Consider the following 57,671-nt stretch of genomic DNA (forward strand, 5'->3'; position numbering starts at 1 on the left):
GTGGAAATTGTCGGGGAGGCCGCACCGGGCGTCAGTACCGGTACGGCGATGGATATTATGGAATCGTTAGTGAAGCAGTTGCCAAACGGCTTTGGCCTGGAGTGGACGGCGATGTCGTATCAGGAACGGCTTTCTGGCGCGCAGGCTCCGGCGCTGTACGCCATTTCATTACTGGTGGTATTCCTGTGTCTGGCGGCGCTGTATGAAAGCTGGTCGGTGCCGTTCTCCGTAATGCTGGTCGTGCCGCTGGGGGTCATCGGCGCGCTGCTGGCAACCTGGATGCGCGGGCTGGAAAACGACGTTTACTTCCAGGTGGGTCTATTAACGGTCATTGGTTTATCGGCGAAAAACGCCATCCTCATTGTCGAGTTCGCTAACGAGATGAACCAAAAAGGTCACGACCTGTTTGAAGCGACGCTTTATGCCTGCCGCCAGCGTTTACGCCCGATACTGATGACCTCGCTGGCGTTTATCTTCGGCGTACTGCCGATGGCAATCAGCAGCGGTGCCGGTTCCGGTGGTCAACATGCAGTGGGTACTGGCGTAATGGGGGGAATGATCTCCGCCACCATTCTGGCGATTTACTTCGTGCCGCTGTTCTTTGTGCTGGTACGCCGTCGTTTCCCTCTGAAGCCACGTCCGGAATAAGCAATAAAAAAGGCGACATGCCAACGTGTCGCCTTTTTCAACTTTCTGATAAAGAACCTGTTCATCAGGTTCTTTCATTTTACCTTCTGTCCTGGCAATTACTTGCGAAGCATAACTTCGATAAAGTCTTTCCAGTTCCCCAGTTCACGTTCAATCATAACAACCTCTCTTATAATTATGGGTATTCTACGGAAACAATATACCGTGGTGAAGCTAATTTATTCGATTGCAGTGATTACTACCTCCGGGGCAAAACCTATGTAAATACTATGGCCCTGAGACAGGGATTTTTATGTGATGCAAAGCAACATTTCAACAGATTCATACGGATTCTAATACTTGCTTAATTCTGTTTGAAATACATACAGATACCTAGGGGAATATTCTTAATAATTGCATTCAAAATGCTCACAATTATTTAATAATTGTTAAGTGAAACACCTTAATAATGTTATATTCCCTGATATTCATTTGCCGGGAAAATGTATTGACCGTTAAATGAGTATTTATTCTTATAAATCGAAAAAGGATTCATTATGGTTACACTTTACGGCATTAAAAATTGTGACACCATTAAAAAGGCTCGCCGTTGGCTGGAAACCAATAACATCGACTATCGTTTTCATGATTATCGCGTTGATGGGCTGGACAGCGAATTATTGAACGGTTTTATCAACGAATTAGGTTGGGAAGCGTTACTCAACACCCGTGGTACTACCTGGCGTAAACTGGATGATACCACGCGCAATAAAATCACCGATGCGGCTTCTGCGGCGGCATTAATGACTGAAATGCCTGCAATTATCAAACGCCCATTGCTCTGCGCGCCAGGGAAGCCTATGCTGCTGGGTTTCAGTGAATCCAGTTATCAGCAATTTTTCCTATGAGGTGTAGTCTATGTCGTGTCCGGTTATTGAGCTGACACAGCAGCTTATTCGCCGCCCATCCTTAAGTCCTGATGACGCAGGATGTCAGGCAATCATTACCGAACGTTTACAGGCGATCGGTTTTACCATCGAACGCATGGACTTTGCGGATACGCAGAATTTTTGGGCGTGGCGTGGACAGGGAGAAACGTTAGCCTTTGCCGGACATACCGACGTTGTACCGCCTGGCGATGCCGACCGTTGGATCAATCCACCATTTGAACCGACCATTCGCGACGGTATGTTATTCGGGCGCGGCGCGGCAGATATGAAAGGGTCGCTGGCGGCGATGGTGGTAGCAGCAGAACGCTTTGTCGCGCAACATCCCAACCATAAAGGTCGACTGGCGTTTCTGATCACCTCAGACGAAGAAGCCAGCGCCCACAACGGCACGGTCAAAGTGGTCGAAACCTTAATGGCGCGCCGTGAACGGCTGGATTACTGCCTGGTTGGCGAACCGTCGAGTATCGAAGTGGTCGGTGATGTAGTGAAAAATGGCCGTCGCGGATCGTTGACCTGTAACCTTACTATTCATGGCGTGCAGGGTCATGTGGCCTACCCACACCTTGCAGATAACCCTGTGCATCGCGCAGCCCCTTTCCTCAATGAGTTAGTGGCTATCGAGTGGGATCAGGGCAATGAATTTTTCCCGGCAACCAGTATGCAAATAGCCAATATTCAGGCAGGTACTGGCAGTAATAATGTCATTCCGGGTGAGCTGTTTGTACAGTTTAACTTCCGCTTTAGCACCGAACTTACTGATGAGATGATCAAAGCACAGGTGCTTGCCCTGCTTGAAAAACATCAACTGCGTTATACGGTCGATTGGTGGCTTTCCGGGCAGCCATTTTTGACTGCACGCGGTAAACTGGTGGATGCGGTCGTCAACGCGGTTGAGCACTATAATGAAATTAAACCGCAGCTACTGACCACTGGCGGAACGTCCGATGGGCGCTTTATTGCCCGCATGGGGGCGCAGGTGGTGGAACTTGGGCCGGTCAATGCCACTATTCATAAAATTAATGAATGTGTGAACGCTGCCGACCTGCAGCTACTTGCCCGTATGTATCAACGAATCATGGAACAGCTCGTCGCCTGATGAGTGGTTCTGCAAGAGGAAATAAGCATGGACTGGCTGGCTAAATATTGGTGGATTCTGGTGATTGTCTTTTTGGTAGGCGTGCTGCTGAATGTGATCAAAGATCTCAAGCGCGTCGACCATAAGAAATTTCTCGCCAACAAGCCGGAGCTTCCCCCGCATCGTGATTTCAACGATAAATGGGACGATGACGACGACTGGCCGAAGAAGGATCAACCGAAGAAGTAAGCTGGAGGGGCCGGATAATGTCTGGCGCTCAACCGTAGGCCTGATAAGACGCGTCAGCGTCGCATCAGGCATCATAGCCGGATGCGGCGTGAACGCCTTATCCGGCCTACGCATCCGGCACCTGTCTTTTACATCATTTCAATCACATCATCATCGCCGGGCTTACCGCCGCTTAACGCTTCGTCGAAGTAATGTTTCGGAATGGTATAACGCAAGTGATCCAAGGCAAATTGCATACTGCGATTATCGATCGCATGACCTAAATCCTCCACGATATCCAGCGTCACATCTCCACCGGCGTTAATTAACGCTTCCTGTGCCGCGACCGCATGAGCCAGATCGATAACCGGATCTTCACCACCGTGGATCAGGTGAATTGTTGTAGCAGTAGAAGCTGTTTCCGGCAGGCTGGCATAGCGTCCGTTAAAGGCGATGACGCGTGAGGCAAGACCCGGTTCGGCTTTAATGCTCTCCAGCGCCATAATCGCGCCTTGTGAGAAACCGATCAGCGCCGTTGCGTTAGCCCCTACTCCGCTCTGTTTCTGCCAGTAGCGTACCGTCTCAATAAACGTCGGCATGATGGCATCCACCCGCGCCTGGCGATTCTCTTCCGTTACGCCCTGCACCGAAAACCATTGACGCCCCGCCGGATTACCGCTCGGCTCAGCACCACCGACACTTACCACCAGCGCATCTGGAAACAACGGTGCAAACCAGCTACCGATTTCCCCCATTGCCACCGGATTATCCCCGACACCGTGGAAAAGCAGTAACAACTGTTGGGCAGGTTTATCCGAGCTTTGAACAACAAAATGGTCATGTTTCATGGCGAACTCCTTAACTGATGTCATTAATTTTACGCCGCTGCCCCACAATGACCATGGGATAAAATTGAAGGAGTCAGTGAAAAAATTGCCATTGTGTTATGCGATTGCGCAGGCGTTCAGTGCGGACATCATCAAGTGCGAATAGTGCCTGCGCGGCTTCTTCGCGTTGGCGAACCAGCAATGCCTTACGGCCTGAAAGTTTAAGTGTGGTACATAACTGCGCGTCGCTGATGTTTTTCTGCAACCGTCCTCGCAGCGCCGGTAATGCCAGTTCACTGGTTTGCAGCAGGCGTGTTAAACAACCTAACGACGTTAAAAGGGGACGATGAGCGAAAGCAAAACCGGTCAGTTCAAGCCAGTCATCATCAGAAAGCATGATGTCGTTTAACGGATCAACCGGGATGCTTTCACCATTCCACTGCATGAGAATTTGCACGTCGCGGCGTAAACGATAATGCTCACGTTGTGCCAGTTGTTTACCCGCTTCGCTCATTGGTAACAGCGCCATCGCCGTATAACAGCCGCTGCTGGCTTCGCGATGATTGCCCATCCGTACCAGCACAAAACCGCAGCGTTGCCAGAAACGCCATAATTCCTCGGTGTAGCCAAAACTCACTGAAAGATAGTCGAGGCTATGCATGTATTGCACTGCGTCAGCAATAAGTTGCTGCCCTGTGCCTTCCCGCTGACGCGCCGGATGGACTGCAATGCGGCTGACACGCCGCCCGCGTAACGTCGCCGCCAGTGGATTGCTGCCGTGTGCCGCCAGCGACTGAGCTACCAGGTTGCCACGCGGGCGACGAAAACCTGCCCAGACCGCCTGACTCAGTTCTTCAGATAATCCCCCTTCATCCACCAGCCACAGCGCCCCGGCGATCTCGTTTTCGCCTGCCGCCTGTAAAAAATGTTGCCCCGGCGCGTCCATCATCCGTCGTAAATCCAGCGGCGAAGTCCGGTAGTGCGCACCAGACAATAACTGGTAAACCTTTAACGGCGTTTCTGGCTCGCTTCGCCATAAAGTCTGTTCAAATGCAGAAATGACGATGTTGCCTTGGGGTACGCGCGTGAAGGTTTCATCGTCAAAAACCAGTGCCTCGCTAACCACTTTTTCCAGAGGGCACCCCTGTGCCCAACGGATCGGCTGTTGCAATTCAAAACGCTGCAAATGCGGGAAGCGGGCGCAAAATTTCAGCAAAAAGCCACGTCCGGTGCCTTCATAGCCCTGCACCGTAGTGGTTAACAAAGTACGCGGAAAGCGTGATACCAGTTGATGTAATAGTGGGGCGGGTATTGCAGCAGCTTCATCGATGACCAGCCAGTCGGCTTTTTCTTCACTGAACAGCAATGCATCCGGCGCAACAAAACGAAACTTATCTCCGGCAAACTGGGCCAGCACATCCGTTGCGGCTCTCGCAGGCGCAGTGACTATCGCACTGCCCGCAATACGGGAAATGAGTTGCCCTGCCAGCGCCGACTTACCGCGTCCGCGCGCAGCAGTTACCGCTGCCACGCCCGGTGGCATAGTCAGAAGCTGCTGTAGTATCTGTTGTTGTTCCGGTTGCGGTGCGCCGGTAGCGGATTGCCAGTCAGAGCGGGGAACAAAATCCGCCAGCATTAGTGGCTGGTCTTGTCGCCAGAGAATAGCGTCGTCATCTGCCACAAGTACGCGTTTGAGATGCTGGACAAAATGCGGTGTAGCGATGGGATTGGCGCAATCACTCCAGCGCAGCGAATCAGCATCGGGATGGTTTTCCCATTCTTCCCATACAGGGAGTAACAAAACCAGCCAACTGCCCGCTTTCAGCGTTCCACCAAGCGCCGCAAAGGCTGCGGCATCAAAGCCCTGGCGGGCATCGAATACCGAATGCTGGAACTCGCGCCCAAGTAAAGTTTGTAGCGCCGCTGGCGTACAGTGGTTTTCAGAAGTTGGCTGCGGCGATACCCACAGCCAGTCGCCGGGTAATGCGTCACGCAATTTAAGCGCATGTTCACAACACCAGCACGCTTCCCCGCTCAACACCAACAGGCGGCGAATCCCTTCGCGTTTCATTTGCGCTGTTAATGTGTGTAGCGCGGTCAGTTCAGCCATCCCTGCCCCGAAAGTTAAATGCTTTTACCGAAAGTATTGCATTGTGCCGGATCGCCGCTGTCGAAACCACGTTTAAACCAGCTATAGCGTTGTTGGGATGTACCATGAGTAAAGCTGTCCGGCACTACCCGCCCCTGACTTTGCTGCTGTAAGCGGTCATCGCCGATGGCTTGCGCCGCATTCAGCGCCTCTTCCAGATCGCCAGTTTCCAGAACGCCTTGTTGCTGCATACTGTGCCCCCAGACACCGGCAAAGCAATCAGCCTGGAGTTCCATACGCACAGACAAGCGGTTCACTTCCGCTTGCGTCGCGTTTTGTTGCAATTGACGAACTTTCGGTTCAATGCCTAACAGTTTCTGCACATGATGACCGACTTCATGGGCGATAACGTATCCCTGAGCGAAATCACCATCCGCGCCCAGTTTGTCTTTCATGTCATCATAGAAAGAGAGATCGATATAGACCGTACCATCCGCCGGGCAATAGAACGGCCCCATAATGGACTGTCCGGCGCCGCAACCGGTGCGCGTCATTCCGCGATACATCACCAGCTTCGGTTGCTGATAAGTCTTACCCATTTTCTCGAATTGCTGCCCCCAGGTGTCTTCCGTGGTTGCCAGAATTACCGAGGTGAATTTTGCCGCTTCGTCTTCATTTGGGCTAATTGAGCGCGTTGATTGCTGTTGGGAAATCGGCTGTCCGGTCATCAACCCAGTTAAATCAACACCATAGTAGCCAGCAACCAGCACCACTACCAGTAAAATCAACCCACCTTTACCGCTTGGCAGACGGAAACCGGGACCGCCCATTGACGAACCACCAGAGCTGTTTCGCCTGTCTTCAACATTGTCACTTTCACGACGCCCTTGCCAGCGCATAGATACCTCAACAATATATTCATTATAGTGATGATCGTAGGTGCTTCAGAGGAAGATTACCACAGAAAAACGGGAGGAAATGATGGAGGAATGAGCGTTCAATTCACGTCTTACAAGAGCGGTCATCTTGCCGTGCCAGCAGCACGGCAAGATGATGAACAGAAAAATCAGTCCAGCTGTACACCCAGGCGGCGGGCGACGGCTTCATAGGCTTCAATCAGGCCACCGAGGCTCTGGCGGAAACGGTCTTTGTCCATTTTCTCCAGCGTTTCTTTGTCCCACAGGCGGCTACCGTCCGGGGAGAACTCATCGCCCAGCACGACTTCGCCTTTGTACAGACCAAACTCCAGCTTGAAGTCGACCAGAATCAGACCGGCATCATCGAACAGTTTTTTCAGCACGTCGTTCGCTTTGTAAGTCAGCTCTTTCATACGCGCCAGATTCTCTTTGCTTACCCAGCCAAAAGTTTCGCAATAAGATTCGTTAACCATCGGGTCATGCATGGCGTCGTTTTTCAGGAACAGATCGAACAGCGGCGGGTTCAGCTCAATACCTTCTTCAATTCCAAGACGTTTCACCAGAGAGCCAGCAGCACGGTTACGTACGACACACTCAACCGGCACCATATCCAGCTTTTTCACCAGACATTCGGTATCGGAGAGCAGACGCTCCATTTGAGTCGGGATACCCGCTTCAGCCAGTTTGCTCATAATGAAGTAGTTGAACTTGTTGTTCACCATACCTTTGCGATCAAACTGCTCAATGCGCGCGCCATCACCTGCTGACGTATCATTGCGGAATTCGAGCACCAACAGATCCGGGTTTTCCGTGCTGTATACGGTTTTCGCTTTACCACGATACAACTCAGCTTGCTTTTGCATCTTTATCACTCCTGGGTGTGAATTAACGTTTTAAAATCTTTTGCTGTCTGGTGTGCCGGATGTTTTGCCGAATGCGGCGCGAACGCCTTACCCGACCTGTGTCCGACAAACAAATTTCGTGCGAATTAACGCTAAAATCGCGTTTTTCTGTCGACGCACACGTTTGCGTATCATATCAGAAAAAAGGGCCGGATTACTCCAGCCCTGTATTTTTACTTGCTAAACGCTGCCTGGAAGACAGATACCAGTGCGTCGTTTTGGCTTTGAGTCAGCGTATGACCTTTCGGATCGATGAACTGCAAGCTGCTGCGGTTATCTAAATCACCGACCTGCAGTTTATAGTCACCGGATGCAAGACCTGGATCGCTCGCGCCCAGTTCCTGCCAGCCGTTGTCAGACAACGGCTTATAGGTCACGGCCATACTGCCCTGCGAACGGGTGCTGTCGGTCACTTTCATGCCCACTTTTTCCAGCGCCGCTGGCAGACGTTGCCAAACCACGTTGAACGGCCCGCGAACGACCAGCATTGGTAAGCCTGTGTCATCAGCAGCACTTTGTACGTCCATGGTGGTGGAAGCACGGTTTTGCGCCGCATTAGCCGCGTCGGTCACGGATTTATCCAGACCGGCAGAAATGACGTTCATCATCTCCGTGCTGTAACGCTGCATGGAAGCCGCGTCTGCAACCGGTTTGCCCGCCTGCTCCAGGTTCAGCAGTTTCACCGTTACCGCCTGCTGATAACCCTGCGGTTTAACAGAGATTTGATAACGACCGCGATACTGCTCGTCTTCGTCAAGACGGTTCCATTGCACCCAATCGGTAGTCAGCGTCTGACCAGCATCATCGCGTTGGGTAATGGTGTAGTTTTTCGCCTGCAACACGCTAACAACCTGCGGCCACAAAGTATTGCCACGACCATTTTCTACCAGCAGCGAGGCGGTGTCGCCCGTAAACTGGGTACGTGCGCCGGAAATCAGCGCCAACGGCTGGGCTGGTGGACGAATGTCCAGCGCCTTACCGACAGCACCGCTACCGTTGGTCACCGGTATTGCATAATCACCGGAGGTCACCGGCAAAATCATTCCTGCCGGGGCATGAAGCTCCGCAAGCGGTGCCGCTTCCAGATAGGCTTCATCACCACTCACCTGACGCTTATAGCGTGAGTCAGAACTACAGGCTGCGAGTAACAGAACAAGCGATACACCCGCAACCTTTGCCAGGCGCGACTTTTGAACAGAGTAAGCCATCAAATCTCCCTAAACTTTACAGCAAACCGGCATACTTAAGCGCCGCTCTGACCGTCTCACGACCACTGTCGGTGATTGGTGTCATTGGCAGGCGCAGCGTATCGGTCGCCACAAGACCCAGTTCCTTACATGCCCATTTCACCGGGATTGGATTGGGTTCGACAAATAGTTTGTTGTGTAATGGCATCAGACGCTGGTTAATAACGCGTGCCTCGGCAAAATGCCCTTCTGCCGCCAGTTTGCACATCTGAGCCATATCACGCGCTGCGACGTTAGCCGTAACGGAAATAACGCCATGACCACCTAACTGCATGAAGTCCAGCGTGCTCGCATCATCGCCGCTCAGCAGAACAAAATCGTCTGAAACCAGCTCTTTGATCTGGTTAACACGCGTTAAGTTCCCTGTTGCCTCTTTGATTCCGATAATATTTTTTACTTTCGCCAGACGGCCCACCGTTTCTGGTAGCAGATCGCAGCCAGTACGGGACGGCACATTATACAGGATTTGCGGCAGGTCAGTATGTTCAGCGATGGCTTTGAAATGCTGATACAGACCTTCCTGCGACGGGCGGTTGTAATAAGGGGTCACCGTCAGGCAGCCAACAATGCCACTGTCATTGAAACGCTGTGTCAGGCTAATGGCTTCCGCAGTAGCGTTAGCGCCAGTTCCGGCAATTACCGGAATACGCCCATCAGCCAGCTCCAGGGTCATCATCACCACATCAACATGTTCGTCATGATTCAGGGTAGCGGACTCACCAGTGGTGCCAACAGAAACAATCGCCGAAGTACCGCTGGCGACATGATAATCAATCAGTTTTTTTAAGCTAGCCCGACAGACATTACCTTTTTCATCCATCGGAGTAACAATCGCGACAATACTTCCCGTGAACATGGGCCATCCTCTGTGCAAACAAGTGTCTCAATGGTACGTTTGGTATGGCATTAAAAGCAAGCAGACAGAACCGTTCTGATTGTTGTATGCATGTTTTTTTTATGCTTTCCTTAAGAGCTACTCTCCCCCTTGAAGGAATAACCGGTTTGACACTGTCATCGCAACATTATCTGGTGATCACTGCGCTGGGTGCCGATCGCCCAGGAATTGTGAACACTATCACCCGTCATGTCAGTAGTTGCGGCTGTAATATTGAAGACAGTCGCCTGGCGATGCTGGGAGAAGAGTTCACCTTTATCATGCTGCTTTCCGGTTCATGGAACGCAATCACCTTGATCGAATCAACGTTACCGTTGAAAGGTGCCGAACTGGATCTTTTAATCGTGATGAAGCGCACGACGGCTCGTCCGCGTCCGCCGATGCCCGCATCTGTCTGGGTTCAGATCGATGTGGCAGATTCACCGCATTTAATTGAACGCTTTACCGCACTTTTTGACGCGCACCATATGAACATTGCGGAGCTAGTGTCTCGCACGCAACCTGCTGAAAACGAACGAGCTGCGCAACTACATATTCAGATAACCGCCCACAGCCCGGCGTCTGCGGACTCAGCAAATATTGAACAAGCCTTCAAAGCACTATGTACAGAACTCAATGCGCAAGGCAGTATTAGCGTCGTCAATTATTCCCAACATGATGAACAGGATGGAGTTAAGTAATGAATCCACTGAAAGCCGGTGACATCGCACCGAAATTTAGCTTGCCGGATCAAGACGGAGAACAAGTTAATTTGACCGACTTCCAGGGACAGCGTGTTCTGGTTTATTTCTACCCGAAAGCCATGACCCCCGGCTGTACCGTACAAGCTTGTGGCTTACGCGATAACATGGATGAGTTGAAAAAAGCCGGTGTTGATGTACTGGGTATTAGCACCGATAAACCCGAAAAACTCTTCCGTTTTGCGGAAAAAGAGCTGCTCAACTTTACGCTTCTGTCTGATGAGAACCACCAGGTGTGCGAACAATTCGGCGTCTGGGGAGAGAAGTCCTTCATGGGCAAAACTTACGATGGTATTCACCGCATCAGCTTCTTGATCGATGCTGACGGCAAAATCGAACATGTATTTGACGATTTCAAAACCAGCAATCACCACGACGTAGTGATTAACTGGCTGAAAGAACACGCCTGATTACTTTGCTCCATTCCGTGCTGGCTGCGCTTGCGGCCAGCACACCTCACATCCGGCGATGTAGCGGAATGAAGGTTAATCTTGCGCGATTTGGCCATCGGGCCAGGCATGGATTACCGCTTTAATAAGCGTAGCCAGAGGAATGGCAAAGAACACGCCCCAGAATCCCCACAACCCACCGAAGATCACCACCGATAAAATAATCACCAGCGGATGCAGGTTAACCGCTTCGGAGAACAACACCGGTACTAACAGGTTGCCATCCAGCGCCTGGATAATCAGATATACCGCGAAACAGCTCCAGAATTCAGTGCCAGCACCAAACTGGAATAGTGCCACGCCGACCACCGGAATAGTCACCACAAATGCGCCAATGTACGGAATAAGCACTGAGAAGCCGACCAGCACCGCCAGCAGCAGCGAATAGTTCAGTCCGAAAAGCAAGAACCCCAGCCAGGTGGCGATCCCCACCACAATCATCTCCAGCACCTTGCCACGGATGTAGTTGGTGATTTGCTGATTCATCTCCTTCCAGACCTGGCCTGCCAGCCCACGGTTACGCGGAAGCACCCGACGGACAGCATTCAACATTTGCTCTTTATCTTTCAGAAGGAAAAAGACCATCAGCGGCACCAGCACCAGATAGACGGCAATGGTCAGCAGGCCCACCAGCGAGGCGAGAGAGATTTTCACCACCGAATCGCCCATGGTGAGCATCCGACTGCGCATATTGTCGGCCATCGCATCAATAATGCCCGCATCCATTAACGCCGGATAACGGCGCGGCAACGTGGCGGCAAAATCAGACAGTTTATTGAGCATCCCCGGCATATCGCGGATTAAATAGATGCCCTGCTGCCAGGCGATAGGCAGTACCACGAACGCCATCAGCAGCAAAATACCCACGAAAACCACCAATACAATCGACGTCGCCCAACGGCGGGAACAGCCAATAGATTGCAGGCGCACGGTTGGCCATTCCAGCAAATAGGCCAGCACAATAGCCACCAGCAACGGTGCGAGCAGGCCACTAAAGAAAAAGATAATGCCAAATCCGGCAACTAAAATAACCAGCAAGGCAATCGCTTCCGGGTCGCTAAAACGGCGGCGATACCATTGCATCAACATTTCGAGCATAAAGACCTTCCCTGAACCTCAAGAGCGGGATTGCGATCCGCAATTGTATCGAAATGTCACAAAAAAGACTTCGCTTTTTATGACGGATTCAGGAAACTGAAAAGTCATTTGAGTGGGCTAATCTTCGTCGCTACACTCAAAGGCGGCGCGGTGGGAACGATATTTCACAGTATCGGTCAAATGACTATCTCCAGAAATACAGGACAGAGGTTATGTTCAGGCAGTTGAAAAAAAACCTGGTTGCAACCCTCATTGCTGCTATGACCATCGGTCAGGTAGCCCCGGCGTTTGCCGATAGCGCAGACACTTTGCCGGATATGGGAACCTCCGCAGGAAGCACGCTTTCCATTGGTCAGGAAATGCAGATGGGCGACTATTATGTTCGCCAGCTACGCGGCAGCGCGCCGTTAATTAATGACCCGCTATTAACGCAATATATTAATTCGCTGGGGATGCGCCTGGTTTCACATGCAAACTCCGTTAAGACGCCGTTCCATTTCTTTCTGATCAATAACGACGAAATCAACGCCTTTGCTTTCTTTGGCGGCAACGTGGTGCTGCACTCTGCCTTGTTCCGTTATTCCGATAACGAAAGTCAACTGGCTTCGGTCATGGCGCACGAAATCTCCCACGTCACCCAACGTCACCTGGCGCGAGCGATGGAAGATCAGCAACGCAGCGCGCCGCTTACCTGGGTCGGGGCGTTAGGTTCTATTTTACTGGCAATGGCCAGCCCGCAGGCGGGGATGGCGGCGCTGACCGGTACGCTGGCGGGAACGCGCCAGGGGATGATCAGCTTCACCCAGCAAAATGAACAGGAAGCGGACCGCATTGGTATTCAGGTGTTGCAACGCTCGGGGTTCGATCCGCAGGCGATGCCGACCTTCCTCGAAAAACTGCTCGATCAGGCGCGCTACTCTTCGCGTCCGCCGGAAATTCTGCTGACTCACCCGTTACCGGAAAGCCGCCTGGCTGATGCCCGTAACCGTGCCAATCAGATGCGCCCGATGGTGGTGCAGTCGTCGGAAGATTTCTATCTGGCAAAAGCGCGCACACTGGGGATGTACAATTCCGGACGTAACCAGCTCACCAGTGATTTGCTGGATGAATGGGCGAAAGGTAACGTTCGTCAGCAACGGGCGGCGCAATATGGTCGTGCTTTACAGGCGATGGAAGCCAATAAATACGACGAGGCACGGAAAACGCTGCAACCGTTACTGGCGGCAGAACCCGGCAACGCGTGGTATCTCGATCTGGCTACCGATATCGACCTTGGGCAAAACAAAGCCAATGATGCGATCAATCGCCTGAAAAATGCCCGTGATTTACGCACCAATCCGGTGTTGCAGCTCAACCTGGCAAACGCTTATCTGCAAGGTGGGCAGCCACAGGAAGCGGCTAATATTCTGAATCGCTACACTTTTAATAATAAAGATGACAGCAATGGCTGGGATTTGCTGGCACAGGCAGAAGCCGCGCTAAATAACCGCGATCAGGAATTGGCAGCGCGAGCAGAAGGTTATGCACTCGCAGGGCGACTCGATCAGGCCATTTCCTTGTTGAGTAGCGCCAGTTCGCAGGTGAAATTAGGCAGCCTGCAACAAGCGCGTTACGATGCGCGCATCGACCAGTTGCGCCAGTTGCAGGAACGCTTTAAGCCTTATACCAAGATGTAATTTGCATTAAAGGAAGAACAATGACCAAACAGGTAAAAATCTACCATAACCCACGCTGTTCAAAGAGCCGTGAAACGCTGAACCTGCTGAAAGAAAACGGCGTGGAGCCAGAAGTGGTGCTCTACCTTGAGACACCCGCCGATGCGGCAACGCTGCGCGATTTGCTGAAAATGCTGGGGATGAATAGCGCCCGTGAATTAATGCGCCAGAAAGAGGAGCTTTATAAAGAGCTGAACCTGGCTGACAGTTCGCTTAGCGAAGAGGCGCTGATTCAGGCGATGGTGGATAATCCGAAGCTGATGGAGCGCCCGATTGTGGTCGCCAATGGCAAAGCGCGCATTGGACGTCCACCGGAACAAGTGCTGGAAATCGTGGGTTAAGATGTGCCCCATCGCTAGTTAAGGCACATTGCCGGATGCGACGCTTGCCGCGTCTTGTCCGGCCTGTGATTGCATTGGACGCGCTTCGCATAGATCGGATAAGGCGTTCGCGCCGCATCCGACAATAAACACCCTGCCTACAGCTTCAGAATCTCTTTCACAAACGGAATGGTCAGCTTACGCTGTGCGGTAATCGACGCATGATCCAGCTGATCCAGTGTCATAAATAGCGTGCGCATCTCTCTGTCGAGCCGCTTCAGCAAGAAGCGTCCCACATCTTCCGGCAGTTCAAAACCACGCAAACGCGCGCGTAACTGTAGCGCCTGCAACTTATCTTCATCAGAAAGTGGCTGCAATTTGTAGATCTGCCCCCAGTCAAGACGCGACGCGAGATCCGGTAATCCCAGATTCAACTGACGCGGTGGACGATCGCCAGTGATCAACAACCGTGTTTTACCCGACTCCAGAATCCGATTGTAGAGATCGAAAATCGCCATCTCCCACAACTCATCGCCGGCAATACACTCAATGTTGTCGATGCAAACCAGCGACAAATGCTCCATACCGTCGAGCACTTCCGGGACAAACCAGGTGCGTTTATCCAGCGGGACATAGCCCACCGCATCGCCACGCTGCGACAATTCCGCGCAAGCCGCGTGCAGCAGATGGCTGCGCCCCGCGCCTTCGCGTGCCCAGAGATAGATGTAACCGCTATGTTCCTGACGCAGCACGTTTTGCAGCGCGGCCAGTAGAGAGGAGTTATCCCCCGGCCAGAAACTTGCAAAGGTTTCGTCGTCAGGAAGATAAAGTGGCAAAGAGAGCTGTGCCGGTGTGTTCAGAGATACCTCAACCAGGATTTCACAAAATCGCGAGAAGTTTACCACAGAATCCCATGATGTTTGAACCGGGCAGCAGCACTGCCCGGTCAGTACATTATTTGTCTGTTATATCCGCGTCTTCTGCGTCCAGCACCACTTCTTCAGGGCGCAGCACGCTAATCAGTTTGAAGATCAGGCTTAAGCCAATACCGACGATAGTCGCCAGCGCCATGCCTTTCAGCTCCGCCGCGCCGATGTTTACCTTCGCGCCACTGACGCCGATGATCAAAATCACGGAAGTCAGGATCAGGTTCTGTGCTTTGTTGTAATCCACTTTCGATTCAATCAATACACGAATACCGGAAGCACCAATCACGCCGTAAAGCAGCAGCGAAACACCGCCCATTACCGGCAGTGGGATCATCTGGATAGCGGCAGCCAGTTTACCAACACAGGAAAGCAGGATAGCGAAAATCGCCGCGCCGCCGATAACCCAGGTACTGTAAACGCGAGTGATCGCCATAACGCCAATGTTTTCCCCGTAGGTGGTGTTTGGCGTGGAACCAAAGAAGCCGGAGAGCACGGTCGACAGGCCGTTAGCAAACATCGAACGGTGCAGACCCGGATCGCGCAGCAGATCTTTTTTGACAATGTTAGCCGTTACTACCAGGTGCCCTACATGTTCGGCAATAACCACTAACGCCGCTGGCAGAATAGTCAGAATGGCGAACCACTCGAAGCGCGGCGTATAGAGAGTTGGCAGAGCAAACCAGTGAGCATTAATAATCGGCGTGGTATCGACAATTCCCATTGCGAAAGAGAGCGCATACCCCACCAGCACGCCAATTAAAATCGGGATAATGGCCAGGAAACCACGGAACAGCACGGAACCTAAAACCGTGACCGCCAGCGTGGTAATAGAAATGATGATGGTTTTGGAATCTGGCGTTTGCCCTTCAGCCGGGAGTAAACCGGCCATACCAGCAGCTACGCCCGCCAGCTCCAGACCGATGACGGCAACGATTGCGCCCATTGCCGCAGGTGGAAACAGCACGTCCAGCCAGCCGGTTCCCGCTTTCTTCACGATGAAAGAAACCAGACAGAACAGCACGCCACACATAATAAAGCCGCCCAATGCGACTTCATAACCCAACGGCAACAGTAACAATACCGGTGAAATAAAGGCAAAGCTGGAGCCGAGATAAGCCGGGATTTTACCTTTACAGATGAAGAGATACAGCAGCGTCCCGATACCGTTAAATAACAGTACGGTCGCCGGGTTAATATGAAATAAGACGGGCACCAGGACGGTTGCACCAAACATGGCGAACAAATGTTGCAAACTAAGCGGGATTGTCTGTAAAAGTGGCGGTCTTTCACTCACCCCGATAGCACGGCGCGTCATAGTATATTCCTCTGTATTATGTGTTATAGGCGCTTTACTCAAAAAAAAGCCGACTCTTAAAGTCGGCTTTAATTATTTTTATTCTTTATTTTGTACCAAAGATTTTGTCACCGGCATCGCCAAGCCCCGGAATAATGTATCCGTGCTCGTTCAATCCCTGGTCAATTGATGCGGTATACAGCTCGACGTCCGGGTGCGCTTTTTCCAGCGCAGCGATACCTTCTGGCGCAGCCACCAGCACCAGCACTTTAATGCTGCTGCAGCCCGCTTTTTTCAGCAGGTCGATGGTCGCGATAACGGAACCACCAGTTGCCAGCATTGGGTCAACGATCAGCGCCATACGCTCATCGATGTTAGAAACCAGTTTCTGGAAGTACGGTACTGGTTCCAGCGTTTCTTCATTACGGTACATACCGACTACGCTGATGCGCGCGCTCGGAACGTTTTCCAGCACGCCGTCCATCATCCCCAGACCGGCGCGCAGAATTGGCACCACGGTAATTTTCTTACCTTTAATCTGGTCGATTTCCACCGGGCCATTCCAGCCCTCGATGGTTACTTTTTCAGTTTCGAGGTCAGCGGTCGCTTCGTAAGTCAGCAGGCTACCCACTTCGGAAGCGAGTTCGCGAAAGCGCTTGGTGCTGATATCTTGCTCACGCATCAGTCCCAGCTTGTGTTTGACGAGTGGGTGTTTGACTTCCACGATCTTCATACTCTTTCTCCTTTGAGGGGCAGCCACAAAAAAAATCGACGGATTATACCTCCTTTCTTTAAGGCGGCAATATTATTTTCGTTGATTTTAGTCAAAACCATAAAAATTTTAGATAAAGTTATTTCATAATCAAACAGTTAATAACGGTAATTATCCTGGCAAAAAATCATTCATCCCCTCTATGTACACCTTTTTTTGTCACTCTCTCGGTAAAAAGAGGTTAAAAAAGGTTGTGTAAAGCAGTCTCGCAAACGTTTGCTTTCCCTGTTAGAATTGCGCCGAATTTTTATTTTTCTACCGCAAGTAACGCGTGGGGACCCAAGCAGTGACCGATAAAACCTCTCTTAGCTACAAAGATGCCGGTGTTGATATTGACGCGGGTAATGCTCTGGTTGGAAGAATCAAAGGCGTAGTGAAGAAAACGCGTCGCCCGGAAGTGATGGGCGGTCTGGGCGGCTTCGGTGCGCTGTGTGCGTTGCCGCAAAAATATCGCGAACCCGTGCTGGTTTCCGGCACTGACGGCGTGGGCACTAAACTGCGTCTGGCGATGGACTTAAAACGTCACGACACCATTGGTATCGATCTGGTCGCCATGTGCGTTAATGATCTGGTGGTGCAAGGCGCTGAACCGCTGTTTTTCCTCGACTATTACGCAACCGGAAAGCTGGATGTTGATACTGCTGCATCAGTGATCAGCGGCATCGCCGAAGGTTGTCTGCAATCGGGCTGTTCGCTGGTGGGGGGCGAAACGGCAGAAATGCCGGGGATGTATCACGGTGAAGATTATGACGTTGCTGGTTTCTGCGTTGGCGTGGTAGAAAAATCAGAAATCATCGATGGTTCTAAAGTTAGCGACGGTGATGTGCTGATTGCGCTCGGCTCCAGCGGCCCGCACTCGAACGGCTATTCGCTGGTGCGCAAAATTCTCGAAGTCAGCGGTTGTGATCCACAAACCACCGAACTCGACGGCAAACCATTAGCCGATCATCTGTTGGCACCGACCCGTATTTACGTGAAGTCAGTACTGGAGTTGATCGAAAAGGTCGACGTGCACGCTATTGCGCACCTGACCGGCGGCGGCTTCTGGGAAAACATTCCGCGCGTATTGCCGGAAAACACCCAGGCAGTGATTGATGAATCCTCCTGGCAGTGGCCGGAAGTGTTCAACTGGCTGCAAAGGGCAGGTAATGTCGAGCGCCATGAAATGTATCGCACCTTCAACTGCGGCGTCGGGATGATTATCGCCCTGCCTGCTCCGGAAGTGGACAAAGCTCTCACTCTGCTTAATGCCAACGGTGAAAACGCGTGGAAAATCGGTATCATCAAAGCCTCTGATTCCGAACAACGCGTGGTTATCGAATAATGAATATTGTGGTGCTTATTTCCGGTAACGGAAGTAACTTGCAGGCAATTATAGACGCCTGCAAAACCAACAAAATCAAAGGCACCCTACGGGCAGTTTTCAGTAATAAGGCCGACGCGTTCGGCCTTGAACGCGCCCGCAAAGCCGGTATTGCAACGCATACGCTCATCGCCAGCGCGTTTGACAGTCGTGAAGCCTATGACCGGGAGTTGATTCATGAGATTGATATGTACGCTCCCGACGTGGTTGTACTGGCCGGTTTTATGCGCATTCTTAGCCCGGCGTTTGTCTCCCATTATGCCGGGCGTTTGCTGAACATTCACCCTTCCCTGCTGCCAAAATATCCCGGTTTGCACACCCATCGCCAGGCGCTGGAAAATGGCGATGAGGAACACGGTACATCGGTGCATTTCGTTACTGATGAACTGGACGGCGGCCCGGTTATTTTACAGGCGAAAGTCCCGGTATTTGCCGGTGATACGGAAGATGACATCACCGCCCGCGTACAAACCCAGGAGCACGCCATTTATCCGCTGGTGATTAGCTGGTTTGCCGATGGTCGTCTGAAGATGCACGAAAACGCCGCGTGGCTGGATGGTCAGCGTCTGCCGCCGCAGGGCTACGCTGCCGACGAGTAATTCCCTCGTAGTTAAAGCGCCAGCCCTGCCGTTGGCGTTTTTCAATTCACCTGTAAATCGCAGGCTCCAGCAGTTTTTTTCTCCCTTTTCTGGCATAGTTGGACATCTGCCAATATTGCTCGCCATAATATCCAGGCAGTGTCCCGTGAATAAAACGGAGTAAAAGTGGTAATGGGTCAGGAAAAGCTATACATCGAAAAAGAGCTCAGTTGGTTATCGTTCAATGAACGCGTGCTTCAGGAAGCGGCGGACAAATCTAACCCGCTGATTGAAAGGATGCGTTTCCTGGGGATCTATTCCAATAACCTTGATGAGTTCTATAAAGTCCGCTTCGCTGAACTGAAACGACGCATCATTATTAGCGAAGAACAAGGTTCCAATTCTCATTCCCGTCATTTGCTGGGTAAAATTCAGTCCCGCGTGCTGAAAGCCGATCAGGAATTCGACGGCCTCTACAACGAACTGTTGCTGGAGATGGCGCGCAACCAGATTTTCCTGATTAATGAACGCCAGCTCTCCGTCAATCAACAAAACTGGCTGCGTCATTATTTTAAGCAGTATCTGCGTCAGCACATTACGCCGATTTTAATCAACCCTGACACTGACTTAGTGCAATTTCTGAAAGATGATTACACTTATCTGGCGGTGGAAATAATCCGTGGCGATACCATCCGTTATGCGCTGCTGGAGATCCCCTCAGATAAAGTGCCGCGCTTTGTTAATTTGCCGCCGGAAGCACCGCGCCGACGCAAACCCATGATTCTTCTGGATAACATTCTGCGTTACTGCCTTGATGATATTTTCAAAGGCTTCTTTGATTATGACGCGCTGAATGCCTATTCAATGAAGATGACCCGCGATGCCGAATACGATTTAGTGCACGAGATGGAAGCCAGCCTGATGGAGCTGATGTCTTCCAGTCTGAAGCAGCGTTTAACCGCAGAACCGGTGCGTTTTGTTTATCAGCGCGATATGCCCAGTGCGCTGGTTGAGGTGTTGCGCGAAAAACTGACTATTTCCCGCTACGACTCCATCGTACCCGGCGGCCGTTATCATAATTTTAAAGACTTTATTAATTTCCCCAATGTCGGCAAAGCCAATCTGGTGAATAAACCACTGCCGCGTTTACGCCACATTTGGTTTGATAAAGCCCAGTTCCGTAACGGTTTTGATGCCATTCGCGAACACGATGTGCTGCTCTATTATCCTTATCACACTTTTGAACATGTGCTGGAACTGCTACGCCAGGCCTCGTTCGACCCAAGCGTACTGGCGATTAAAATTAATATTTACCGCGTAGCGAAAGATTCGCGCATCATCGACTCGATGATCCACGCCGCTCACAACGGTAAGAAAGTCACCGTGGTGGTTGAGTTACAGGCGCGTTTCGACGAAGAAGCCAACATTCACTGGGCAAAACGGCTGACTGAAGCGGGCGTACACGTGATTTTCTCTGCGCCGGGGCTGAAAATTCACGCCAAATTGTTCCTGATTTCGCGTAAAGAAAACGGTGAGGTTGTGCGTTACGCGCATATCGGAACCGGGAACTTTAATGAAAAAACCGCGCGTCTTTATACCGACTACTCGCTGCTGACCGCCGACGCGCGCATCACCAACGAAGTACGCCGGGTGTTCAACTTTATTGAAAATCCATACCGTCCGGTAACTTTCGATTATTTAATGGTGTCGCCGCAAAACTCCCGTCGTTTGCTGTATGAAATGGTTGACCGTGAGATAGCCAACGCTCAACAAGGGCTGCCTTGCGGTATTACCCTGAAACTGAATAACCTGGTCGATAAAGGTCTGGTCGATCGTCTGTATGCGGCCTCCAGTTCCGGCGTGCCGGTGAATCTCCTGGTACGCGGGATGTGTTCGCTGATCCCCAATCTGGAAGGTATTAGCGACAATATTCGTGCTATTAGTATTGTCGATCGTTACCTTGAACATGATCGGGTTTATATTTTTGAAAACGACGGCGATAAAAAAGTTTACCTTTCTTCCGCCGACTGGATGACACGCAATATTGATTATCGTATTGAAGTGGCTACACCGCTGCTCGATCCCCGACTGAAGCAACGGGTGCTGGACATCATCGAAATTTTGTTCAGCGATACAGTCAAAGCGCGTTATATCGATAAAGAACTCAGTAATCGCTACGTCCCCCGTGGTAACCGCCGCAAAGTACGGGCGCAATTGGCGATCTACGACTACATCAAATCACTCGAACAATCTGAATAACCCTATGCCAATACACGACAAATCCCCTCGTCCGCAGGAGTTCGCTGCGGTCGATCTTGGTTCAAACAGTTTCCACATGGTCATTGCCCGTGTGGTGGATGGCGCAATGCAGATTATTGGCCGCCTGAAACAACGGGTGCATCTGGCAGATGGTCTGGGGCCAGATAATATGTTGAGTGAAGAAGCGATGACGCGTGGCTTAAACTGCCTGTCGCTGTTTGCCGAACGCCTGCAGGGGTTTTCTCCTTCCAGCGTCTGTATTGTCGGAACCCATACGCTACGTCAGGCGCTGAATGCCACTGACTTTCTGAAGCGAGCAGAAAAGGTTATTCCCTACCCGATTGAAATTATTTCCGGCAACGAAGAAGCGCGTCTGATTTTTATGGGCGTGGAGCATACCCAGCCGGAAAAGGGCCGCAAACTGGTTATTGATATTGGTGGCGGCTCAACAGAACTGGTGATTGGTGAAAATTTCGAACCGATTCTCGTGGAAAGTCGCCGGATGGGTTGCGTCAGCTTTGCCCAGCTTTATTTCCAGGGCGGCATCATCAATAAAGAGAATTTTCAGCGCGCACGCATGGCGGCAGCGCAAAAACTGGAAACCTTAACCTGGCAATTCCGTATCCAGGGCTGGAATGTGGCAATGGGCGCTTCCGGCACCATTAAAGCTGCTCATGAAGTGTTGATGGAAATGGGCGAGAAAGACGGGATAATTACCCCGGAACGTCTGGAAAAACTGGTAAAAGAAGTTTTACGGCACCGTAATTTCGCATCGCTGAGTTTACCGGGTCTTTCCGAAGAGAGGAAAACTGTCTTCGTTCCAGGACTGGCGATTTTATGCGGTGTGTTTGATGCCTTAGCCATCCGTGAACTGCGACTTTCTGACGGGGCGTTACGCGAAGGCGTGCTGTATGAAATGGAAGGACGTTTCCGCCATCAGGATGTGCGTAGCCGCACCGCCAGTAGTCTGGCTAACCAGTATCACATCGACAGTGAACAGGCCCGACGGGTGCTGGATACCACCATGCAGATGTACGAACAGTGGCGGGAACAGCAACCGAAACTGGCGCATCCACAGCTCGAAGCATTGCTGCGATGGGCCGCTATGCTGCATGAAGTCGGGTTGAATATCAACCATAGTGGTCTGCATCGACATTCTGCATATATTTTACAAAACAGCGACTTACCGGGATTTAATCAGGAGCAGCAGCTGATGATGGCGACACTGGTACGCTATCACCGTAAAGCGATTAAGCTCGACGATCTGCCGCGCTTTACCTTGTTTAAGAAGAAACAGTTCCTGCCACTGATTCAGCTATTGCGCCTTGGCGTATTGCTCAACAATCAACGTCAGGCGACTACCACGCCGCCAACATTAACGCTGATTACCGATGACAGCCACTGGACCTTGCGTTTTCCGCATGACTGGTTTAGCCAGAACGCGCTGGTATTGCTTGATCTGGAAAAGGAACAAGAATACTGGGAAGGCGTGGCTGGCTGGCGGTTAAAAATTGAAGAAGAAAACACGCCTGAAATTGCGGCTTAATATGAAATGAAAACGGGCCAACATGTTATGTTGGCCCAAATAAATTACGCGCTTTCCCGGACCGGTTCTCTTTCACCCAACATCGCCACTAACGGCTGCGGTTCACCAATCAAAAAGCCTTGCAGGTAATCAATACCCAAAGAGTGAACCGCCTGGCGAATCTCTTCATTTTCAACATATTCCGCAACCACTTGCATTTTCTTCATTCGCGCCAGATGACAAATTGATGCCACTATCTGGTAATCCAGACTATTCGAGACAATATTGCGTATGAAGCTGCCATCAATTTTTAATAAATTGGCATTCACATTTTTTAGCCGCGCATAACTGGCGTAGCCGGTGCCGAAATCATCAATTGCAATTTGGCATCCTAACTCCTGAAGATGCTGCAGCGTATTCTGTGCCTGCTTAACATTGGTCAGGGTATTACTCTCGGTTACCTCAAAGATAAGCTGCCACGCTTCTATTTGATATTTATTCAAAAATTTACTGACATCTAAAGGGAAACTCGCCTGACAAACGGAAGTGGGCGACAGGTTAATAGCAAATCGGCGAGCAGGCATTTTTTCTCTATTTTCTGCCATAAATTGCAGTGTATGCTCGATAACCCACATGTCGATGCTGGACGATAAGCCAAATTCATGCGCGACCGGTAAGAAATTGTCAGGATTGATGAGTTCGCCATTCTCTCCTTTCATGCGCAGCAGAATTTCATGATAAACATCACCGCGCACTCCTGTAATCGGCTGGGCCATCAGGCAAAAATCGTTATGCTCGAGCGCCTGTTGTAGCCGATTCATCATCGCCACCTTGTCTTTCAATTCACGTTGTAAATACATTGCCCCGCGACGCTGCATATTTTCCGGGGTATTGGTCACGATAGAAAGTTCGGCAACCGTATTTAGCTCTCCCAGCAGCAGATATATATGATTAACCGGTGAGCGGACATAGCAATAACTGACGCCAATCTGAGGCTGTAACGGCATTCCATCCCAAAAGAAACGAAACTGCTTCAGATGATTATCCAGCGTGGTAATGCGCTCCTGGTATGATTCTGTATTCAGTCGCAACGCAAGGTCGTTACCGGAAAGCTGATAAACAGCTTCGCCCGGTTCCAGCAACGGTGTCAGCCAGTGTGAAAGTTTTTGTTTATATTGAATGCGTAGCATGATGCCATAGTTCTTTACCAACATTTCCATGCCAGGGATGCGTAAATAACATAGCGCGGATCATGGTGCATCACGCAATGCACGGTTCAGGGCGCGAATATTTGGCAGATGAACAACCGGATCCACATATGCAAGCCGCTGAATGCGTCTGACCACCGCTCGCTGACGGGTTGCCAGAACAGCCATGTAATTGACAATAAAAGAAAATACCAGATAACTGGAGGAAGTTATGGTCAGTTGCGTGGTATATCCAGGATAAAGGGGAATGTAGTTCTGATAGCTGTGAATGCTGATCATCAGCACTACCGCCCAGAGCAGCGATATAAACTTATAGCCATAGCGCATTGCTCCCCACATCATCAGCGGTAGCAATAACGATAACGTATAGTTGGTGCTAAAAATTGTGCTTTTTTCATTTAACGGCATACATAGCAACAACAACAACGCACCCAATGCAAGCAACCAGATCGCAAATTCTTTTTTGGTAACCTTTTTGTCAACCTGCTGTTTTAATTGCGAATAATAGCTACGTAAATAAAACGGATTCCGCACCACCCGAATGATGAAGTAGCACAATGGGACGCCGATAAGATTACCTACCAGCAAGGCCTGGTAATTGATTAATGTCCCGAGGTTAAAGGGCATAACCCCTACCAGATTGTCTCTGCTTGCCAGTAACCCTACAAACGCAGCAAACTGGAAAAGTACCAGGAACAACGTTGCCGGAAAAACAATCTGCCAGAAAATTCGCTGGGAAATTAAGCGGGTATCCCCATGTGCAACGTTGTTACGCCGGGGAGAAAAAACTCTGTAACCACCCCAACAAATAATGACAATGATAATAAAATTAGTCGTTAACGAAAGCGTTTCATACAGGCCAAGCTCCGCATACTTACGAACAAAAATGCCTAATGCTATACCCGGTAATGCTGCCCAGTTAAAAAACATCATCATGCTGATCATCAGAGCCAGGGGCAGATAAAAGAGAAAAACTTCACCGGAGGAAATATGCGCAAAAGTATTTATTTGTGCGAAAACGGGCAAGATTAAAGAAGGCAGGATCAGCGGAAGCCCCCACCATTTATCACGTATTTTTATATAAGTTGCATTCAGTTTCATAGATGCTCAACAGAATTCCCCACATCCTGAAAGGGGTGTATTCAGACAGGCATCCCACCTGAATTCGACGGATGATTATTCATCACTATAGAGAGTATCGATTCTAAGTGTCATATGAAAGTTTCAATTGATATATATCAAACAAAACAACCCTGATTAATGAATTATTACGTTTATCATGTTAAGCCATCATTATTACATCATTATTGTAAATAATTAAATTAACTTCCATAACATTGGAATATGTATCCACTGACGCTTTTTTACATAATGAAGAATTGACCATTTTGCCCAGGTGTGCCTTAATGTAAGTACCGTCCACAGAGTGGGACATACTTCAAGGAACCTTTTGTGAGTCAGGCAACCAGTATGCGAAAACGACACCGATTTAACAGTCGCATGACCCGTATCGTACTACTCATCAGCTTTATCTTCTTCTTTGGTCGCTTTATCTACTCGTCTGTTGGTGCCTGGCAGCATCATCAGAGCAAAAAAGAAGCGCAGCAATCCACACTCTCTATCGAATCCCCGGTACAACGTTAGCGGTTACCTTCTCCATTTTAACTTAGCAAGACGGCGCATTGCTGCCCGATGTTTTTGCTCTTTGTAGTTAACAAAGCGGCAGGCATTCTTTCACCTTAAATTTCACCCATTGTCCTGACTGACGTAGATCCTGCCTAAGAAGTAATACGCTCTAAATTAATACATATATTTAAATTATATTTCTTTAATGATTTATTTTTCGCGTGAATTTTAATAAATTTAATCTATTAGTTTATACACAATACATTTACTTTCCTCTTTTGATGATCTTAAATATCTTATTTTTCGTAATGTGTATAACAAGGAATAGTGATGAAATTTAAAAAATGTCTTCTGCCTGTGGCAATTTTAGCGTCATTCACCCTGGCAGGATGCCAGTCAAATGCTGACGATCATGCCGCCGATGTTTATCAAACCGATCAACTGAATACAAAACAAGAAACCAAAACCGTTAATATTATTTCCATTCTTCCCGCCAAAGTTGCCGTAGACAACTCACAAAATAAACGGAACGCACAAGCCTTCGGCGCACTTATTGGGGCCGTCGCTGGCGGCGTTATCGGCCATAACGTCGGCTCCGGCAGTAACTCCGGAACGACGGCAGGTGCAGTTGGCGGCGGAGCCGTAGGTGCGGCGGCTGGTTCTATGGTGAATGATAAAACATTAGTGGAAGGTGTTTCTTTAACATACAAAGAAGGCACCAAAGTGTATACCTCCACCCAGGTGGGTAAAGAATGCCAGTTCACGACGGGTTTAGCCGTTGTTATTACCACTACGTATAACGAAACGCGTATTCAGCCAAATACAAAATGTCCTGAAAAAAGCTAATAATCAGGAGGATTCATGAAGAAGGTTTTACTTTGCGCCATCTTAGCCGCCTTAAGTAGTTCAACTTTCGCCTCTTCATTACAGGATCAACTCTCTGCTGTCGCAGAAGCGGAACAACAAGGTAAAAATGAAGAGCAAAGGCAGCATGACGAATGGGTAGCGGAGCGCAACAGGGAAATCCAGCAAGAGAAGCAACGGCGTGCAAATGCGCAGGCTGCAGCAAATAAAAGAGCGGCAGCAGCAGCAGCGGATAAAAAAGCTCGCCAGGATAAACGGGACGCCGAGGCCACTGCGGATAAAAAGCGCGATCAAAGTTATGAAGATGAGCTACGCAGCTTAGAGATTCAGAAGCAAAAACTGGCGCTGGCAAAAGAAGAAGCCCGCGTTAAGCGTGAGAACGAATTTATCGATCAGGAACTGAAGCACAAAGCCGCGCAAACCGATGTTGTGCAATCTGAAGCTGACGCTAACAGGAATATGACTGAAGGCGGCCGCGATTTGATGAAGAGTGTGGGTAAAGCAGAAGAGAATAAATCGGACAGTTGGTTTAATTAATTGATGTCAGTAACTTCAAGCCTATGATTTGTGAGGATTATGGGCTTTTTTATATTGCTTGACTTTAGTCAGCGATGTAAAAAAACCCTCTGTAGCAACAGAGGGTTTTGTTCATTCATAGTGCGGGTATCAAATCATTCCCACTCAATAGTCGCTGGCGGCTTGCCGCTGATGTCATACACCACGCGGGAAATGCCGTTCACTTCATTGATAATTCGATTGGAAACACGGCCGAGGAAATCGTACGGCAGGTGTGCCCAGTGTGCGGTCATAAAGTCGATGGTTTCGACAGCACGCAGAGAAACAACCCAGTCATACTTACGACCATCGCCCATTACGCCAACGGAACGTACTGGCAGGAAGACGGTGAACGCCTGGCTGACTTTGTCGTACAGATCTGCTTTACGCAGCTCTTCAATGAAGATGGCATCTGCACGGCGCAGCAGGTCGCAGTACTCTTTCTTCACTTCGCCCAGCACGCGCACACCAAGGCCCGGTCCCGGGAACGGATGGCGATACAGCATGTCATACGGCAGACCCAGCTCCAGACCAATCTTACGCACTTCGTCTTTGAACAGCTCTTTCAGCGGTTCAACCAGGCCCATCTTCATCTCTTTCGGCAGGCCACCCACGTTGTGGTGAGACTTAATAACGTGCGCTTTACCGGTCGCAGACGCGGCAGATTCAATAACGTCAGGGTAGATAGTTCCCTGCGCCAGCCACTTCACATCTTCCAGTTTCAGGGCTTCTTCATCGAATACTTCAACAAAGACACGACCGATGATTTTACGTTTTGCTTCCGGATCGTTTTCGCCAGCCAGTGCTGACAGGAAGCGATCTTCTGCCGGAACGTGAACAATATTCAGGCCGAAGCGATCGCCAAACATATCCAGAACCTGCTCTGCTTCGTTGAGACGCAGCAGGCCGTTGTCGACAAATACGCAGGTCAGGTTTTTACCAATTGCACGGTGCAGAAGCATTGCGGTTACGGAAGAGTCCACGCCGCCAGAGAGGCCAAGGATCACTTTATCGTCGCCCACCTGTTCGCGGATGCGGGCTACCGCGTCGTCGATAATTTTCGCCGGAGTCCACAGGGCTTCACACTGGCAGATATCACGCACAAAACGCTCCAGCATACGCATACCCTGACGGGTGTGAGTCACTTCCGGGTGGAACTGCACACCGTAGAAGCGTTTTTCTTCGTTAGCCATAATGGCAAACGGGCAGCTTTCGGTGCTGGCTACGGTAACGAAATCTTGAGGAATTGCAGTTACCTTATCACCGTGGCTCATCCACACGTCAAGCAGCGGTTTGCCATCTGCGCTTAATGCATCTTCGATACCATGAATCAGCGCGCTATCAGTTTGTACTTCAACCTGCGCATAACCAAATTCACGTTCGTTAGAGGCTTCAACATGACCACCTAACTGCATCGCCATAGTCTGCATACCATAGCAAACACCGAATACCGGTACGCCTGCTTCAAAGACATACTGCGGCGCACGCGGGCTGTTTTCTTCGGTGGTACTTTCCGGGCCGCCGGAAAGAATAATGCCGCTTGGATTGAAGTCACGAATTTGTGCTTCTGTCACATCCCACGCCCACAGTTCGCAGTAAACACCCAGTTCACGCACGCGGCGCGCAACCAGTTGAGTGTACTGAGAACCGAAGTCCAGAATGAGGATGCGATGCTTATGAATGTTTTCCGTCATTGACGCTTATTCCGAGGCAAGTGAAACAGATAATATAAATCGCCCGACATGAAGTCGGGCGAAGAGAATCAGGAGCCCAGACGGTAGTTCGGGGACTCTTTAGTAATGGTCACGTCGTGAACGTGGCTTTCCTGGATGCCCGCACCGCTGATACGTACAAACTCCGCTTTAGTACGCAGTTCGTCGATAGTACCACAGCCGGTCAGCCCCATACAGGAGCGCAGGCCGCCCATCTGCTGGTGGATGATCTCTTTCAGGCGGCCTTTGTACGCTACGCGACCTTCGATACCTTCCGGCACCAGTTTGTCAGCGGCGTTGTCGCTCTGGAAGTAACGGTCAGAAGAACCTTTGGACATTGCGCCCAGAGAGCCCATCCCACGGTAAGATTTGTAAGAACGCCCCTGGTAGAGTTCGATTTCACCCGGAGATTCTTCAGTACCTGCCAGCATGGAACCTACCATCACCGCGCTTGCACCAGCAGCGATAGCTTTCGCAATATCGCCGGAGAAGCGAATACCACCGTCAGCGATAACCGGAATACCGGTGCCTTCCAGGGCTTCTACTGCGTCAGCAACGGCGGTGATCTGCGGAACCCCCACACCAGTAACGATACGAGTCGTACAAATAGAGCCAGGGCCGATACCGACTTTAACCGCGCTGCAACCTGCTTCTGCCAGCGCGCGGGCACCAGCAGCTGTTGCTACGTTACCGCCGATGATTTGCAGATCCGGATATTTAGCGCGAGTTTCACGGATACGCTGCAGAACGCCTTCAGAGTGACCGTGAGAGGAGTCGATCAGCAGAACGTCAACGCCTGCGGCAACCAGTGCATCAATACGCTCTTCGTTTCCAGCACCCGCGCCAACCGCTGCACCAACACGCAGACGACCTTGTTCGTCTTTACACGCGTTCGGTTTACGTTCCGCTTTCTGGAAGTCTTTCACGGTGATCATGCCGATCAGGTGGAATTCGTCATCAACCACCAGCGCCTTCTCAACGCGTTTTTCGTGCATTTTTGCCAGCACAACTTCGCGGGCTTCGCCTTCACGCACAGTCACCAGACGCTCTTTCGGCGTCATGTAAACGCTAACTGGCTGGTTCAGGTCGGTCACAAAACGCACGTCACGACCGGTGATGATGCCGACCAGTTCGTTTTCTTCGGTAACGACCGGGTAGCCCGCAAAGCCATTACGTTCAGTCAGTTCTTTCACTTCGCGCAGCGTCGTGGTTGGCAGAACTGTCTGTGGGTCAGTCACCACGCCAGATTCGTGTTTTTTCACACGGCGAACTTCTTCAGCCTGGCGTTCAATAGACATGTTTTTGTGGATAAAGCCGATACCGCCTTCCTGAGCCAGAGCAATAGCCAGGCGCGCTTCCGTTACGGTATCCATTGCTGCGGAGAGCATAGGGATATTCAGACGAATAGTTTTCGTCAGCTGGGTGCTGAGGTCAGCAGTATTCGGCAGAACGGTAGAGTGAGCAGGAACGAGGAGAACGTCGTCAAATGTGAGAGCTTCTTTAGCGATACGTAGCATGGGCAATATCTCGACCAGAGTGGTTAATAAATATTGCCGTGGCATTATACAGAGCGTAACCGATTGCATCTACCCCTTTTTGCAAAAAATGCTTGCTATCCCCAGAAGGCGGGTTACTATCGATTGAATAACCTGCTGATTTAGAATTTGATCTCGCTCACATGTTACCGTCTCAATCCCCTGCAATTTTTACCGTTAGCCGCCTGAATCAAACGGTTCGTCTGCTGCTTGAGCAGGAGATGGGACAAGTGTGGATCAGCGGTGAAATCTCGAACTTCACACAACCGGCCTCCGGTCACTGGTACTTTACGCTCAAAGACGATACCGCCCAGGTTCGCTGCGCGATGTTCCGCAACAGCAACCGCCGGGTTACCTTTCGCCCACAGCACGGGCAACAGGTTCTGGTTCGCGCCAACATTACGCTGTATGAGCCGCGCGGTGATTATCAGATTATCGTCGAGAGTATGCAGCCAGCCGGTGAAGGCTTGTTGCAACAGAAATACGAACAGCTAAAAGCGAAGTTGCAGGCAGAAGGTTTGTTCGATCAGCAACTAAAAAAACCGCTCCCCTCCCCCGCGCACTGTGTCGGTGTGATTACATCCAAAACCGGCGCGGCGCTGCACGATATTTTGCATGTGTTAAAACGTCGAGATCCTTCACTGCCGGTGATTATTTATCCTACTGCCGTTCAGGGCGATGATGCGCCGGGGCAAATCGTTCGCGCGATTGAACTGGCGAACCTGCGTAACGAGTGCGACGTCTTGATCGTCGGTCGCGGCGGCGGTTCGCTGGAAGATTTGTGGAGTTTTAACGATGAGCGTGTGGCGAGGGCGATTTTTGCCAGCCGAATTCCGATTGTCAGCGCCGTCGGTCATGAAACCGATGTGACGATTGCCGACTTTATTGCCGATCTGCGCGCACCAACGCCCTCTGCCGCCGCCGAAGTCGTGAGCCGCAATCAACAGGAGTTACTGCGCCAGGTGCAATCTGCCCGCCAGCGGCTGGAGATGGCGATGGATTATTATCTCGCCAACCGTACCCGGCGCTTTACGCAGATTCATCACCGTTTACAGCAGCAACATCCGCAGTTACGTCTGGCGCGGCAGCAAACCATGCTGGAGCGACTGCAAAAACGGATGAGCTTTGCGCTGGAAAACCGGTTGAAGCGGGCAGGTCAGCAACAGCAACGGCTTGAACAACGTCTGAATCAGCAAAATCCTCAACCACGCATTCATCGCGCGCAGACTCGCATTCAACAACTGGAATATCGCCTGGCGGAAACTCTGCGAGCACAGCTTAGTGCCACACGTGAACGCTTTGGTAATGCAGTGACACATCTGGAAGCCGTGAGTCCACTGTCCACGCTGGCGCGTGGCTATAGCGTCACCAGCGCCGCCGATGGGACAGTGCTGAAGCAAGTTAAGCAGGTAAAACCCGGTGATACATTGACCACGCGTTTGAATGATGGCGTGGTGGTCAGCGTGGTGAGCGACGTGACGAAAACACGCAAATCACGCAAAAAAGCGGTGAACTCGTAGGCCGGATAAGCTGCGCCTGCATCGCGTCCAGCAATATCACCATGCCAGCACCAGATGCAACCAGGCCATTATTGGAAACAGGTGGCAAAACCTGGTGTTTTACCCGCCTCAATACCACAATCCTGAGTACTATTTTGTTCAAACATGCCGCAATATAATACCCCGGCTCGATCGGTTGAAAAGTAAGGGAAGTTTTTAGGGGATGAGGGCCACCCTAACGAATTAAAGCTGTTAGATAACACCTCTAACTCGTTATATGTCGGCGCACTATCCATGCTACCGCACTGTTTCTTGATATCCCATTTTGACGAATCAACGACATGAGCAAGACCCCACGTTTCGTTATTGATATCAGGTGTCCCAGCTGCTTGTGCCCCAGAGGGTAATTCCGTCGACAGCAATGGTCGATGTAATGTTTTTCCATTCACCCCCACCGTATCCGCCATATGTCCCCAGAAATGAGCCGAGGAGACGTTCGGGCTGGTGATAACAGTGAAAATAGTGTCCATCGTCGCGTTGATGCTGGTGTTATCGGTCAGCGTCACCGTCAGCGGCGTTTTATATCCAGGCGTATTATCCTGTTTAATCATAAATGTCGCTGTACCGTCGGAACCGGTGGTTCCCTGGAGTGAATTACCACTATCAGTCATTATGACCGTCGCGCCAGTTGGCGGCTGAACGGTCAGATCATCCATTGCCGCCACATCGCCATATAAAGTCGCACCTGGGTTGCGCGGCGCTGCATCACCGCGTTTCAGGCTAAAGGCCACGTTTGACACTGGGTTCCCGGCGCTGTCTCTCACGGTGACAGTCACAGGCATAGATTCCCCTTTCTTCACTTTCGCAGCCTGAGTAGAAGAATCAAACGCTGGTGAGGTAAGTGTTACCACAGACACCGAAGCGTTAGGGTTCAGCAAGCAGGCCTGCAATGCGCGGCTTCTGTTCGCCGCCTCAGCCTGGCCATTATACAAATCGACAGTCGCGCATCTGTTGACTCCACTGGTATCACACGTTGAGTCCACTGCCCACCAGGCATACCCCGATGACTCCACCGGCCAGCCGGTATCAGCCATCAATGTTCCATTGGGATGACGGTTATACAGCGATATAAGTTGCTCGTTGGTCGGCCAGCGCGCGGCCTCACACGCCGCCGTGCCGCTACGTTCCCTTTCCTGAACAGTAGGCACAAGCCAACTTTCACTATTTAAATCCTTAACGTGAACGCCTGAGGTGTTCGTTAACTCAGCCTTTATTTTAGGCCGCACAAAAACGGTGCCATCTGCCGCCGTCACCGTTTCCCCCATATGCCCCCACATGTTGGCTACGCTAACGTCCGGGCTGGTGATAACCGTGAAAATCGCGTCCAGCGTGGCTGTTGGCATAGGGCTGAAGCCCAGTGCTTTTACGGTTATCGGCGTTCTAAGACCGGTCGTACTATCCTGGTGAAGATTCAGCGTCGCTTTACCCTGAGCATCAGTCTGAATAACCAGATAACTGGTATTACTACGACCATTCATGCTGGCGCTTTGTATGGTTTGTGCTGGGTTGAACGTATCAGCCACCAAATCATCCGTCGTTACCGTTTCGCTGAGCGATGTGCCCGCGCGATTGTAGCTGGCGGCACGCAAAATCCCTACCGACTCAAATGGTGCAGGCGAGCCATCCGCACGGGTCACAGTAATCGTCAACGGAAGCGGTGAGCCTTTATGTGCTTTCCCGGCCGGTAACGAACTATCCCAGTTTTCCTCCGCAGTGGTCAGGGTAATATTGCCCACCGACTCCACACTTTCCAGACAGGTCTGGAAGTTGAGATCTGCAGAATCCGACGCGACATGTCCAGTATTCCCCACCTTGAGGTTAATATACTGATAATTAGGATTAACAGCGCCTGAACTGGAGACAACGCTTCGTGACCAGAAGTACGGCTTTGGCGCTGCTGACTTGTCAAGCGGCCAGCCCTGTGCCGTTTCAATCGTTCCTGAAGGGTATGCCTCATATAACGATTGCAGATCGCCAATAGACGGCAGTTTATCTTTACAACCTCCCTGCATACCACTCAGCGCATTATTGATAGTCAGTCGCTGCCAATATTCATTGTTAACAATAAGCCCATTGGAAGAACCGACTTCATCTTTTAACTGTGGGCGATGGAAGACTTTGCCGTTTTTAGCCGTTAAGGTCTCCGGCATATGACCCCAGAAGTTAGCTTTTGGCGTATCCGGGCTGGTAACGGTCGTGAAAATCGCGCTCAGCGTATTCGAGATAATGCCGTTACCGTCATCAATTTCTGCGGTGAGCGGGATACGCGTACCGTCTCCCTTATATATCTGGCGTAGTATAAAAGTGACCGTACCGTCACCACTGGTCATGCTGTAATATTTATTTCCGTCATCAAAATAACCGTTGGAATTATTGTAACTGTCTTGCACATAAATCAGCCGTGACTGATTGGTAATCTTGCCGTTGTTGGTCGCATTTGAGGTTCGAGCCACGGTGAAACCATGATTCAACGTAATCGGCACATAACCTTTTGGATTTCCCTGGGCGTCGCGAGTGGTCACCGTCATGGTGATTTGATCCCCGGTATTGCTGTAGTCTGTTCTGACTTTTACTGCATCAAGGTTGTCATACTTTGCCGTTTTATCAGACGTTAATTCGATGGTGCTCACCTTCGGATTTGCCGTTGTCTGGCAGGTCAGATACCCTAACTCCGTGGATGCCAGACTGTAGCTGGTCCCGTCGCTCAATTGTACGCTTTTATATTTGCGATCCTCGATACTGTCTTTTTCCGGTGTGCTGGAGTCGTAACCTTTTTTTAGCAAGACAGGCCAGCCATCTACCGCATGTCCACGCCATTCACTGGAGAGTGTGAGTAACGCGTCCTGAGTCGGAATATAATCCGCGCCACAGCCGCCATTACTGGCCTTCGTCGCCTGATCTTCGGTAAACAGAGCCCAGCTTTCGTTATCCTCTACATCAGACTTACGTTTGGCGGCAGGGCTATCGGTTAGTTCCGTAAACAGAATCGGCCGTTTAAATGTCAGTCCACCTGCGCTCAACGTTTCCGGCATGTGGCCCCACATATTCGCTTTATCGGTATCCGGACTGGTAACCACGGTGAAAATGGTATCCATTGCAGCCTTTTTTGTCGGATCGGAATAGAGCGCGGCGGTGAGCGCCGTTTTCGTGCCGTGGGTATCCGGACGCGTAATATTGAGAATTTTACTTCCGTCGCTACCGGTTAGTGCCACATATGCTGTCGCTGTATCGTTGAGCACCATCTCATCAGGCAGACCCGCATCAACCACCACCGATGAAACAATCCCATCACCGCTACCTGCCGTATGACGTTCACCAGAACGGGTATATCCATCGCCACGTTTCAGGGTAAATGGCATATCTGCCATCGGGTTACCGGCAACGTCTTTGACCGTCACCTTCACCTGTAACGTCTCGCCCTTTTTCAGCTTTGCCGCATTAAGCGAACTATACCACTGCGCCTGATCCACCACTTCCAGTGTAATGATGCTTGCGGGAGGGTTAGCATCTTTCAGACAACTCATATAAATCGAGTCATCGGCAGCATTCTGTACGTTCCCGTTATTCAACCAGACGGAGGCAAGGTGCGGAACTTTATCCATCGGCGTGCCGCTCCAGTATTGTTCACGCAAGGTGGGCCAACCATGAACGGTTTGAATCGTATTGTTACTGTTGGCGTTGTATAGAGCGGTAAGCTGTGACTGGCGTGGCACTTTATTTTTCTCGCAACCGCCAGCCGCGATATTTTCGATATCAGACTGCGCCACACGTACCCAGGTTTCGTTATTTTCCACAAGTGAACGGTTTCCTGCGCTCACTTCAGAGAATAATTTCGGTCGCTTAAAAGTTATAGAATCCACAGTGATGGATTCGTCCATGTGACCCCACATTTGCGCGCTGGCTACATCCGGGCTGGTGGGGGTAGTAAAAATCACGTTGTAGTTAACGGTATTAGGAACATAAGAGTTGGTCGGCGTGATATCCAGAGGAGTCCCCAGCCCAACGCCTTGCGGCTGCTCAATGTCCACCGTTGCTATACCTCGAGCGTCGGTTGTACCGGAATAGACAGTTGTGGGCTGAGAAGTACCGTAGAAAGTACCGTTCATCTCTATCGCGCCGCTGGTTGGATCATCAAACCCAGTAACCTGCCCTGGACGGTTATACCCCATGCCTTTGGTGATGGTGAAATTTGTAAACGGCACAGCCGCGTCATTTAATGCGTTATAGGTTCGCACTGTCATGACAATTTTTTCACCGACTTTAGCCTGCGCCCGGCTTCCAATAGCGACATCATGATCGGTCGTGACCGCCACCTGCGCGACCATTTCATTACCTGAACATGAAAGGTAGTTTTGTTTAAAGCCAGAATAACTATCGACCAGCCCCGTTTTGAAACTGACCGATGAATGCGTCGCCTGCTCCACCGCGCTTAAGTAATCTTGTTTTGCCGTTGGCCAACCGTATTTTGTGCCTATAACATTAGCAGGATAAGCGTTGTACAGGCTTTCCAGCGAACTCTGGCGCGGAATATGTCCAGTTCTACATTCCGCCTGCATAGAGCCATTTTGGTCAAACAGTGCCCAGTCTTCGTTATTTTCCCGCATAGAACCCAGTTCATGAGCAGTTTCATCCGCCAGCAGCGGGCGTTTAAAGACGCTACCAGATTCGATAATCCCGAGCATATGCCCCCACATTCTGGCCTTATCGCTGTCCGGACTGGTTACTACTGTGAAAATGACATCTTTCGCATCAGACGCAGTGAAGTCACTACGCATTCTCGCCGTAATATGGGTTTTAACGCCAGCGCCATCGGGCTGACTCAACCTCAATGAGGCCTGACCGTTAACATCTGTTATCCCTTCATAAGTATGCGCATCAACCTGGTGAAAATTGGCTCCTCCCGTTATTTGCACCGGATGCGCTTCCCATGCGTCGTCGGATTGATTCTTTCGGTTGATGCCATCATCCAGATGCAGCGAGAAATAGTAGTAAGCCAGCGGCTGACCATTATTTTTGTTATCGGTGATTGTCAGTCGCATAGAGGCATCTTCACCCACCTTAACCTTCATCGCCTGTACCGTGGAGTCATAGCTTGCAGGTGTGAGAATCAGTTTTGGTTCAACGTCCGGTGCCTCTTTATCCACACAGCTAACAATAAGTTTTGTATCGTCCGATTTTTGCGCTTCGCTACGGTTAGACACATCTGCCGCATGATGCTGCCCGGTCATGCCCGCGAGGGATGACCAGTAATAATCTCCCTGCATCGGCCAGCCAGCGACTTCCTGAATTGATGTAGGAACCACCGTTGCCATCGCGCCAAACTGGCGCATACCTGGCAAAATATCGCAGTGATTATCTGCGCCACTCCAGGTGAAGGTTGACCAGGTTTCATTATGATCATCGACGCTGCTTGCTTCATTATCGACTTCAGCCGCCAGTTTCGGACGGCTGAAGGTATAATCCCGAGCCTTGAGCGTATCCGCCATATGACCCCACATGTTTGCCTGTGGTACGTCCGGGCTGGTGAGAACGCTAAAAATGACCGCCGTTTCGCTGGTTTGGCTAATGCCAGACAGGCTTACGACCAGCGGCGTTTTTACGCCTTGCCCGTTCGGTTGAGCCACCGTTACCGTCGCCGTACCATTTTCATCCGTCGTGCCGTGATATTCCGTTGCCGTGGTGGTAAGTTCCGTACTCCCCAGTTTTACCGGACCGATGTTATTCACCACGCCCTGACGGTTTTCTGCATCCCGACGTTTGATAATAAAAGGAATATTTCCTGCCAGATTGCCCTGACAGTCTTTCGTCGTCACCGTTAGCGTAATTGAACCATCCACGGTCGTTTTTGCCGCTTTCAGCGTATCGTCATATCCGTTAGCGGTAATGGTAACCAGATCACCCTGTGCAGCCGCGATGTTCAGCGTCACTTTATTATCAACCAACGGCACTGACCCCTGATTAGGTACGCCCGTTAAGGTAAAGAGATAAAGTAAAGGTATCGTTTGTTGTTGGTCAATTCGCGGCCAGGCAACCAGAGAATGTCCAGCCAGATCCTGGGCACAAAATGACCTGTCTGGGCGCGGCTGTGGATCTAACGGCGTATCCGGCGTGGCGGCCTCAGCCCACACCAGAGAAACAGAAGGTGGATTTTGATTTTCCCAACGCAGCAGCGGTGGCGTGGCGAAAACGTCCCCTTCAGTATCCAGAGGGTTCTGTAAGATCATCTGCGTAGCCGTATCATCTACGCTAAATTCACTGGGTTTTGCAAAGGCCTGAACATCGTGAGGTTCTGTCGGTTCAAGCAGGGTGCTGCCCTGATAAACGGGTACACTGGCGTTCTCTGCACCAGGCACAGTGCCATTGATTGCGTCGGTCGAGATACCCGTTTGTTGCCACTGGCCACCTTTTAACACTGCCACTACCTGAAAAGAAAGGGAGAGCAGTAAAACCGCCGTTATCGCTTTTATCAGTTTCAAAGCCCCGCCCATAATTGAAACCTGCCCGTTTAAAGTTACTTTTTCACCTCAACCCACTTTGCTTAACGCAGGTTAAGCAAAGTGCGCGGAAAAGCACCATTCCCCTGGGGAATGGTGCCGGTGACGATTATTTTCTCTGGTAGTCGATGGACAAACCGTAGCCCTGAACACCATCTGCGCCAATTGTGAGGCCGCCTTCGCTGTAGTCGAACGCAGTCTTCGCTTCGGCATTGGTAACCGGGATAACCAGGTCGCTGTTGTTGTAGCTCGGGTTGACAATCCCCCCCGCCGTCCGCAACTGCAGACTGGTGCCGGTAAAGCGCCAGCGGTAGTTGTACTGGCTGGTAACCTCTTCACCCGTATCGTAGGAACCGTTGCTGTTTTTATCTTTCCACAGCATGACCTGATAGGTGGTATTCGTTTTAAGTTTGGTATCTTTACCCAGCAGGTTGGTATTGATATCCTTCTCGTGAATGACAACTTTAACTGCGTCATCAAATACTGGCCCTTCAGGAATATCATCGCTGTCAGAACCACCGCCTGCGTTAGTAGAGAGATCCAACAGCACCAGTTGTTCTGCGACGTTAGGGTCGCCGGTTGTCGTGGTTGGGGTAATTTTCAAACCGATATAGCGGTCAGCATCTGCTGCGGCAATGGTGTAAGTATCACTGCCAGCAGTACCGATCTCCTTCGGATCGCCCCCCGCCTGGTCACTAAAGCTCATCCATTGCAGCGTCGCTTTTGTCGCGGTGTTGTTGTCATCAAGATCGCCCTGGGTATCGCCAATGGCCCAGTTTGCCGTTAACTTATCGCCAACATGAAATTGCTTTTCGCCATCCGTAGATGCAGTACGACCACCGCGATCAACGGTTATGGACACATGAGATTTATCGGCGTCGGTGATTTCTGTCGCGCTACGGGTTATCCACGGCACTGTACCCTGAATCGTTCCGGTTGATTGCGTCTCTGATTGCCACTGGCCAGCTCTTAGATTGCCCTGCCCTTCTGCCATGGCGGCAGGTACTGCGCAGTACCCTGCTAGAGCCAGTGCCAGCGCGACTTTGGTCATCGGTCGCTTTAAATAATGTTTCATGCAACTCTCTCCTTGATTAATTTCCAGCGGCTGGCCGATCGGCCATTACGCCGATCTAGTGCTTGCTGTAAACCACACGTAATCCATATCCCTGCACGCCATCTTCTTTTTGAGCACCGAACTTCTGCACGGCCTCGTCGTTGGTGGCAGGGATGACAATATCTTCATTACTGGTATTCGATTGCGCACCGGTGTAGCCATTAACGCTGTGCCCGGTAAATTCCCACTGGTAGTCGTATTGCGCCATCTCTTCTTCCGTCAGTTTTTCCGACTGCTGGAAAACACCATCTTTATTGGCGTCACGCCATAAGACAAAACGGTAGGCGTTATCCACAGGTAAATGCTCTTTCTCATTGTCGATAAGATTGACGGGGTTAGTCGCAGATATACGGTAGATAAACGCATTAACATCATTCTCCCCGGCACCAAGGAATGTCACATCCACATAGTTGCTGTCGTCATACGGAGCAGCTTTTGCTTTCCAACGGAAAGTGCCGGGTAACGTACTGGAGAGTGTGACGGTTCCTTTCTCTTTATCTTGCTTCGCGATAAAGACACAGGGGTTATCGGTTGAGCAGGGCTTATTGGCGAGCGTGACTTTTTTGTCTTGTGCATCATAAAGTTGTGGACTCAGACCATTGTCTGGAAGCGGATCACCGTTACGATCCGTGTCATCACCAAAACTGTCAGTGATATCAAGATCCATCACCACGCCATCGACACCATCAGCCTGGGCGCTGGCTTCATGGCTGTGATTGTTTTCTTCAGGCACGTTAGCAATGTTATTGACGATCAGCTCAATTTTACGATCCTGCTGTACGGTGATTTCTACCACACCGGAGTTTTGCCGATGACCCTTTTCATCTTCCAGCGCCAGACGCACTCGCCAGGTGTTGAGCTTTTCTTGTTCGGCTTGATCAGAGCTGTATTGCCAGGCAGGCAACACCAGATTCCAGTGATTATTGTTACCCTCGGTGATGGTGTTGGCTTTCACCACAGGCATCACTAGCGTGCGGGCGGCATTGTTTTTCGCCTGCCAGGAGGCGGCGACAATTTTATAGTGATGGTTGATCAGCGCATTAATGGTCCACTTACATTTTTCCAGTCCCACCGCAGCTTCCGGGGTGTCCTTGATAACACATTCCGGATGTTCGTTAGTGGAATCAGCCTTTAGCCAGAGCGTAACGTCGAGAGGGTCTTTTTCTTTATATTCCAGAACAATAAAATTATTTCGCTCAACAAAGTCATGTCGGCTACCCATCAGCGAGTGGGCTGCTTTGACATTATCGCTATTCAGTTGATCTTTAAGTGGTACACCGAACTGATAGTTAACGGTAGCGTTAATACTAAGATCACGGTTATCTCCAGTGCCTGCTTTATATTCCGTCCCGACTGTCAATAACGGAACTGGTTGATAGTTAACTCCAAGCGTCACCGCATACGGATCTTTCTCTAAATTATCAGTGCCGAACAGCGCAACTTCGTCACCATAATATTGCTCGAAAACAACTTTGCCCCCCAACTGTGGATAAGAAGGTAGCCAGGCTTCCGCACGCACATCCCAACCACGCGCAGGTCGTTCTAAATAGAAGTCGAAATCTTTTGAGTCTTTCCAGTCAGAAAGTGGATGGTAATAGTTACCAGAAAGTTTTAAATAATCCGTCCAGGCTTCAGTCCCTAACCCTAAACGGCGATGTCCGCGAGTGAAATCATAATCGTAAAATATATTTCCACCCAGAAGCCATTTATCAAAATTATGCCTCACCCCAAAACCTATATTACCTATCGTGCGTTCCTCTTTACGTTGAGCGGATAACTGGCTGAAATAAACACTTTTTTGATTGTCATATAAAGGAACAAAATAGTCGATTGAACTACCGTCCAGCGAGCCATCCTGACCGAGAGAAAGATTTGAGCGGACTTTACCGTATGGAGAAAGCGCACCTTCAATATAAGACTGTGCGGATGAGGTGATTTGCCCTTGCAGATAGCTTCTGGCCTGGGATTCCAGAGCTTCTGGGGTCAGGTTCTCAAACCCCTGCTGGGCGGATTCGGCGACGTAGTTGGCACCACGCTCTTTGAAGGATTTACCTTTATTATTTTGTTCTTCTTGTAAGGCAGCTTCGCTTCCCAAATCCGGTAATGAAGAGTCACTTTGCTTAACCTTTATCTCTGGTGTCGCATAAGCAGCACCAGAGATAAAAATTAGCATAAAATAGCGTATCCATCGCAACATGCCTTTTCCCTGTAACTATTTTATAATCTGAAATTAGCTTCGGCATTGTATTCCAGATAGTTCAGAGATTGCACACCAGAAATGCTAAATATATTCTTAAAGTTATAATAATGGGAGTTTGTTCACTCTAATTACGTGTTAAAGTAATAGAAAATAGCTCATAAAATTTATACCGGGAATATATAAAAGAAAAATATATATTCCCGTGATATTAAGCAGTGGTAAATTCAACGCGTTTTTTAGAAATTAAACCGTGTCCATTCTGGCAGAAATAATCCACCGCGCCACAGGCTTTTAATACCTGTAACGGCTGATGACAGTCAGGGCAAAGCGCCTGAACAGTGAAATCTTTATCGCAAGTTGTGCAGTGAGCCGTCTCGCCATTGCGTTCGAGAGGGCTTTGGCAGACTGGGCAGTTGAGTTCCATATTTCTTCCTCGCGATTGGTTGGGTTTCCCTTCCTGGATGGCAAGAGAAACCCAATAAGTAATTACTTACTTTTCTTAATGTGCTTCATCAGACGCTTACGTTTACGCATCTGGGTCGGCGTTAGAGTGTTACGCTTGTTCGCATACGGGTTTTCCCCTTCCTTGAACTGAATACGAATCGGCGTACCCATCACGTCCAGAGATTTACGGAAGTAATTCATCAGGTAACGTTTGTACGAGTCAGGCAGGTCTTTCACCTGGTTGCCGTGAATCACCACAATCGGCGGGTTATAACCACCAGCGTGGGCATATTTCAGCTTCACACGACGCCCGCGAACCAGTGGCGGCTGGTGATCTTCAACAGCCATGGTCATGATACGCGTCAGCATAGATGTCCCCACACGACGGGTAGAGCTGTCATATGCTTCACGTACTGATTCAAACAGGTTACCAACACCGCTACCGTGCAATGCAGAGATAAAATGCACACGAGCGAAGTCGATAAAGCCCAGACGGAAGTCCAGCGTCTCTTTCACCTGCTCTTTCACTTCCTGGCTCAGGCCGTCCCATTTGTTCACCACAATCACAAGTGAGCGCCCACTATTGAGAATAAAGCCAAGCAGGGAGAGATCCTGATCAGAAATACCTTCGCGTGCGTCAATTACCAACATCACAACGTTGGCATCTTCAATCGCCTGCAATGTTTTGATTACCGAGAACTTCTCTACCGCATCGGTAATTTTTCCGCGTTTACGCACGCCCGCAGTATCAATGAGCACATACTCACGTCCGTCACGTTCCATCGGAATGTAGATACTGTCACGCGTCGTGCCTGGCATGTCGTAAACCACGACGCGCTCTTCACCCAGGATACGGTTAGTGAGTGTAGACTTACCGACGTTTGGACGACCAACAATCGCCAGTTTGATCGGCAGACTTTGCGGATCAAAGTCGTCTTCCTCTTCTTCTTCGCCGTTCTCTTGCGCTTCAAATTGCGCCCAGTATTCAGCGTCTTCGTCGACTTCTTCTTGCGGCGCGATATCTTCCATCCACGGCAGCAGCACGTGCTCCAGCAGACTTAATACGCCACGACCATGCGAAGCGGCAATTGGGTAAATTTCACCTAAACCAAGTGAATAAAAATCAACGATTGCTTGATCCGGGTCCAGTCCATCGGTTTTGTTCGCCACCAGGAAGGTTGGCTTTTCGCGGGAACGCAGATGTTTGGCAATGGCTTCATCCGCAGGCATCAGACCCGCGCGCGCATCCACCATAAACAGCACCACATCCGCCTCTTCAATCGCCAGCAGCGACTGTTCCGCCATGCGAGTTTCTACACCGTCTTCTGTACCGTCAATCCCGCCGGTATCAATACAGATAAACTCGCGGCCTTCAATTTCCGCACGACCGTACTTACGGTCACGAGTCAGACCCGGGAAATCCGCAACCAGCGCATCTCGGGTGCGAGTTAGACGGTTAAATAACGTGGATTTTCCTACGTTAGGGCGCCCGACAAGCGCGACCACAGGTACCATGTTTAAAGCCTCATTTTTATAAATCATCAGACAACGCACGCTATTTTCGCGTCGTTGTTAAAAACAGGAAAACGGCTCCTGTCCAGGAGCCGTTTTCAAAGTGAACGACAGAGACGATTAACGTGTAATGGAGTACACGGTTCCGTCTTTTGCCTGGATCAGCAGTTTGCCATCAGCGGCAACCGGGTCAGTCTGGAAACCGGAGCTATCAACTTTTTGTTGGGCAACGAAACGTCCATCTTCCACATTAATCCAGTGCAGATAACCTTCGCTATCACCCACCACCAGGTTGCCATTATACAGCACCGGAGAAGTCAGCAGGCGGTGCAGCAGATCGCTTTGTGTCCACAGCGTCACGCCACCATCGATGGTCAACGCCATTACCCGGTCATTTTGATCAACCAGATAGATACGGTTACCGTCGACAATGAAATCATTCACCGAACCCAGTTCGCGTTTCCACATAATCTGACCACTGCGCAAATCAAGCGCCGTCAGGTTACCATTATAGGCCAGCGCGAAAACAACACCGTTCACAACCACTGGCGTAGTATCAACATCACTCAGACGGTCAATTTCGGTTGAACCGGTCGCCTGGGAGATACGCTGCTGCCAAATCATCTGTCCCTGCTGCATCAACACAGCACTGACGCGACCATTATCGCCACCGACGACTGCCGCACCAAATGCAGTTGCTGGCGCAGACTCACCACGCAGAGAAAGCGAAGGCATATCAAGGTTAACAGTCCATTTAACAGCGCCGTCAGCTTCGTTCAGCGCCTGCAGCTGACCGTTGCTGGTGTGAATTAACACCAGACCGTCGCTGACCACCGGGCGAGAAAGTGCTTCACCCGCTACTTTGGTTTGCCATGCCACAGTGCCATCGCTGGTGTTCAGCGCGTAAACCTGCGCTTTTTCGCTGCCAATATAGACATGACCACCTGCGACGGTCACACCGCCAGAAAGTAATGCCGGCTCTTTAGATAACCAGCCATCTTTCTCAGCCAGGCTGACAGACCAGATTTCTTTACCATCATCCGCATTCATCGCCTTTACCAAACCAGCGCGATCGGCTGCATAGACAACGTTATCCGCCAGTGCCGGATGAAGATTAGAGTAGAAGTTACCAATGCCGCTACCAACGGAAGTGCTCCACGCCGTGGTCGGCGTAAACTGGTTTTCAACGGTCGGCAATGGGGACATCTTGACCACATCTTCTTCACTGTTAAACAGCGAACAGCCGCTTAAAAGGGTAACGGAAAGCACTCCTGGCAGCAGTAATTTACGCAATTGCATCGGGTCCCTCTCAGATGGACAAATTATTAATTTTCATCTGCATCATTTCGCTCAGTGCCGGGGTCACATCGCTTTTCACGCCTGCTTCCCATGCACTACGCGCACCTTGCTTATCACCTTTGCTCAGTAATGCTTCACCACGCAAGTCGGCAACAATGGCAGCCCACCCTTCACCTTTTATGGTATCAAGGGTTTTCAGCGCAGCATCAGTCTGCTTGAGCTGCACCTGAACTCGGGCAAGACGCAGATTTATCACGGCTTTGAGATTTTCATCGCTCGTGTCCGCCAACCCTTGTTGCAATTGAGCGGCGGCTTTCTCTAGTTCATTTTTGTCAACAAATTGCTGCGCAAGTTCCAAAGAAGCCAGCGCGCCGTAAGTATTTTTATTTTCAGCAGCAAATTTTTCCGCCGCTGGGATGCTGTCCGGTTTGCCTTCGCTAACTGCGGTAACCGCATTTTGATAGGCAAGAGAAGCGGAGCGTGCGGACTCAACCTGATGGCTGTTCCAGTAGCGCCAGCCAATCAGTGCGCCAACGCCTAAAATCACCCCAACAGCCAGTGCTTTGCCATTTTCAGCAAAAAAGCGTTTAACCGCTTCAACCTGGTCGTTTTCGTTCTCGTAAATTTCCACGCTGTCCTTCTCCTTCCTTAACCCAGTAACGTGTGCAAATGCGCGGCTACGCTATCCTGCGCAACTGCCGTTTGCTCACCAGAGCGCAAATCCTTCACTACTGCCGTGCCATTAGCTACTTCAGACTCACCCAGCACCACAGCAACGCGGGCACCCCATTTATCAGCACGGGCAAACTGTTTCTTAAAGTTGCCGCCACCGTGGTTGGTCATCAGTTTCACGCCAGGTAATTCATCACGCAGACGCTCAGCTAATGCCATAGCCGCAGATTGTGTATCAGTACCCGAAGCCACCAGGTATATATCGACAACGGGATCGGCTTTAAATTCCGGGTTAACTGCCTGAACTAACAACACCAGACGTTCGAGGCCCATCGCAAAACCGACTGCCGGTGTGGCGCGACCGCCCAGTTGTTCCACCAGACCGTCATAACGACCGCCCGCGCACACCGTGCCCTGGGAACCGAGGCTGTTAGTGACCCACTCAAAAACGGTACGATTGTAGTAATCCAGACCACGCACCAGACGCTGGTTTACGGTGTAGGCAATGCCTGCGCTCTCAAGCAGTTTGCACAGACCGGCAAAATGCTCGCGAGACTCTTCATCCAGATAATCGCCCAACGCCGGAGCGTCGTTGAGTAACGCCTGCACTTCCGGATTTTTGGAATCCAGCACGCGCAACGGGTTGGTGTACATACGACGTTTACAGTCTTCGTCCAGCTTTTCTTTATGCTGTTCAAGGAACGCAACCAGCGCATCGCGGTAATTGGCGCGAGCTTCCAGCGAACCAATAGAGTTCAGTTCGAGAGTAACGTGCTCAGAGATACCCAGCGCACGCCACCAGCGGGCGGTGAGCATAATCAGTTCGGCATCGATATCCGGGCCTTGCAGACCGAAAACTTCGCAGCCCAACTGATGGAACTGACGATAACGCCCTTTCTGCGGACGCTCGTGACGGAACATTGGCCCGATATACCACAGACGCTGTTCCTGATTGTACAGAAGACCATGCTCGATGCCGGCGCGTACACAGCCCGCCGTCCCTTCAGGACGCAGAGTCAGGCTGTCGCCATTACGATCCTCAAAGGTGTACATCTCTTTTTCAACCACGTCGGTGACTTCACCAATCGCACGTTTGAATAGCGGGGTCTGCTCTACAATCGGCAAGCGGATTTCACTGTAACCGTAGCTGCCGAGCACGTTTTTCAGTGTGCCTTCAATGCGCTGCCAGATGGCCGTTTCGCCAGGCAGGTAATCGTTCATGCCGCGAATGGCTTGAATGTTTTTTGCCACGTTTATTCTCTTTCTGAATATAAAAATGAACCCTCAACGCTTCCCTCAATATTTCGGGAGCCATGCGGGTTCAATCATACACGGGAAGCGAGGCGCTTCCCATCACGTTATTATTTTTCAACCTGCTGAACGTCAATTCGACGCGCTTCGTCCAGTTGGCTGGCTTTCGCACGAATGCGTGCTTCCAGCTGATCGATCATGTCGTTATTGTCCAGACGGTCTTTGCGCACGCCATCTTCATAGAGGCCGCTTTTCTTGTTGCCGCCCGTAACGCCAAGCGTAGAAACCAGCGCCTCGCCTGGGCCATTCACCACGCAGCCAATAATCGAAACGTCCATCGGGGTGATGATATCTTCCAGACGTTGCTCCAGCGCGTTAACCGTACCGATAACGTCAAACTCCTGACGTGAGCAGGTCGGGCAGGCGATGAAGTTGATGCCACGCGAACGAATACGCAGCGATTTCAAAATATCAAAACCGACTTTGATCTCTTCGACCGGATCAGCCGCCAGCGAGACGCGCAGCGTGTCGCCAATGCCTTCCGACAACAGCAGACCTAAACCAATGGCCGATTTCACCGCCCCGCTGCGTGCGCCACCGGCTTCGGTGATCCCCAGGTGCAACGGCTGATCGATCTGTTTTGCCAGCAGACGATAAGACTCAACCGCGAGGAAAACGTCAGATGCTTTCACACTGACCTTGAACTGATCAAAGTTCAGACGATCGAGATGATCAACATGGCGCATGGCAGATTCCAGCAACGCCTGCGGCGTCGGTTCGCCATACTTTTCTTGCAGATCTTTTTCCAGCGATCCAGCGTTAACACCAATACGAATCGGAATGTTTTTATCGCGCGCACAGTCAACCACCATGCGAATGCGTTCTTCATTACCAATATTGCCTGGGTTAATGCGCAGACAGTCAACGCCGTATTCCGCTACTTTCAGTGCAATGCGATAGTCGAAGTGGATGTCGGCCACCAGCGGTACGTTAACCTGCTGCTTGATGAGCTTGAACGCTTCTGCCGCGTCCATCGTCGGTACAGAGACGCGAACGATATCAGCGCCGACACGTTCCAGCGCCTTAATTTGATTGACCGTTGCTTCGACGTCTGTCGTACGCGTATTGGTCATGGACTGTACGGCGATGGGAGCACCATCGCCAATCGGCACATTCCCAACGTAAATACGTGTTGATTTTCTACGTTGAATTGGAGCCTGGTTATGCATGAAAAATCTCCCGCGTTACCCGTCTGTTACTGCGCCAGTGATTGTTCGGCATTGAGGGTCAGACGCGCAACCTGGTTAGTTCTGATAAAACGACTCAGATCGACAGGTTTCCCTTGATACTGGATCTGTACTGCGGCTGGTGCACCAATTTTCAGTTTATACGGTGCCTGACCGCTTAAATTCAAATTACCGCCTTTACGCTGCATCCCGCTAAACAGTTTTTTGCCGGTAGAATCGGTGACTTCCAGCCAGCAATCAGCAGTAAAGTTCATCACCAGCGCATTAGGATCAGCCGCCGGAGTGGTCACGCCAGCCTGATCAATTGGCAACGGCGCAGCGCCATCTGGCGTTGTTGTTGCAACTGGCGCCGCTGGTGTAGTAGTAGCCGCGATATCAACATTTGCCTGTGAAGGAGGAACAACCGCGTCCTGCTGCGGCGCTACAGCGGGTGCTGGCGTCGTCACGGCTGGTGTTTGCGTGTTCGTGGCGGTGGTATCTACAGCCGCAGGCGATGTAGTCGTCTGGGTTTCGGTAGCAGATGTATCTAACGGTACACTCTGGCTCTGGTTATTATTCAGCTCCGCAGTGGATTGATCAGCCATGGTGCTAATCTCTTCCTGCTGGGCTTTGTGATCCTGCCACCACCAGGCGCCGCTCAGGCCAATCACCACAAACAGCACCAGCCAGGTGAAAGTCATCAACCAGCCATCGCGTTTTTTGCGGCGTTTGCCGAGGGAAAAACTCTGCATTGGCGCAACTTTTGCGGCTCGCAGTGGAGCCTGCTTTTCCAGTCCCGGCAGCAGTTCTTCTTCCGGAATATGGACCAGACGCGCATAAGAGCGGATATACCCGCGCAAGAATGTTGAAGCAAGATCGGCGGGTGCCTTATCTTCTTCAATGTCGCGTACCGTGGAAACCTTCAAACAAAGTCGTTCGGCAACGGCTTGCTGGCTAAGTCCAAGTTGTTCACGGGCATTACGCAAGCGAGCGCCGGTGGTAAGTGCTTCATTTTGGTCGTGCGTGGCTTCAGTATTCATTCGCTGCAGGTACGTTTAAAAGAGAATTGGGATGCCGGTGAACCATCACGCCCACCCACACCGCGAAACATCCGTAAAGTTAACCTTTATCATACAGTATAAGACTGTCTGTGTGCTCGTGACAAAGCCCACATGAATCAAAGCTAACTTACTGTTGCATCGTTACATACTGCCTTAAAGTCAGCAAAAACGCACCGTTAATATTGATCAGACAATTGCAACTTAATGCTACATTCATAAAACATTACGCCACGGTACATAAAGTAACCGTGGCGTAATGGCTATCAGACCGTTTTAATATCGATGGCTTCACCCTGCATCCGTTTACGCAGAGTACGTTTAGTACGGTCAATGACATCGCCCGCCAGCTGACCACAGGCGGCGTCGATATCATCACCACGAGTTTTACGCACAATGGTGGTGAAACCGTAGCTCATCAGCACTTTTGAGAAGCGGTCGATACGGCTGTTCGAACTACGACCATACGGCGCGCCCGGGAACGGGTTCCATGGGATCAGGTTAATCTTACACGGCGTATCTTTCAGCAGCTCCGCCAGTTGGTGCGCGTGTTCAGTGCCATCGTTAACGTGGTCAAGCATCACGTATTCAATAGTGACTCGGCCCTGATTAGCATTGGATTTCTCCAGATAACGGCGCACTGCAGCAAGGAACGTTTCGATATTGTACTTTTTGTTGATTGGTACAATTTCATCACGAATTTCGTCGTTCGGCGCGTGCAGGGAAATTGCCAGCGCAACGTCAATCATATCGCCCAGTTTATCCAGCGCCGGAACCACACCGGAAGTGGAAAGCGTCACGCGACGTTTAGACAGACCAAAACCGAAATCATCGAGCATGATTTCCATCGCCGGAACGACATTGTTCAGGTTGAGCAGCGGTTCGCCCATGCCCATCATCACTACGTTAGTGATCGGACGCTGACCAGTGATTTTTGCTGCGCCGACGATTTTCGCCGCACGCCACACCTGACCGATGATTTCCGACACCCGCAGGTTACGGTTAAAACCCTGCTGGGCAGTGGAACAGAATTTACACTCCAGCGCACAACCAACCTGCGAGGAGACACAAAGCGTGGCGCGGTCGTCTTCCGGGATATACACCGTTTCGACACGCTGATCGCCAACAGCAATCGCCCATTTGATGGTGCCGTCGGATGAACGCTGTTCTTCAACCACTTCCGGTGCGCGGATTTCCGCCACCTCTTTCAGTTTGCCACGCAACACTTTGTTGATGTCGGTCATCTCATCAAAGTTGTCGCAGCAATAGTGATACATCCACTTCATCACCTGATCGGCGCGGAAGGGTTTTTCACCTAACTCTTTAAAAAACTCCCGCATCTGCTGACGGTTGAGATCCAGCAGGTTAATTTTTCCATCTTTCGTGGTGACGTTTTCAGGTGTGACTAATTGTTCAGACATATGCTATTCCGGCCTCGTTATTACACGTTATGGCCCCTGGAGGGTTGAAAAAAGAAACGCCCCGGTGAGCGGCTGCTCGTCCGGGGGCGCTGCATTGTACAAATTCTGGCGCACGGATGCCACGTTTGCACGCGGCATTTACGAAATTATTAACGGGTGCGCGGGCACACTTCGCCTTCGCCGAAGAAGTAGGCGATTTCGCGAGCGGCAGATTCTACAGAATCGGAGCCATGAGTGCCGTTTTCGGTCAGGCTGTCAGCGTAGTCTGCGCGCAGAGTTCCCGCCAGAGCGTTCGCCGGGTTGGTCGCGCCCAGCAGATCGCGGTGACGCTGAACGGCATTTTCACCTTCCAGCACGGAAACGACGATCGGACCAGAGGTCATGAACTCAACCAGACCATCAAAGAACGGTTTCCCATCGTGTTCAGCATAAAAGCCACGAGCCTGCTCAACGGTCAGGTGCAGCATTTTGGTGCCGACAATTTTGAACCCTGCAGCTTCAAAGCGCGCAAAGATATTACCAATGACGTTTTTTGCTACCGCGTTCGGTTTAATGATGGAAAAAGTACGTTCAATTGCCATTTTTACCTCTGTAAATTATTCTGTTGTTGTCTGTACCAGCGTACGAGATGGCGCGGATTATAATGAGCAACAGAGCCGTTGACTATTGATGAAGGTAACATTTTTTTAAAATAAACCTAGTTTAAGCAACAAACATGGTGGAAACAGACTATTGCATAACAAATTTCACTGTCGCTACCTGCCCCACTTCATCCATTACCAGCAATTGATAATCACCTTTTTCCGTTAAATGCAGAGTCACACTACGCCCGCGTTCAGCTAACGGTTCGCCATTCAGAAACCACCAGCGTTCTCCGGCACCACCGTTGGATTGCACCGGCAAAGTCGCTTCCGCCGCACCAGGTAAACGCTTGATAATGGTGCCATCACGAACGCCAGTCAATTGCAGCGGGAGCTGAGCGTCGTGACCGTACGGTGGGCAAATTGTCGAGGCTGGTGGCAAGCGCACAGCGCGGCGTTCTGATGCAGGCAACCAGGGTTCCAGCGGTAGTGGCCAGACATTCATCATTGCTTGTCGCGCCTGTGGGCAATCGGCGGCGACGCGTTTGCCATTTTCATCCAGCCAGATGGGAAAACGGATGCCATTAATCCCTTCTTGCTCTGGCAGTAACAGGGTTGGCGGCTGGCTTCCATCCAATAACCAGGTTGCCAGACGACGGCGACAGTTACTGTCACCTTCTGGTAAAGACTGCCCGCCAGGCCAGCAGATAACGCTACGAGTGACTGAGTTCGGGCGCGGATCTTCCGGCAGATTTGCACTGCGCGACAACAAAATATTATTAACCTGATTCAACAACGGTACGGCGCTGGCAAAGCCAAACTGACCGACAACGGGCGTGCCGTCCGGTCTGCCAGTCCAGATGCCAATCACATAGCGAGCGTTTACACCTATCGCCCAGGCATCACGATAGCCGTAGCTGGTGCCCGTTTTCCACGCCAGGGGTACGACGCGCGGCAAGGCACCGTCCGGCAAGGGCTGCGCTTCATCAGCCATGATTCGGCGGATGATCCATGCGGCGCCCGGCGACATTAAGGGGCGTTCAAGCAGCGGATCGTCAGGCTGTAAGCGCAATTTTCCTGCCTTACCGTGGCGGGCAAAAGCGGTGTACGCTGCCGCCATATCCTCCAGTTTTGCGCCAGCACCGCCGAGAATGAGCGAAAGATTCGGCACAGCACCATTGGGCAAATACAACGGCAACCCAACATTGCGTAATTTTGCCGCAAACCGTTTCGGGCCATAGGCTTCCAGCACCTGCACAGCAGGTAAGTTCAGCGAGCGTACCAGCGCCTCACTCATGCTGATCGAGCCATGAAAACCGCTGTCAAAGTTTCCAGGCCGGTAATCACCAGTGCGTCGTGGGACGTCTTGCAACAGCGATGCCGGATGGATCAATCCCTCATCCAGCGCCAGACCATAAACAAAGGGTTTGAGCACCGATCCTGGCGATCGGATCGCATTGACCATATCAACATGACCAAAGCGTGAATCATCGTTGAGATCGACCGATCCCACCCAGCCGCGAACACGCATATCGGTATGATCAATCACGATCATCGCGAGTGAACTGCGCGGTGGCAATCGTCCTTTCCAGTTTTGCGCCAGTTCTTCCAGACGCCGCTGAAGACCGGCATCCAGCGTAGTAACAATTTTGTCGCTTTTACTTTTACCGAGCATCATCCGTGAAAACAGCGGTGCCAGTTGCGGCATTTGTCGGGGCGCCAGCCAGACGGGTTCTTCGCTTGACTCTTTTACCTGCTCGCGGGACCACACACCTTGCACCGCCATCCGTTCGAGCACTTTATTACGCGCGGCCTCAGCACGCTCCGGCCAGCGATCCGGGCGCAGTCGGCTGGGCGCTTGCGGTAACACAGCCAGCATTGCTGCCTCGGAATAGCTTAAATTCGCGGGCGATTTTCCAAGATAAGCCCAGCTTGCCGCACCAATCCCCTGCAACGTGCCACCAAACGGGGCGCGGTTAAGATACAGGGTCAGAATGTCACGTTTAGACAGATGCCACTCCAGTTGTAACGCGCGCCAGAGCTGGCGAATTTTACCGCCAAACGTTTTGGGGTGAGGATCAAGCAGACGAGCAACCTGCATAGTGAGCGTGCTGCCGCCGGAGATAACCCGTCCCGAAGTCAGATCCTGCCAGGCAGCGCGCGCCACCGAGAACGGGTTTACGCCAGGATGCTTCCAGAACCAGCGATCTTCGTAATTGATCAGTGCTTCAAGGTAACGCGGAGAAACATCTTCGATAGTCACTGGATAACGCCAGATACCGTCAGCATCGGCGAAGCGCCAGAGCGGCGTTCCATCCTGCGCCACGACCACACGTGCGGGATTGACTTCATGCAGCGGCAGAGGCCAGAGTTTATCTGCTCCCCACGCCGCCAGAATGATAATAAAGGGCGCGGCTGCCAGCGTTATCCAGCAACCGCGTTTACTTAACAGACGAAGCATTTACGGTCTGACAATCAGCAGATCTTCAGCCGCGCCGGTCGCCCGCCATTGAGGAACATACATCGATTCCACCATCGGCTGCGGCACCTGATACGTTCCCGGCGTCACCGCCCGCGCCAGATATACCAGCGTAACCGGCTGGTATTCATCAACGGCAACCGCCGCCACAAAGCGATCGTCACGAAACTCAATGTGCTTAATGCTCGCCTGCTGCATTTGATTAAGCAGGTTTTGCACTTCGCTACCACTTTGCTCCAGACTGGCGCTGCCGTTCGCCAGGTTCTGGTTTTCCAGTTCCAGACCCGCTGGCAGCAAATCAACCACCAGCGCATCTGGCACGCTGTTACTGGCTTTTACCTGCAACCAGACCAGTACCAGATCGCCGCTACGTAAAGAGTCCAGCGATTTGCTCTTACCGTCAGTACCAAGAATATGACGCTCGATTTGCAGCACATTACTCGCAGGTAAAGGTGCGGATTGCGGATAACCGCTGGCATCCACACGCAGCCATAACGGCTGGGTGCCACTGTTAGTTACCTGCAAAGTTGCCAGTTGATCGCTATTCAGATTGCTGTTTTGGGCTTTCTCGGCTGTCAGCGGCTCGGCAGAGAAAGAGGTTTGCACTTGCCATTTACCCGGTAAATCCTGAATCGAACGGGCAGCCAGGAACAACGCATTACTTTCCTGAGTTGATAGCCAGCGTTCACCAAACACCTGCTGCGAAAGTGTATTCAGCAGGGTGTTCTGCTCATCTGGCAACAGTTTGTTCTCTTCCAGTAAGGAGAGCATCAACGCGTTGTCGCGCAGTGGGCTACCGTAATCGCCAAGCCATATCCGCTCATCATTATTACGCGGCGTTTTCAGCGCCAGCGCAATTGCGTCTACACTCCGCGTCGCATCACCCATGGTTTTCAGCGCAATGCCAAGTTGCAGTAGCGGTAAACCAGAAGCGGCATCTGCACGACGCTCCCAGATTTCACGCAGCGCACCCAGCGGTGCCTTTTGCTGACGAGCCAGCACCAGCGCAGCGTAAGACTGTACGGCGAATTTACTGGCTTTGAGATTATCGGCATACGGGATCGACATCATGCCCGGATCTTGTAAATAGCGCAGCAGACGCTCATTACCCCGGTTAATAGCTTCTGTCGGCACGCTGTAACCCTGCCCACCTGCGCGAACCAGGAAATCCATCACATAAGCCGTCAGCCAGTACTCTTCGTCACTGTATTTATCCCATAGCGCAAAACCGCCATTATCGCGTTGCATTTGCAACAAACGGGAAATGCCAATATCAACTGCCGCACGGCGTTTATCATCACTGTCGCCTTTGATGCCCAACGCCTGCAGTTGGGCTGCGTTGGTATAAAGTGACGGGAACAGGCCGCTGGCGGTTTGCTCAAGACAGCCGTACGGATACGCTTTTAACTCTTTGATATAACGTGCGATGTTCAGTGGTGGTTTGCCGCTCAACAACAATTGCCCTTCCAGCGTAACAGGCGAGAAGTTTTGCAATCCATCCGCCGGAATCGTCCATGTCTCACCAGGCTGCAACGCCGTACCGTAATTAACCGTTTGTGCCGGGAACGCCGGACGGACGCCGATTTTCCACTGCTTATGCTGATCGGCAACGGTTTCACCCGGTAACGCTAACCCGCTAATGGTGGCCTGAATTTCTCCATCGCCATAACCCGGCAATGCTCGCACCGGGATAAACAGCGTTGTACGCACACCTGGCGCTAATTCAACGGCTGCGGGTGAATCGCTGACCAGTTCAAGCAAACCACTGGCGGTCAGGGCAACGTTCAGTTTTTGCGGTTTATCGGTAAGATTAGTGATATCCAGCGTCAGGCGCGAAGTGTCGCCACTCGCCATAAAGCGCGGCATGTTCAGTTCGGCTATCACGGGTGCCGCAACAACCACTTTGCTTTCGTTGCTGCCGAAGTCATCTGCCGTCCAGGCTTGCGCCATGACGCGCAATTCACCGTTAAAATCGCCAATCGGCAGTGTAACCGTACCTTCGCCCTGTTCGTTGAGCGTTACCGGCTGTGCCTGTTGCGCGACAATATTGACGTGATTGACCGGCGGCTTACCACCACGTTTCAGTTCATCGCCATCGCCACCAAAACGCAGAGCTGCCAGACGCCCCTGACCTTCAATGACCTGACCGTAAATATCGTATATGTCTGCGCCATAGCGTTTCTGACCGAAGAACGCCTGCCACGGATCTGGCGTAACGTAATCAGTAATATTCAGCACACCGCTATCAACGGCAGACACCAGCACATTCACCTGTTTTGGCATATCACCATTTTTATTGCTGGCTTTGATTTTCACAGTTAATGGCTGATTGGGGCGCATTTTTGCCGGTGTTTCCAGCGCCAGATCGAGACGACGGTTTTCATCGCCAAGCGGCAAATGCAACACGCCAACCGCGCGTTTTGGCGTCGCAGAGCGAGATTTATCGCCAGGACGCACCACCAGCGTACTTAAATAGAGGTCGTGCCGATTCCAGGTTTTATCGACCGGAATCGTTAAATCCAGCCCTTGTGCCGGAACATCAATCTCTTGCCACCACAGCGGCCCTTCACTGGACTCGACCATCGCGTAGCCTTTACCCGCCGTTGGCGCGGCAATGTGCAACTTAATGGTATCGCCAGGACGATAACTGGCTTTATCCAGTTTCATCGTGACGCGATCCGGACGTACCGCACCGCTACCGTCGCTGTTGTCCTGCCAGCTATAGCCAGCCCAGAAACGCACGCTACTAACCGCTTCATTCGGCGCTTTGACTTCCAGACGATAAGCGCCCCACTCTACCGGAAAACTTACCTTACCAGTTTCATCCGCTTGAAGATCCAGCGTTTGTTCATTTTCGATCAGATCTTTTTGATCAAACTGTGACTGCCAGCCTTCATCTTCTGACCAGTTCCAGTAGTAATCTCGACGTTCGCGAATCAGACGCACCTGCAAGCCCGAAACGGCTTTTTTCACGCCCTGTGCATCGCTATAAACGATGTCAAAAGCGGCGTTGCTGCCTTCATTAACAATGGGTTGTTTTACAGTCGTGTCAGTACGGTAATCGTAAACCGATTTCAAGGCGAACTGCGGGCGGATCCCCGGGAGCGCATCGGCAGGCCATATAGCCTGTTCAGCACGGCGCGTCACCGGGCGACCGCCAGATTCCAGCAAACTGCCCTGGAGAATAACCTGCAATGGGGAATGCGTTTCCTTCCACTGGCTTTCTGTAGAAACCTCGCCGCGCCCTTTATCATCCAGCGTCAACTGAACTTCATCCAGCGTGCGGGAAAGGTTTTCGGCAGCTATATCGCCAAATTCGAAACCAGGTAATGCAGAAACCGCTTCACGCAGAGGGCGCAGGAAAAGCTGCCCCTGCAAAGTATTACCGTTAGCAGGCGCACCGTACAGGTAGTAACCCACCACGGAGAATTTCACCTCATCTTTCGGCGTTAACGGGATTTTCTCGCCGGTCAGCTTCAACGCCATGCGTTCTGGCATAAAATCTTCGACGTGGAAATCCCACATCCGATACTGGTTATCGCCAGTGTTAGCGCGAATATGCCACATGCCGGTTGCCGCACTGCTATCCAGTTGCCAGGTAAAGTGATAGAGGCCATTCTCCGGCTGACTAACGACACTACGCAGTACCTGCCCGTCAGGTTTAATCACGTCTAACTTGATGGGTTGATCGGGCAATGCTTTACCGTCTGCATCACGCAGTAAGCCGTTGAGGATTACGGTTTCACCCGGGCGATAAAGATCGCGCGGGCCAAACATAAAGAACTGTTTGCTATAACCCGGTGCACCAGCAATGTTAAATTCCGCTAAGTCCAGCGCCGGAAGTTTTAAATCGAGCAGCGTTGTCTGACCATCTTTACGTGCCAGCAGTAATGCCGCGTTTTTATCGTTTTCCAGCTGTACATGACCCTGTGCATCACTGGTCGCCTGAGTCAGAGTCTGCCCTTTCTCATTTAATAACGAGACTTCAATTCCTTGCTGAGCCGCACCGTTTTCCAGGCTTTGGGTAAAGATATCCAGACGATTATGATAACGGTGAGCCGA

Annotated in this window: 44 protein-coding genes and 1 pseudogene (2 of these 45 cut by a window edge); 16 read left to right on the forward strand and 29 right to left on the reverse strand. The window is 51.0% G+C overall.

The features are described 5' to 3' along the window. Nucleotides 1-648 carry the end of a multidrug efflux RND transporter permease AcrD gene (gene acrD, locus HEN21_RS07050; protein WP_176252315.1) on the forward strand. It extends 2,466 nt beyond the left edge of the window, so the window shows 648 of its 3,114 coding nt (coding positions 2,467-3,114); its start codon lies off the left edge, out of view; its stop codon occupies nt 646-648. A gap of 98 nt (nt 649-746) precedes the next feature. On the opposite strand, the gene ypfM is transcribed toward acrD, so the two are convergent. After that, nucleotides 747-806 (reverse strand): protein YpfM, encoded by a 60-nt coding sequence (gene ypfM / locus HEN21_RS07055; protein WP_001386977.1) that lies wholly within the window; start codon nt 804-806, stop codon nt 747-749. A 378-nt stretch (nt 807-1,184) separates the two neighbouring features. Between ypfM and HEN21_RS07060 the strand changes: the two genes are divergently transcribed. From HEN21_RS07060 to HEN21_RS07070, 3 genes are read left to right on the forward strand one after another with little or no spacing between them, the layout of a single operon-like run. Further along, nucleotides 1,185-1,535 carry an ArsC family reductase gene (locus HEN21_RS07060; protein WP_000258261.1) on the forward strand — a complete coding sequence of 117 codons (351 nt, stop codon included), beginning with the start codon at nt 1,185-1,187 and terminating at the stop codon, nt 1,533-1,535. 10 nt (nt 1,536-1,545) lie between these two features. Next, nucleotides 1,546-2,673 carry a succinyl-diaminopimelate desuccinylase gene (gene dapE, locus HEN21_RS07065; RefSeq protein ID WP_001277781.1) on the forward strand — a complete coding sequence of 376 codons (1,128 nt, stop codon included), beginning with the start codon at nt 1,546-1,548 and terminating at the stop codon, nt 2,671-2,673. 27 nt (nt 2,674-2,700) lie between these two features. Then, nucleotides 2,701-2,901, forward strand: a complete 201-nt coding sequence (locus HEN21_RS07070) for a YpfN family protein (protein WP_000383836.1) — start codon at nt 2,701-2,703, stop codon at nt 2,899-2,901. A 128-nt stretch (nt 2,902-3,029) separates the two neighbouring features. Here the strand turns inward: HEN21_RS07070 and ypfH are convergent, their stop codons facing one another. The 6 genes from ypfH to dapA all read right to left on the reverse strand — a co-directional run bounded on the left by ypfH (nt 3,030) and on the right by dapA (nt 9,718). Then, nucleotides 3,030-3,728 (reverse strand): esterase, encoded by a 699-nt coding sequence (gene ypfH, locus HEN21_RS07075; protein WP_176252314.1) that lies wholly within the window; start codon nt 3,726-3,728, stop codon nt 3,030-3,032. 73 nt (nt 3,729-3,801) lie between these two features. Then, entirely contained in the window at nt 3,802-5,817 is a 2,016-nt protein-coding gene (gene tmcA, locus HEN21_RS07080; RefSeq protein ID WP_176252313.1) for a tRNA cytosine(34) acetyltransferase TmcA, read from the reverse strand. A gap of 14 nt (nt 5,818-5,831) precedes the next feature. Continuing rightward, on the reverse strand, nt 5,832-6,695 hold the full coding sequence (ypfJ, locus tag HEN21_RS07085; protein WP_175118951.1) for a KPN_02809 family neutral zinc metallopeptidase: 864 nt from the start codon (nt 6,693-6,695) through the stop codon (nt 5,832-5,834). Nucleotides 6,696-6,862: 167 nt separating this feature from the next. After that, nucleotides 6,863-7,576, reverse strand: coding sequence for a phosphoribosylaminoimidazolesuccinocarboxamide synthase (purC, locus tag HEN21_RS07090; protein WP_001295467.1), 714 nt, complete (start codon nt 7,574-7,576; stop codon nt 6,863-6,865). A 212-nt stretch (nt 7,577-7,788) separates the two neighbouring features. After that, nucleotides 7,789-8,823: an outer membrane protein assembly factor BamC gene (gene bamC / locus HEN21_RS07095; RefSeq protein ID WP_105286681.1), complete on the reverse strand. Its 1,035-nt coding sequence runs from the start codon at nt 8,821-8,823 to the stop codon at nt 7,789-7,791. Between the two features lie 16 nt (nt 8,824-8,839). Next, nucleotides 8,840-9,718, reverse strand: a complete 879-nt coding sequence (gene dapA / locus HEN21_RS07100) for a 4-hydroxy-tetrahydrodipicolinate synthase (RefSeq protein ID WP_010349870.1) — start codon at nt 9,716-9,718, stop codon at nt 8,840-8,842. Nucleotides 9,719-9,864: 146 nt separating this feature from the next. Here dapA and HEN21_RS07105 point away from each other — a divergent pair, with 146 nt between their 5' ends. Continuing rightward, a complete protein-coding gene (locus HEN21_RS07105; RefSeq protein ID WP_000176182.1) occupies nt 9,865-10,437 on the forward strand; it encodes a glycine cleavage system transcriptional repressor in 573 nt (190 codons plus the stop codon). Then, on the forward strand, nt 10,437-10,907 hold the full coding sequence (gene bcp, locus HEN21_RS07110; RefSeq protein ID WP_001068679.1) for a thioredoxin-dependent thiol peroxidase: 471 nt from the start codon (nt 10,437-10,439) through the stop codon (nt 10,905-10,907). The genes HEN21_RS07105 and bcp overlap by 1 nt, the downstream gene beginning before the upstream one ends. Before the next feature lie 75 nt (nt 10,908-10,982). Here bcp and HEN21_RS07115 read toward each other — a convergent pair whose 3' ends face one another. After that, nucleotides 10,983-12,044, reverse strand: coding sequence for an AI-2E family transporter (locus HEN21_RS07115; RefSeq protein WP_000892038.1), 1,062 nt, complete (start codon nt 12,042-12,044; stop codon nt 10,983-10,985). Between the two features lie 212 nt (nt 12,045-12,256). On the opposite strand from HEN21_RS07115, the gene bepA reads away from it, so the two are divergent. Continuing rightward, on the forward strand, nt 12,257-13,720 hold the full coding sequence (gene bepA / locus HEN21_RS07120) for a beta-barrel assembly-enhancing protease (protein ID WP_000489665.1): 1,464 nt from the start codon (nt 12,257-12,259) through the stop codon (nt 13,718-13,720). Nucleotides 13,721-13,740: 20 nt separating this feature from the next. Then, a complete protein-coding gene (arsC, locus tag HEN21_RS07125; RefSeq protein WP_000166460.1) occupies nt 13,741-14,100 on the forward strand; it encodes an arsenate reductase (glutaredoxin) in 360 nt (119 codons plus the stop codon). A 137-nt stretch (nt 14,101-14,237) separates the two neighbouring features. On the opposite strand, the gene HEN21_RS07130 is transcribed toward arsC, so the two are convergent. The 3 genes from HEN21_RS07130 to upp all read right to left on the reverse strand — a co-directional run bounded on the left by HEN21_RS07130 (nt 14,238) and on the right by upp (nt 17,035). After that, nucleotides 14,238-14,939: a DnaA inactivator Hda gene (locus tag HEN21_RS07130; RefSeq protein ID WP_071599018.1), complete on the reverse strand. Its 702-nt coding sequence runs from the start codon at nt 14,937-14,939 to the stop codon at nt 14,238-14,240. A 94-nt stretch (nt 14,940-15,033) separates the two neighbouring features. Then, the gene (gene uraA, locus HEN21_RS07135) at nt 15,034-16,323 is read right to left on the reverse strand and encodes a uracil permease (RefSeq protein ID WP_010349867.1); all 1,290 of its coding nucleotides are present in this window, start codon (nt 16,321-16,323) and stop codon (nt 15,034-15,036) included. A gap of 85 nt (nt 16,324-16,408) precedes the next feature. After that, nucleotides 16,409-17,035 carry a uracil phosphoribosyltransferase gene (gene upp / locus HEN21_RS07140; RefSeq protein ID WP_001295473.1) on the reverse strand — a complete coding sequence of 209 codons (627 nt, stop codon included), beginning with the start codon at nt 17,033-17,035 and terminating at the stop codon, nt 16,409-16,411. A 325-nt stretch (nt 17,036-17,360) separates the two neighbouring features. Here upp and purM point away from each other — a divergent pair, with 325 nt between their 5' ends. From purM to ppx, 4 genes are all read left to right on the forward strand, one after another. After that, entirely contained in the window at nt 17,361-18,398 is a 1,038-nt protein-coding gene (gene purM, locus HEN21_RS07145) for a phosphoribosylformylglycinamidine cyclo-ligase (protein ID WP_010349865.1), read from the forward strand. After that, nucleotides 18,398-19,036, forward strand: coding sequence for a phosphoribosylglycinamide formyltransferase (gene purN / locus HEN21_RS07150; RefSeq protein WP_001028604.1), 639 nt, complete (start codon nt 18,398-18,400; stop codon nt 19,034-19,036). The genes purM and purN overlap by 1 nt, the downstream gene beginning before the upstream one ends. A gap of 171 nt (nt 19,037-19,207) precedes the next feature. After that, nucleotides 19,208-21,274, forward strand: coding sequence for a polyphosphate kinase 1 (ppk1, locus tag HEN21_RS07155; RefSeq protein WP_176252312.1), 2,067 nt, complete (start codon nt 19,208-19,210; stop codon nt 21,272-21,274). Nucleotides 21,275-21,278: 4 nt separating this feature from the next. Then, on the forward strand, nt 21,279-22,820 hold the full coding sequence (gene ppx, locus HEN21_RS07160; protein ID WP_001121372.1) for an exopolyphosphatase: 1,542 nt from the start codon (nt 21,279-21,281) through the stop codon (nt 22,818-22,820). Between the two features lie 44 nt (nt 22,821-22,864). Here the strand turns inward: ppx and HEN21_RS07165 are convergent. Both HEN21_RS07165 and HEN21_RS07170 read right to left on the reverse strand, forming a co-directional pair. Then, nucleotides 22,865-25,108, reverse strand: a pseudogene (locus HEN21_RS07165) (bifunctional diguanylate cyclase/phosphodiesterase). Between the two features lie 181 nt (nt 25,109-25,289). Further along, entirely contained in the window at nt 25,290-25,442 is a 153-nt protein-coding gene (locus tag HEN21_RS07170; RefSeq protein ID WP_000019882.1) for a hypothetical protein, read from the reverse strand. Between the two features lie 17 nt (nt 25,443-25,459). On the opposite strand from HEN21_RS07170, the gene HEN21_RS07175 reads away from it, so the two are divergent. From HEN21_RS07175 to HEN21_RS07185, 3 genes are all read left to right on the forward strand, one after another. Beyond that, nucleotides 25,460-25,651, forward strand: a complete 192-nt coding sequence (locus HEN21_RS07175; RefSeq protein ID WP_000075999.1) for a YfgG family protein — start codon at nt 25,460-25,462, stop codon at nt 25,649-25,651. 309 nt (nt 25,652-25,960) lie between these two features. After that, complete coding sequence (locus HEN21_RS07180; RefSeq protein WP_010344568.1) at nt 25,961-26,479, forward strand: outer membrane lipoprotein; 519 nt, start codon at nt 25,961-25,963, stop codon at nt 26,477-26,479. A gap of 15 nt (nt 26,480-26,494) precedes the next feature. Beyond that, nucleotides 26,495-27,034: a DUF5384 family protein gene (locus HEN21_RS07185; RefSeq protein ID WP_000756784.1), complete on the forward strand. Its 540-nt coding sequence runs from the start codon at nt 26,495-26,497 to the stop codon at nt 27,032-27,034. Nucleotides 27,035-27,168: 134 nt separating this feature from the next. On the opposite strand, the gene guaA is transcribed toward HEN21_RS07185, so the two are convergent. Both guaA and guaB read right to left on the reverse strand, forming a co-directional pair. After that, complete coding sequence (gene guaA / locus HEN21_RS07190) at nt 27,169-28,746, reverse strand: glutamine-hydrolyzing GMP synthase (RefSeq protein WP_000138265.1); 1,578 nt, start codon at nt 28,744-28,746, stop codon at nt 27,169-27,171. Between the two features lie 68 nt (nt 28,747-28,814). Next, entirely contained in the window at nt 28,815-30,281 is a 1,467-nt protein-coding gene (gene guaB / locus HEN21_RS07195) for an IMP dehydrogenase (RefSeq protein ID WP_010349860.1), read from the reverse strand. A 161-nt stretch (nt 30,282-30,442) separates the two neighbouring features. Between guaB and xseA the strand changes: the two genes are divergently transcribed. Then, nucleotides 30,443-31,819 carry an exodeoxyribonuclease VII large subunit gene (gene xseA, locus HEN21_RS07200; RefSeq protein ID WP_105285161.1) on the forward strand — a complete coding sequence of 459 codons (1,377 nt, stop codon included), beginning with the start codon at nt 30,443-30,445 and terminating at the stop codon, nt 31,817-31,819. 68 nt (nt 31,820-31,887) lie between these two features. Here xseA and HEN21_RS07205 read toward each other — a convergent pair whose 3' ends face one another. From HEN21_RS07205 to yfhM, 14 genes are all read right to left on the reverse strand, one after another. Beyond that, nucleotides 31,888-38,346 carry an adhesion domain-containing protein gene (locus HEN21_RS07205; RefSeq protein WP_176251776.1) on the reverse strand — a complete coding sequence of 2,153 codons (6,459 nt, stop codon included), beginning with the start codon at nt 38,344-38,346 and terminating at the stop codon, nt 31,888-31,890. Between the two features lie 115 nt (nt 38,347-38,461). After that, nucleotides 38,462-39,427, reverse strand: a complete 966-nt coding sequence (locus HEN21_RS07210; protein ID WP_000683614.1) for a SinI family autotransporter-associated protein — start codon at nt 39,425-39,427, stop codon at nt 38,462-38,464. A 55-nt stretch (nt 39,428-39,482) separates the two neighbouring features. Further along, a complete protein-coding gene (sinH, locus tag HEN21_RS07215; protein ID WP_176251777.1) occupies nt 39,483-41,663 on the reverse strand; it encodes an intimin-like inverse autotransporter SinH in 2,181 nt (726 codons plus the stop codon). A 211-nt stretch (nt 41,664-41,874) separates the two neighbouring features. Next, on the reverse strand, nt 41,875-42,090 hold the full coding sequence (locus tag HEN21_RS07220) for a zinc ribbon domain-containing protein (protein WP_000422360.1): 216 nt from the start codon (nt 42,088-42,090) through the stop codon (nt 41,875-41,877). Between the two features lie 62 nt (nt 42,091-42,152). After that, nucleotides 42,153-43,625, reverse strand: a complete 1,473-nt coding sequence (gene der / locus HEN21_RS07225; RefSeq protein WP_016158778.1) for a ribosome biogenesis GTPase Der — start codon at nt 43,623-43,625, stop codon at nt 42,153-42,155. A gap of 117 nt (nt 43,626-43,742) precedes the next feature. Then, nucleotides 43,743-44,921, reverse strand: a complete 1,179-nt coding sequence (gene bamB, locus HEN21_RS07230) for an outer membrane protein assembly factor BamB (protein ID WP_001177079.1) — start codon at nt 44,919-44,921, stop codon at nt 43,743-43,745. A 10-nt stretch (nt 44,922-44,931) separates the two neighbouring features. Next, nucleotides 44,932-45,552, reverse strand: a complete 621-nt coding sequence (gene yfgM / locus HEN21_RS07235; RefSeq protein WP_000409213.1) for an ancillary SecYEG translocon subunit YfgM — start codon at nt 45,550-45,552, stop codon at nt 44,932-44,934. 17 nt (nt 45,553-45,569) lie between these two features. Beyond that, on the reverse strand, nt 45,570-46,844 hold the full coding sequence (gene hisS, locus HEN21_RS07240) for a histidine--tRNA ligase (protein WP_016158779.1): 1,275 nt from the start codon (nt 46,842-46,844) through the stop codon (nt 45,570-45,572). 110 nt (nt 46,845-46,954) lie between these two features. Continuing rightward, a complete protein-coding gene (ispG, locus tag HEN21_RS07245) occupies nt 46,955-48,073 on the reverse strand; it encodes a flavodoxin-dependent (E)-4-hydroxy-3-methylbut-2-enyl-diphosphate synthase (protein WP_000551807.1) in 1,119 nt (372 codons plus the stop codon). A gap of 26 nt (nt 48,074-48,099) precedes the next feature. After that, complete coding sequence (rodZ, locus tag HEN21_RS07250; protein WP_001090829.1) at nt 48,100-49,110, reverse strand: cytoskeleton protein RodZ; 1,011 nt, start codon at nt 49,108-49,110, stop codon at nt 48,100-48,102. Between the two features lie 284 nt (nt 49,111-49,394). Then, nucleotides 49,395-50,549 carry a bifunctional tRNA (adenosine(37)-C2)-methyltransferase TrmG/ribosomal RNA large subunit methyltransferase RlmN gene (locus HEN21_RS07255; RefSeq protein WP_176251778.1) on the reverse strand — a complete coding sequence of 385 codons (1,155 nt, stop codon included), beginning with the start codon at nt 50,547-50,549 and terminating at the stop codon, nt 49,395-49,397. Nucleotides 50,550-50,698: 149 nt separating this feature from the next. Beyond that, nucleotides 50,699-51,130: a nucleoside-diphosphate kinase gene (ndk, locus tag HEN21_RS07260; protein WP_000963837.1), complete on the reverse strand. Its 432-nt coding sequence runs from the start codon at nt 51,128-51,130 to the stop codon at nt 50,699-50,701. Nucleotides 51,131-51,278: 148 nt separating this feature from the next. After that, nucleotides 51,279-53,591 carry a peptidoglycan glycosyltransferase PbpC gene (pbpC, locus tag HEN21_RS07265; protein ID WP_176251779.1) on the reverse strand — a complete coding sequence of 771 codons (2,313 nt, stop codon included), beginning with the start codon at nt 53,589-53,591 and terminating at the stop codon, nt 51,279-51,281. Further along, nucleotides 53,592-57,671 carry the 3' portion of an alpha2-macroglobulin gene (gene yfhM, locus HEN21_RS07270; protein WP_176251780.1) on the reverse strand. It continues 882 nt past the right edge of the window, so the window shows 4,080 of its 4,962 coding nt (coding positions 883-4,962); its start codon lies off the right edge, out of view; its stop codon occupies nt 53,592-53,594.

Origin of the sequence: Escherichia sp. 93.1518 (assembly GCF_013368915.2) — a bacterium.
GTDB classification, from domain to species: domain Bacteria; phylum Pseudomonadota; class Gammaproteobacteria; order Enterobacterales; family Enterobacteriaceae; genus Escherichia; species Escherichia ruysiae.

Bases quoted from the DNA above. Each gene is read 5' to 3' on its own strand.
- ppx (WP_001121372.1), top strand. From the start codon at position 21,279: ATGCCAATACACGACAAATCCCCTCGTCCGCAGGAGTTCGCTGCGGTC.
- bepA (WP_000489665.1), top strand. From the start codon at position 12,257: ATGTTCAGGCAGTTGAAAAAAAACCTGGTTGCAACCCTCATTGCTGCT.
- guaB (WP_010349860.1), bottom strand. From the start codon at position 30,281: ATGCTACGTATCGCTAAAGAAGCTCTCACATTTGACGACGTTCTCCTC.
- purN (WP_001028604.1), top strand. From the start codon at position 18,398: ATGAATATTGTGGTGCTTATTTCCGGTAACGGAAGTAACTTGCAGGCA.
- HEN21_RS07220 (WP_000422360.1), bottom strand. From the start codon at position 42,090: ATGGAACTCAACTGCCCAGTCTGCCAAAGCCCTCTCGAACGCAATGGC.
- ypfJ (WP_175118951.1), bottom strand. From the start codon at position 6,695: ATGCGCTGGCAAGGGCGTCGTGAAAGTGACAATGTTGAAGACAGGCGA.
- der (WP_016158778.1), bottom strand. From the start codon at position 43,625: ATGGTACCTGTGGTCGCGCTTGTCGGGCGCCCTAACGTAGGAAAATCC.
- HEN21_RS07185 (WP_000756784.1), top strand. From the start codon at position 26,495: ATGAAGAAGGTTTTACTTTGCGCCATCTTAGCCGCCTTAAGTAGTTCA.
- purC (WP_001295467.1), bottom strand. From the start codon at position 7,576: ATGCAAAAGCAAGCTGAGTTGTATCGTGGTAAAGCGAAAACCGTATAC.
- HEN21_RS07060 (WP_000258261.1), top strand. From the start codon at position 1,185: ATGGTTACACTTTACGGCATTAAAAATTGTGACACCATTAAAAAGGCT.
- HEN21_RS07170 (WP_000019882.1), bottom strand. From the start codon at position 25,442: ATGTCCCACTCTGTGGACGGTACTTACATTAAGGCACACCTGGGCAAA.
- ypfH (WP_176252314.1), bottom strand. From the start codon at position 3,728: ATGAAACATGACCATTTTGTTGTTCAAAGCTCGGATAAACCTGCCCAA.
- guaA (WP_000138265.1), bottom strand. From the start codon at position 28,746: ATGACGGAAAACATTCATAAGCATCGCATCCTCATTCTGGACTTCGGT.
- bcp (WP_001068679.1), top strand. From the start codon at position 10,437: ATGAATCCACTGAAAGCCGGTGACATCGCACCGAAATTTAGCTTGCCG.
- arsC (WP_000166460.1), top strand. From the start codon at position 13,741: ATGACCAAACAGGTAAAAATCTACCATAACCCACGCTGTTCAAAGAGC.
- HEN21_RS07255 (WP_176251778.1), bottom strand. From the start codon at position 50,549: ATGTCTGAACAATTAGTCACACCTGAAAACGTCACCACGAAAGATGGA.
- HEN21_RS07115 (WP_000892038.1), bottom strand. From the start codon at position 12,044: ATGCTCGAAATGTTGATGCAATGGTATCGCCGCCGTTTTAGCGACCCG.
- xseA (WP_105285161.1), top strand. From the start codon at position 30,443: ATGTTACCGTCTCAATCCCCTGCAATTTTTACCGTTAGCCGCCTGAAT.
- ndk (WP_000963837.1), bottom strand. From the start codon at position 51,130: ATGGCAATTGAACGTACTTTTTCCATCATTAAACCGAACGCGGTAGCA.
- bamC (WP_105286681.1), bottom strand. From the start codon at position 8,823: ATGGCTTACTCTGTTCAAAAGTCGCGCCTGGCAAAGGTTGCGGGTGTA.
- HEN21_RS07070 (WP_000383836.1), top strand. From the start codon at position 2,701: ATGGACTGGCTGGCTAAATATTGGTGGATTCTGGTGATTGTCTTTTTG.
- HEN21_RS07205 (WP_176251776.1), bottom strand. From the start codon at position 38,346: ATGGGCGGGGCTTTGAAACTGATAAAAGCGATAACGGCGGTTTTACTG.
- HEN21_RS07210 (WP_000683614.1), bottom strand. From the start codon at position 39,427: ATGAAACATTATTTAAAGCGACCGATGACCAAAGTCGCGCTGGCACTG.
- dapE (WP_001277781.1), top strand. From the start codon at position 1,546: ATGTCGTGTCCGGTTATTGAGCTGACACAGCAGCTTATTCGCCGCCCA.
- pbpC (WP_176251779.1), bottom strand. From the start codon at position 53,591: ATGCTTCGTCTGTTAAGTAAACGCGGTTGCTGGATAACGCTGGCAGCC.
- sinH (WP_176251777.1), bottom strand. From the start codon at position 41,663: ATGTTGCGATGGATACGCTATTTTATGCTAATTTTTATCTCTGGTGCT.
- dapA (WP_010349870.1), bottom strand. From the start codon at position 9,718: ATGTTCACGGGAAGTATTGTCGCGATTGTTACTCCGATGGATGAAAAA.
- upp (WP_001295473.1), bottom strand. From the start codon at position 17,035: ATGAAGATCGTGGAAGTCAAACACCCACTCGTCAAACACAAGCTGGGA.
- ispG (WP_000551807.1), bottom strand. From the start codon at position 48,073: ATGCATAACCAGGCTCCAATTCAACGTAGAAAATCAACACGTATTTAC.
- rodZ (WP_001090829.1), bottom strand. From the start codon at position 49,110: ATGAATACTGAAGCCACGCACGACCAAAATGAAGCACTTACCACCGGC.
- bamB (WP_001177079.1), bottom strand. From the start codon at position 44,921: ATGCAATTGCGTAAATTACTGCTGCCAGGAGTGCTTTCCGTTACCCTT.
- tmcA (WP_176252313.1), bottom strand. From the start codon at position 5,817: ATGGCTGAACTGACCGCGCTACACACATTAACAGCGCAAATGAAACGC.
- ppk1 (WP_176252312.1), top strand. From the start codon at position 19,208: ATGGGTCAGGAAAAGCTATACATCGAAAAAGAGCTCAGTTGGTTATCG.
- uraA (WP_010349867.1), bottom strand. From the start codon at position 16,323: ATGACGCGCCGTGCTATCGGGGTGAGTGAAAGACCGCCACTTTTACAG.